36 protein-coding genes, 1 tRNA gene and 4 pseudogenes are annotated in these 41920 nt (G+C 33.6%); 25 read left to right on the top strand and 16 right to left on the bottom strand.

Annotated elements, in window-relative coordinates:
* From HMPREF3264_RS12045 to HMPREF3264_RS12030, 4 genes and pseudogenes are all read right to left on the bottom strand, one after another.
* Positions 1–622, bottom strand: a 622-nt coding sequence (locus HMPREF3264_RS12045; RefSeq protein WP_176746847.1) for a malate:quinone oxidoreductase, incomplete at its 3' end; no start/stop codon positions are given.
* A gap of 192 nt (positions 623–814) precedes the next feature.
* Positions 815–1309, bottom strand: a complete 495-nt coding sequence (locus tag HMPREF3264_RS12040) for a tubby C-terminal domain-like protein (protein WP_256323995.1) — start codon at positions 1307–1309, stop codon at positions 815–817.
* 259 nt (positions 1310–1568) lie between these two features.
* Positions 1569–2158: pseudogene (locus tag HMPREF3264_RS12035) on the bottom strand (type 1 glutamine amidotransferase family protein).
* 16 nt (positions 2159–2174) lie between these two features.
* Positions 2175–2582, bottom strand: a complete 408-nt coding sequence (locus tag HMPREF3264_RS12030; protein WP_070873462.1) for a YjdF family protein — start codon at positions 2580–2582, stop codon at positions 2175–2177.
* Between the two features lie 332 nt (positions 2583–2914).
* Here HMPREF3264_RS12030 and pbp4 point away from each other — a divergent pair, with 332 nt between their 5' ends.
* The 3 genes from pbp4 (at position 2915) to HMPREF3264_RS12015 (ending at position 5688) form a co-directional block, all read left to right on the top strand.
* The gene (gene pbp4, locus HMPREF3264_RS12025) at positions 2915–4093 is read left to right on the top strand and encodes a penicillin-binding protein PBP4 (RefSeq protein ID WP_070873461.1); all 1179 of its coding nucleotides are present in this window, start codon (positions 2915–2917) and stop codon (positions 4091–4093) included.
* A gap of 135 nt (positions 4094–4228) precedes the next feature.
* Complete coding sequence (fmdA, locus tag HMPREF3264_RS12020; RefSeq protein WP_070873460.1) at positions 4229–5422, top strand: formamidase; 1194 nt, start codon at positions 4229–4231, stop codon at positions 5420–5422.
* On the top strand, positions 5422–5688 hold the full coding sequence (locus HMPREF3264_RS12015) for an FmdB family zinc ribbon protein (RefSeq protein ID WP_070873459.1): 267 nt from the start codon (positions 5422–5424) through the stop codon (positions 5686–5688). The genes fmdA and HMPREF3264_RS12015 overlap by 1 nt, the downstream gene beginning before the upstream one ends.
* 85 nt (positions 5689–5773) lie before the next feature.
* Here the strand turns inward: HMPREF3264_RS12015 and HMPREF3264_RS12010 are convergent, their stop codons facing one another.
* Complete coding sequence (locus tag HMPREF3264_RS12010; RefSeq protein WP_002444754.1) at positions 5774–6361, bottom strand: TetR/AcrR family transcriptional regulator; 588 nt, start codon at positions 6359–6361, stop codon at positions 5774–5776.
* Positions 6362–6573: 212 nt separating this feature from the next.
* A complete protein-coding gene (locus HMPREF3264_RS12005; RefSeq protein ID WP_037541756.1) occupies positions 6574–7158 on the bottom strand; it encodes a TetR/AcrR family transcriptional regulator in 585 nt (194 codons plus the stop codon).
* A 659-nt stretch (positions 7159–7817) separates the two neighbouring features.
* On the opposite strand from HMPREF3264_RS12005, the gene HMPREF3264_RS12000 reads away from it, so the two are divergent.
* The 8 genes and pseudogenes from HMPREF3264_RS12000 to hisF all read left to right on the top strand — a co-directional run bounded on the left by HMPREF3264_RS12000 (position 7818) and on the right by hisF (position 14740).
* Positions 7818–8633: an ATP phosphoribosyltransferase regulatory subunit gene (locus HMPREF3264_RS12000; RefSeq protein ID WP_070873458.1), complete on the top strand. Its 816-nt coding sequence runs from the start codon at positions 7818–7820 to the stop codon at positions 8631–8633.
* A 28-nt stretch (positions 8634–8661) separates the two neighbouring features.
* Positions 8662–9276, top strand: coding sequence for an ATP phosphoribosyltransferase (gene hisG, locus HMPREF3264_RS11995; protein WP_070873457.1), 615 nt, complete (start codon positions 8662–8664; stop codon positions 9274–9276).
* Complete coding sequence (gene hisD, locus HMPREF3264_RS11990) at positions 9269–10513, top strand: histidinol dehydrogenase (RefSeq protein ID WP_070873456.1); 1245 nt, start codon at positions 9269–9271, stop codon at positions 10511–10513. Before hisG ends, hisD begins: the two co-directional genes overlap by 8 nt.
* Positions 10514–10526: 13 nt before the next feature.
* Complete coding sequence (locus HMPREF3264_RS11985; protein ID WP_070873455.1) at positions 10527–11531, top strand: pyridoxal phosphate-dependent aminotransferase; 1005 nt, start codon at positions 10527–10529, stop codon at positions 11529–11531.
* A complete protein-coding gene (hisB, locus tag HMPREF3264_RS11980) occupies positions 11509–12066 on the top strand; it encodes an imidazoleglycerol-phosphate dehydratase HisB (protein ID WP_070873454.1) in 558 nt (185 codons plus the stop codon). Before HMPREF3264_RS11985 ends, hisB begins: the two co-directional genes overlap by 23 nt.
* A gap of 17 nt (positions 12067–12083) precedes the next feature.
* Complete coding sequence (hisH, locus tag HMPREF3264_RS11975; protein ID WP_070873453.1) at positions 12084–12662, top strand: imidazole glycerol phosphate synthase subunit HisH; 579 nt, start codon at positions 12084–12086, stop codon at positions 12660–12662.
* Complete coding sequence (hisA, locus tag HMPREF3264_RS11970; RefSeq protein ID WP_070873452.1) at positions 12655–13359, top strand: 1-(5-phosphoribosyl)-5-((5-phosphoribosylamino)methylideneamino)imidazole-4-carboxamide isomerase; 705 nt, start codon at positions 12655–12657, stop codon at positions 13357–13359. Before hisH ends, hisA begins: the two co-directional genes overlap by 8 nt.
* Positions 13356–14740, top strand: a pseudogene (gene hisF / locus HMPREF3264_RS13045) (imidazole glycerol phosphate synthase subunit HisF). The gene hisA and the pseudogene hisF overlap by 4 nt, the downstream one beginning before the upstream one ends.
* Before the next feature lie 91 nt (positions 14741–14831).
* Here hisF and HMPREF3264_RS11955 read toward each other — a convergent pair.
* Positions 14832–17091: pseudogene (locus HMPREF3264_RS11955) on the bottom strand (excinuclease ABC subunit UvrA).
* 49 nt (positions 17092–17140) lie between these two features.
* On the bottom strand, positions 17141–17926 hold the full coding sequence (locus HMPREF3264_RS11950; protein WP_070873449.1) for an arylamine N-acetyltransferase family protein: 786 nt from the start codon (positions 17924–17926) through the stop codon (positions 17141–17143).
* Positions 17927–18330: 404 nt separating this feature from the next.
* Here HMPREF3264_RS11950 and lip point away from each other — a divergent pair, with 404 nt between their 5' ends.
* On the top strand, positions 18331–20541 hold the full coding sequence (gene lip, locus HMPREF3264_RS11945; protein WP_070873448.1) for a YSIRK-targeted triacylglycerol lipase: 2211 nt from the start codon (positions 18331–18333) through the stop codon (positions 20539–20541).
* Positions 20542–20744: 203 nt separating this feature from the next.
* Here lip and icaC read toward each other — a convergent pair whose 3' ends face one another.
* From icaC to icaA, 4 genes are read right to left on the bottom strand one after another with little or no spacing between them, the layout of a single operon-like run.
* On the bottom strand, positions 20745–21818 hold the full coding sequence (icaC, locus tag HMPREF3264_RS11940) for a polysaccharide intercellular adhesin biosynthesis/export protein IcaC (protein ID WP_070873447.1): 1074 nt from the start codon (positions 21816–21818) through the stop codon (positions 20745–20747).
* Positions 21805–22674 carry an intercellular adhesin biosynthesis polysaccharide N-deacetylase gene (icaB, locus tag HMPREF3264_RS11935; protein WP_070873446.1) on the bottom strand — a complete coding sequence of 290 codons (870 nt, stop codon included), beginning with the start codon at positions 22672–22674 and terminating at the stop codon, positions 21805–21807. The genes icaC and icaB overlap by 14 nt, the downstream gene beginning before the upstream one ends.
* Entirely contained in the window at positions 22671–22976 is a 306-nt protein-coding gene (gene icaD, locus HMPREF3264_RS11930) for an intracellular adhesion protein IcaD (RefSeq protein ID WP_037541753.1), read from the bottom strand. The genes icaB and icaD overlap by 4 nt, the downstream gene beginning before the upstream one ends.
* Positions 22940–24175 (bottom strand): poly-beta-1,6 N-acetyl-D-glucosamine synthase IcaA, encoded by a 1236-nt coding sequence (gene icaA / locus HMPREF3264_RS11925; RefSeq protein ID WP_070873445.1) that lies wholly within the window; start codon positions 24173–24175, stop codon positions 22940–22942. Before icaA ends, icaD begins: the two co-directional genes overlap by 37 nt.
* A 165-nt stretch (positions 24176–24340) precedes the next feature.
* Here icaA and HMPREF3264_RS11920 point away from each other — a divergent pair, with 165 nt between their 5' ends.
* Positions 24341–24913, top strand: a complete 573-nt coding sequence (locus HMPREF3264_RS11920; RefSeq protein WP_002444719.1) for a TetR/AcrR family transcriptional regulator — start codon at positions 24341–24343, stop codon at positions 24911–24913.
* A 523-nt stretch (positions 24914–25436) separates the two neighbouring features.
* Complete coding sequence (locus tag HMPREF3264_RS11915; RefSeq protein ID WP_070873444.1) at positions 25437–26081, top strand: hypothetical protein; 645 nt, start codon at positions 25437–25439, stop codon at positions 26079–26081.
* Positions 26082–26337: 256 nt separating this feature from the next.
* Here the strand turns inward: HMPREF3264_RS11915 and HMPREF3264_RS11910 are convergent.
* Positions 26338–26426: transfer RNA gene (locus HMPREF3264_RS11910), tRNA-Thr, on the bottom strand.
* Between the two features lie 599 nt (positions 26427–27025).
* On the opposite strand from HMPREF3264_RS11910, the gene HMPREF3264_RS11905 reads away from it, so the two are divergent.
* Positions 27026–28195: an MFS transporter gene (locus HMPREF3264_RS11905; protein WP_070873443.1), complete on the top strand. Its 1170-nt coding sequence runs from the start codon at positions 27026–27028 to the stop codon at positions 28193–28195.
* Positions 28196–28369: 174 nt separating this feature from the next.
* Here HMPREF3264_RS11905 and HMPREF3264_RS11900 read toward each other — a convergent pair whose 3' ends face one another.
* The 3 genes from HMPREF3264_RS11900 to HMPREF3264_RS11890 form a co-directional block, all read right to left on the bottom strand.
* The gene (locus HMPREF3264_RS11900; protein ID WP_070873442.1) at positions 28370–28747 is read right to left on the bottom strand and encodes an iron chaperone; all 378 of its coding nucleotides are present in this window, start codon (positions 28745–28747) and stop codon (positions 28370–28372) included.
* Between the two features lie 10 nt (positions 28748–28757).
* A complete protein-coding gene (locus HMPREF3264_RS11895; RefSeq protein ID WP_070873441.1) occupies positions 28758–30293 on the bottom strand; it encodes a bifunctional metallophosphatase/5'-nucleotidase in 1536 nt (511 codons plus the stop codon).
* A 72-nt stretch (positions 30294–30365) separates the two neighbouring features.
* Entirely contained in the window at positions 30366–31919 is a 1554-nt protein-coding gene (locus HMPREF3264_RS11890; RefSeq protein WP_070873440.1) for a Gldg family protein, read from the bottom strand.
* A 233-nt stretch (positions 31920–32152) separates the two neighbouring features.
* On the opposite strand from HMPREF3264_RS11890, the gene HMPREF3264_RS11885 reads away from it, so the two are divergent.
* From HMPREF3264_RS11885 to HMPREF3264_RS11845, 10 genes and pseudogenes are all read left to right on the top strand, one after another.
* A complete protein-coding gene (locus tag HMPREF3264_RS11885; RefSeq protein WP_037541749.1) occupies positions 32153–33106 on the top strand; it encodes a phosphate/phosphite/phosphonate ABC transporter substrate-binding protein in 954 nt (317 codons plus the stop codon).
* Positions 33107–33227: 121 nt separating this feature from the next.
* Entirely contained in the window at positions 33228–34001 is a 774-nt protein-coding gene (phnC, locus tag HMPREF3264_RS11880) for a phosphonate ABC transporter ATP-binding protein (RefSeq protein WP_044466621.1), read from the top strand.
* A 1-nt stretch (position 34002) separates the two neighbouring features.
* Positions 34003–34809: a phosphonate ABC transporter, permease protein PhnE gene (phnE, locus tag HMPREF3264_RS11875; RefSeq protein ID WP_070873439.1), complete on the top strand. Its 807-nt coding sequence runs from the start codon at positions 34003–34005 to the stop codon at positions 34807–34809.
* A complete protein-coding gene (phnE, locus tag HMPREF3264_RS11870; protein ID WP_002444697.1) occupies positions 34806–35615 on the top strand; it encodes a phosphonate ABC transporter, permease protein PhnE in 810 nt (269 codons plus the stop codon). The genes phnE (HMPREF3264_RS11875) and phnE (HMPREF3264_RS11870) overlap by 4 nt, the downstream gene beginning before the upstream one ends.
* Before the next feature lie 210 nt (positions 35616–35825).
* Positions 35826–36476 (top strand): SDR family oxidoreductase, encoded by a 651-nt coding sequence (locus HMPREF3264_RS11865; RefSeq protein WP_070873438.1) that lies wholly within the window; start codon positions 35826–35828, stop codon positions 36474–36476.
* An 853-nt stretch (positions 36477–37329) separates the two neighbouring features.
* A complete protein-coding gene (locus tag HMPREF3264_RS11860) occupies positions 37330–38244 on the top strand; it encodes a hypothetical protein (protein ID WP_256323994.1) in 915 nt (304 codons plus the stop codon).
* Positions 38245–38322: 78 nt separating this feature from the next.
* Positions 38323–38511: pseudogene (locus HMPREF3264_RS12510) on the top strand (hypothetical protein); the annotation flags it as partial.
* Positions 38512–38529: 18 nt separating this feature from the next.
* A complete protein-coding gene (gene gtfA / locus HMPREF3264_RS11855; protein ID WP_070873436.1) occupies positions 38530–40038 on the top strand; it encodes an accessory Sec system glycosyltransferase GtfA in 1509 nt (502 codons plus the stop codon).
* Positions 40031–41368 (top strand): accessory Sec system glycosylation chaperone GtfB, encoded by a 1338-nt coding sequence (gene gtfB, locus HMPREF3264_RS11850; protein WP_070873435.1) that lies wholly within the window; start codon positions 40031–40033, stop codon positions 41366–41368. Before gtfA ends, gtfB begins: the two co-directional genes overlap by 8 nt.
* Before the next feature lie 97 nt (positions 41369–41465).
* The gene (locus tag HMPREF3264_RS11845; RefSeq protein ID WP_037541747.1) at positions 41466–41813 is read left to right on the top strand and encodes a membrane protein; all 348 of its coding nucleotides are present in this window, start codon (positions 41466–41468) and stop codon (positions 41811–41813) included.
* Positions 41814–41920 lie beyond the last annotated feature (107 nt).

The following is a 41920-nucleotide window of genomic DNA, read 5'->3' as shown; positions in this document are numbered from 1 at the left end:
CCTCATGATTATATTGAACTTCTGCATTAGGGTGCTGTTCAATACTTTTAGCCATCTTACGTGTTAACTCACCGTAATTCACATCTGTACCTTCATCAATTTTACTGGCTGCCATAATCTCATTGCCTGTACGACCTTTCATCATTAATGGCATCCATTTTTTCATTTCTTCAATATCTTCTGTATATTCAATATTGTCGAACATTGGGAAGTTACGCATTGCTTCGTAACGATTTTTCAAGAATTGTACGTTATTCTTACCTCTTACGAAACTAATGTGAGGAAGGGGATTAATAAATTCTCTAGGATTATTAATGTTGCCACTTTTCACGAGGTGTCCCCAGAATTGCTTAGAAATTTCAAATTGTTCATTAATTTCTTTCGCTTTTTCGATATCAATTGAACCATCAGGTTGTTGAACTGTATAGTTCAGCTCACATAACGCAGCATGTCCTGTACCGGCATTGTTTCTTTCATTAGAACTCTCGATACCTGGACGATCTAAACGTTCATAGAGTTTGATGTTCCAATTAGGTTCTAATTCTTTAATCATAGAACCAAATGTCGTACTTAAGACACCAGCGCCAATAATCACTATGTTTTTTGACTTGTTGCTAGGCATTTTTGCTCACCTTTCTAAAATGATTTCGTGCAAAAATAATTAAATTATTGCGCTGACTCTTATTATAAGTGCTGTATTTCTATAACAAAAATACATATTTTCAATAACACCTATTCCATTTTGTAATAATTTGGACACAATATAACCATTGATTAGACAAAAAATAGTCTATGAGTTCAGATAATGGATCGTCTAAATTTTATTCATCAATGTGTGTGACAGAATTAATAATAATTCTTCAATTGGTTTGCTACGCTCATCTAAGATATGAAAACTCACTTGTCCCTCATTCTTAGCCCAATGTGATAATTGTTCATTTTCATAATTTGTAATGATACAAGTTTCTGGGCTCATTTTTTTAATAAAATAATCTTCATTATCATAAGTGAACTTAACCGGTTTATTAACCAACGTAAACTCTTTCATATCAATTTTTGTGTTTCTATAATTACAATGAATTTCTCTGAAATTTCTAAAGTTTGGTATACATTTAGAAGTGAAAATAATATTTTTCTCCAAATCTCTAACAACATAAGACGTATAGATGCCTGCTTGAGGAATAATAATGTCTAAACCTTTGATAAATGGATTCGGATAAGCTTTTCTTATGTACAAATAAGGATTTCCATCGTTGTACATTGTCTTCCATCTTCTATCAAAGTAATTGCTGAGTGTGTAATTAATCATTCGTCATCAACCTTCGATTTTTATAATTATCAATAACTATATATTCCCTATTCCCATGGAAAATAAAACAACTAGCGGAAAGTTTAAAATTGACTTTATTTAAGAGAAAACAAAACGCTCTACGAAGTATTAAATACAGAAGTAGCAGTAAGACGACTCCTAATTGGAATCATCTTACTGCTATTATTTTTGGGGATTATGTTTCAACTTGGCTTTACTTAAATGAGTAATCGGTACGTTTAAGAATTTTTATTTGTAATTACTCATATGGGTTTCCAAACTTTTTACAATACTCATAAAAACCATACTTATTCATAAAAGATTGTTTTTCGATGTTTTCGTTCGTATCTAGTTCTATCATTTTGAGTACGTATTCAGAAAAATCAATTGTTGCAGTACCGTTAGCTGTTACGAGATTTCTATCACGTGTAGCCTGAGTTTTAATAAAAGATTCTTTATTATGATAGTTCCCAAATGAAGACCAAAGTTCAACTGAGTTTCCAGTATGCTTAAAGTGATTTAAAAAACCATTTTTGGCCAAATAGCAACTGCACCACAAATAGCGCCAATAGGTTTCGATTTATCAAAGAAATTATGAATATATTCTAGTAAAGTAGGTGAATCAATATTCCAGGTGTTTCCACCTATTAAGATAAGTAAATCTCCTTGAGGACGAAGAGTATTTAAATTATAGTCAATGGCGGTATGCATACCACCAATTGAAGTAACACTATCTTGCAAAGAAACTGTCTTCACTTGCCATTTTGTATTTTGATTAAGATATGGACTAAGAAATGCGATTTCCCAATCTGCATATTCATCTAGTAATAAAAATAGAGCAGTTTTCATAAATAGACTCCTTTGATTAATGGCCTTTATGTTTTTCTTTTGCTTTTTGTTTTTTGATTGAACGCTTATAAGCTTCATGCTTTTCTTTATTTTGTTTCTTACGCTTTTTTCGTCCTTTTTTCTTTAATTCTTGTTCTTTCTTCATAGCTTCTTGAGCAATAGTTGTGAATTTAGGCTTTTTTTGTTCTTTTGCTACTTTTCTTTGTAGTCTTTTAGGATTGACCTTTTTTGTTTGAGTTTTCAGTGTAGTTTGAGTCTGAGTGTTGTCTATCAAACGTTCTAATTCGTTGATGATAAATTCAATCACTTCTTCATCATTAGGTTCTTGACCAAAAATATGTTTAGAAAATTTAACTGAATTGTTCATCGAGAATTCAACTAAACCTATAAAAAACTGACCATCATGAAATACTGATAATTTCATGTCTAGTCCCTCCTCTTAATTAAACTTGAAATGATGGACAACCTGAGGAGGAGGGTTACTGACAAATCCTATGAATTTGCATTGGGACTACCAACCCAATTGTGTTTTTACATTTCACTATTTAGTATTACATGAACTGAAAAATATTACAAAACACCTATTTTTTAAAACTCACACATATTACCAATAAAAGTTTGTCACGTTGATGATTTTAGAACCTATGCAATAGTGCATTCAGTATTTTTTGAAAAGTTGCGTTAAACTTGATATAAGTATTATATGCAAGGTACATACATAATTGGGAAATTTATAAAATAAAATCAGGTGATATGATGTTTCAAAGAATACTAAGCGTGACAGGCGTGTTATGCGTGGTCACATTATTATCAGCTTCTCCAAGTTTTGCAGTGGAAAAACCAACCTCTTTATTAAAGAACAAAGATAATACGAAAATTTCAAGCACATACGAACCTCAATCTTTAACACTCTCAACAGAACAAGGTCAAATACTATATAGTTATCATGAAAATAAAAAAGTAGACCCTGCTTCTTTAACTAAAATGATGACAATGTATTTGACACTAGATGCTGTAAAATCTGGAAAACTACATATGAACGATAAAGTGAAAATTACTACCCAACAGGCGCAATTATCTCGAAAATCTAACCTATCCTCAGTTCCTTTAAAAGCTGGTCAAATCTATACAGTTAAAGAAATTTTAAGTCAAACTGCTTTAGCATCTAGTAATGCTGCTGCTTTAATTCTAGGAGAAAAGGTATCGAAATCGACGTCTACTTTTACAGATCAAATGAATCAACAAGCAAAGCAATTTCATATGAATCATACCCACTATACAAGTCCTACAGGGGCAGATACTCATTTATTAGGACCTAGTGCCCCTGAAAAGTATAAAAACCAAGGTAAGACGCAAAGTACATCTAAAGATATGAATATAATGATGTATGAAATGTTAAAAAATCATCCGGAAATACTGAAAATTACTAAGAAAACGTCAGAAACTCAAAAAGGACAAACGTTTAAATCTACAAACTTATCTTTAAAAGGGCAGCCTAAGTATTATAAAGGGACTGATGGTTTGAAAACAGGAACAAGTGATTCAGGATATAGTTTAGCTTTGACGAATAAACAACATCGTTTAAGGCTGAATGAAACGATTCTAGATGTGTCGCCTTATCCAAGTGAAACAGCTAAACTTACACGTAATGAAATTGCGAATGATATGATGAAGTATTATCGTAAACAATACGAGTATAAAAAGGTTTTATCCAAAGGAGAGCACAAGATTGATGGTACAACATATGATGTGAAGAAAGATTTATATGACGTTGTTCCTAAACATCAAAAATGGTATATCGCCATTAATAGTAAAGGTAACGCATATGTTCACTATAAACGAAATTATCTCGAGGGTGCTTCATATCCTTCGGTCAAAGCTGATAAAAAAAGTAAAGGTATATTAAGTTGGTTATCGCATTTGTTTTTGCGATAACCTATTATTTTGAAGTTTAATGTAAGCGTTTTACCATATTTGTACTAATACTTACATGTAATATGTTAATATTCAATTGACAGAATGTTCCGACATCATCAAGCGTTATAACTTTCATACAAGGGGGTTAGGCCCATGCCTAAAAAGTTATTTAGTATTGATTTAAACAAGACAATGGATCAACAAGCGCATCCAGGACATAACAGATGGCATCCAGATATTCCGGCAGCATTTTCAGTAGAACCTGGAGAATCATTTAGAATGGAATGTTTAGACTGGACTGATGGACAAGTAGGAAATAATGATGACGCAAATGAAATTAAATATGTCAATTTGAATCGTGTCCATGTATTAAGTGGTCCTGTGTATGTGAATGGTGTCGAACCAGGAGATTTACTTGTCGTTGATATTCTAGACATCGGAACTTTTCCTGAACATGAATGGGGATTTAACGGTATCTTTGATAAAACGAATGGAGGCAGTTTCTTAGTGGACCATTATCCTAATGCGACCAAGTCTATTTGGGATTTCAATGGAATCTATGCTACTAGTCGACATGTTCCAGGCGTCGAATTTGCAGGGGTTATTCATCCGGGCTTAATTGGAGTGGCACCATCTCAAGAAATGTTAGACGAATGGAATCGTCGTGAACGTGCGCTTGTCGATACAGACCCGGACCGTGAACCTGTGTTAGCGAATTTACCTACTGAGGATGCGGCAGTATTAGGTACGCTTAAAGGAAGAGATTTTGATCGTGTAGCTAAAGAAGGCGCACGTACAGTTCCGCCTCGTGAAAATGGGGGCAACTGTGACATCAAAGATTTATCAAAAGGGTCTCGAATTTACTTCCCAGTTCATGTTAAAGGTGCCAAATTATCTGTAGGTGATTTACATTTTTCTCAAGGTGATGGAGAAATTACATTCTGTGGTGGTATTGAAATGCCAGGATGGATTGAATTACGCGTGAATGTCATTAAAAATGGGATGGAAAAATACCATATTAAGAAAAACCCAACATTCAAACCAGGTCCACTTTTACCGAATTATAATGATTATATTGTCTTCGAAGGTATTTCTGTAAATGAATTTACAGGTGAACAAAAATATAATGATGCGACCACTGCATACAGAAATGCAGTGCTTAATGCGATTGAATTCTTGAAAACACGAGGATTCACTGGAGAGCAAGCTTATATGCTACTAGGTACAGCGCCAGTGCAAGGCACAGTTGCCGGTATCGTAGATGTTCCGAATGCCTGCTGTACGATTGCGATTCCGAGAGAGATATTTAAAGACGATATTGTACCGAGTTTGGAGCCTGATGAATAATGCCAAAATATACTTATGATTGTTCAACGTGTGGGCCATTTACAATGAGACAATCCATGAATGAACAACATGAATATGCTTATTGTCCACATTGTGACGACACATCTACACGTGTATTTAACGCTTTTCAAACTTATAAAATGGATGGAAAATTAAAGCAACGTATTGAAAAAGGTCAACAACCTCGTGTTGTTACTAAAGATAAGTTGCCGACAAATAAACGTAAAAAAGCCACACAAGGAAGACCTTGGATGGCAGGACACTAAGCGCTAAAATAAGAACCTTCGCTAAATAATGACACAATTGGGGGTCATATCACTATCTAGCGAGGGTTTTCATCTATAATAGTTATTAAAATTTTTTAATGTGTGTTTCTCTAATGCCATTTATAATTTTGACGACTTCTCGTGTTAAATCTTCGACTGAACGCTTTTGTCCCTCTTTTAACCAAGCATAAATAATGCGCAAGATACCACCAGCCATGAATTCCATGTAAACTTCTAAATCAATATTAAATCGAATGCCATGACGGATGTCGAAATTAACCTGTCTTTCAACACCCTTATAAAGCTGGTTATATACAATGCGGGTAATTTCGTCATAATAGGCAATAGTAAAGACGCTTTGGATAGTATCTCTATTTTCTATTAAAAAATAAAGCGTCTCCCTAACTATATTTTCGAAATATGTTTTCGGTTCTTTCACCAATAAATTATCTAAATGAGATTCATGCAAACTGTTGAAAAAGTTAGCTAGAACTTGGTTTAATAAATCATATTTATCACTGTAATGACGATAGAAAGTTGAGCGACGTACCATAGCTCGATCACACAAATCTTGAACAGTAATCTGACTAAAATTCTTCGTCTTAAGTAGTTCTAAGAATGAATCCATAAGCGCACGTTGTGTCTTCTTAACACGTAAATCATTGTTATTCATTTTTTATTCACCTCATTAATCCGACACTTCAAAATCTGTGTGATTGATGCATATATTGTTTGATGGTTGCTCTGTAAAATAATTTCTGAGCGTTGCAAATTAATAATTAACAGCATTTACTATAGTACTTCACTTATAGCCTGAGCACAATTGCATTGTACTACTTTTATTGTTGAAAATGGTGTTGAGGTGTATGGTCGAGATAGTACTTTTTAAAATTTAGCATGATAATTATGTACACCATTCAGAATAGTAACCACTTCTTTTGTTAAATCATCTATTGAACGTTCTTGGCCGTCTTGAATCCAAGCATACATTGTACGTAATATGCCTCCTGCAATAAAGTCAGCAAGAATATCTATATCAACATTAAATTCAACCCCATGACGTATTTCAAACTGTATTTGAGCTTTCATACCTTCATACAATTGCTCATATATAATATCAGTGACTTCATCATAGAGTGCCATAGTTAGTACATTTTGAACAATAGGTTTATGTTCATATAAATAATCCAATGATTCACGAATCACTTTCTCGAAGTGGGGTCTAGGATCATCTGGATTTAAAGTTGTAGAATGTTTCTCTCTCACTCTAAAAATCAACTTTTGTATCAATAATTTAAGTAAATCATACTTATCGTCGAAACGTCTATAAAATGTTGAACGTCTGACTAAAGCTTTGTCACATAAATCTTGGACGGTAATTTGACCAAAATCTTTCGTTCTTAGCGTTTCAAATAAAGCATTTAATAATGCTTGTTCAGTTTTTTCTACACGCAGATCTTTATTTTTCATTATACACCTCTTAATAATGAGACATTTATTAAAATATGTCACATAAGTATCAGATGGCTTAATTTGCATTCACATTCTTTGATTTAAAATTGATATAATCCTAATTGTGATTACAATTGAATAAATCTTTTGAGTGGGCAATGATATTACTATATAAGCCATACTAACTCATTAAATTGGGCTTTATGGGTTAGTATGTTTTGTGTGGTAATTAGAGTATACTGTTAATTTTTTCTCAAAATCACTTACGCAGCTTTATGCTGCATCCCTAAATTTTTGTGTATTAATGTAGTCATAGTATCTCTAGTTATTGCGTGTGTTGAGCAAAATGCTAATCGTTATCGATTGGTATTTTGCTTTTTTTGTGGAGGATTTTAAAAATATGTGCAAGCAACAGAGTTTTAAATTTAGAATTGCTTAAAGATAATATGTATAACTACATTTTAGAATAATATATCTATTAGAGTTAAACAAGGTGTATATGAGATTAAAAGAAGATGATGTGTGGATGAGTTAAAATGCAAAGGTAAAAGTGTGTTTATAATTGAAAGAATTTTCAGAAAAATACTTGTAATATTAATTTCGTCATGGTAGTTTAATACTACATTTTCACTTTAGTACAATATAGCATTAAAGTGTTTGGGTCGAGGTGACATCTTGTGAGTAAATTAGACATAATTTCGATTAAAGAAAAGGAATTAGCATTTCTAAAGTATTTCAAACAACAAGGTTATCAACTTGTTGATTTTAATTTAATAGAAAAGTTGAACTGGGGAAATCTTACGCATGAAGATTTACAACAAATGGAAGAACGTCATTTTTGGCAACATCATAAACACTTATATGCCTTAAGAAACGATTTTACTGATCAATTATTTAGATATTACTCAGCTTATCCTTCAAATCACCAACAAGTTGCGTATGCTGGTGACATTATTAGAAATAATAAAGTGATTAAACAAATAGGAATTGAAAATTATCATCCTTCACGTGAAGTGATTAAAAACAGTTTTATACATTTTCACAAATTCATTAAAAGCGGTCTTCATGATCGTATACAATTTGTGATTCTTGGACACTATCAATTGATCGATGCACTTCTAGACCAACAGTTTCAAACACCCGACGTAGTAGAAATGATTGAAGAAAGAAATATATCAGGTTTGGTTAACAAATTGGGTGTGCATCATCCGCTTATTCGAATATTGAAAGAGAACACATTAAATCAACTCCAGTTGCTTCCCAATTACCTCAGCGCTAACCATCCTGCGCTTCAAACATTGCAATTGTGGGAAGGATGGCTAAAATCATGGGGATTGAAAGATATTCATCTCGATATTACTGCACAGCCACCAAGGTCTTATTACAAGGGTGTATTTATCAAATGTCATTTAGAACAATCGCACGAAAGCGTGTTGACAGGTGGGTACTACCATGGTGAGTTAGAAGGTTTTGGCTTAGGTTTGACGCTGTAATTTTATAAAAGGGGAAGGAGCGAATGTCATGTTACGTGTAGCATTAGCAAAAGGGCGATTATTAGACAGTTTCATAGACTATTTACAGCGAGTAAAACAGATAGACATGTCTGAGGCGTTATTATCGAGAAAAAGGTTATTACTGCTTACTGTAGATAGCATTGAATTTATTCTAGTTAAAGGAAGCGATGTACCTACATATGTTGAACAAGGTATTGCGGATGTTGGGATAGTCGGGAGCGATGTGTTAAACGAACATAAATTTAATATTAATAACTTATTAGATTTGCCATTTGGGAAATGTCACTTTGCTTTAGCTTCTAAACCTCAAACGACGGCGTACAAAAAAGTAGCGACGAGCTATGTTCATACGGCCACACAGTACTTTGCCAACCAAGGAATGGATGTTGAACTCATTTATTTAAATGGTTCAGTCGAACTTTCATGTCTTGTTGATATGGTTGACGGGATTGTAGACATCGTACAAACAGGTACAACACTAAAGGCGAATGGTCTTGTTGAGAAGAGACATATTGGAGATATCAATGCCAAGTTAATTACGAATAAAGAGGCATATTTCAAGAAATCTACTGAAATAGAAAGGTTAATTAAGCAATTGGGGGTGTCTATTGACTATGCTTAAAGCACAACAATTTATAGAACAATTTGCTCAGAATGAAACATTAGACGAATCACAGTATCCGTTAGTACGAGATATATGTGAGGAAGTCAAATTAAAAGGGGACCGTGCACTAAAAAATTATAATTTAACATTTGACCATGTGAAAACGGATCAATTAGAAGTGGCTCAATCTAAACTCAAAGAAGCTTATGATAATTTAGACGAAACAACACGACATGCCCTTGAACAAAGTTATAGACGAATTAAAGCCTATCAAGAAAAGATTAAGACAAACATGACCCAACTTAAAAGCGAGGAATGCTACGAAATCTATCATCCTATTGAGCGCGTAGGGATTTATGTTCCAGGAGGTAAAGCGAGTTATCCTTCTACGGTACTAATGACGGCAACGCTTGCACAAGTAGCAGGGGTAAAGCATATTACCGTCGTCACACCACCTCAACCGGACGGGATTTGTAAAGAAGTATTAGCAGCTTGTTACATTACTGGCGTGAACCATGTTTATCAGGTCGGTGGAGCTCAAAGTATTGCCGCGTTGACGTATGGAACAGACGCTATTGAGAAGGTCGATAAAATTGTAGGACCAGGCAATCAATTTGTAGCCTATGCTAAAAAGTATGTCTTCGGGCAGGTAGGTATCGACCAAATTGCTGGACCTACAGAGATTGCGTTGATTATAGACGACACTGCAGACTTAGATGCGATTACCTACGATGTCTTCGCACAAGCAGAACATGATGAAATGGCACGTACTTATGTAATTAGTGAAGATGAGCACGTATTAAACCAACTAAAAACTAAAATAACTAAAGCGATCGCAGATGCGAAACGTAAAGATATTATTTCGAAAAGTATCGCTCAACATCATTATTTAATTTTAGCTTCAAATCATGACGAAGCATGCCAAGTTATGAACACGATTGCCCCAGAACACGCATCTATTCAAACAAAAGCACCAGAAACATACGTTGAAAAGATTAAATATGTAGGTGCGTTATTTTTAGGACATTATTCTCCTGAAGTGATCGGTGACTATGTAGCTGGACCTAGTCACGTCCTTCCAACAAACCAAACTGCTAGATTTTCAAATGGGTTAACAGTAAATGATTTTATGACGCGCAATTCAGTGATTCAGTTAACGCAACAAACCTTTAAAGAGGTCGCGCATTCAGCAGAACACATTGCACATATTGAATCTTTATATAACCATGAAAAGTCTATTCAAATACGCAATTAAGGAGGGACACATATTGATACGTATAGATAAGAATGAAAGTCCCATAGCACCTTTATCACAGGTTCAACTTAATGAAATTTTGAAAGACATGCAATATAACTTATATCCTGATGAAGAATATCAACGATTTAGAGAAGCTTATGCTTCATTTTATAAATTAAAGCCAAATCAAGTGATTGCGGCAAATGGTTCAGATGAATTAATTCAAAAATTGATGTTGATTATGCCAGAAGGGCCTGTGCTCACGTTAAATCCTGACTTCTTCATGTATCAAGCGTATGCAGCACAAATACAACGTCCTATTGAATTTGTAGAATCTGATCAAGATTTACAATTTAATTTGCAACACATTTTAGATCGTATTGAAGCGGTTCGCCCATCATTTTTTATTATGAGTAATCCACATAATCCGACTGGAAAGCAATTTGATATGACTTTCATTAACTCAATAAGTGAGAAATTGAATAAGATAGGTAGTTACTTCGTTATAGATGAAGCATATCTTGATTACGGTCAACCTTACGAGGTTCCGAATACCCCTCATGTTATTCGCATGCGTACACTTTCGAAAGCTTTTGGTATAGCAGGGTTACGCCTTGGTGTCATCATCGGTCACGAAGCAACGATTCGTTTGATTCAACGTATAGAACATCCTTATCCACTTAATAGTTTTACATTGAAAGTGGCTACGTCACTTTTTATTTCTGAAAATGACACAACAGCATTTTTAAAGAGACAACGTACACTAGCGACACAATTGAAAGCGATTTTCACCAAGCATGTTGTAGACGTTATCAAAGTGTATCCTTCCTATACAAACTTTGTCTTAACTAAAGGCAAACTCGCGCATGATTTAGGGGAATTTATTTTCAAAAATGGGTTTAAACCACGAATTTATGAAGAAGAAAATATGAAAGATTATGTCCGTTATTCTATAGCCACTGAGGAACAGCTTGAGCAATTAGAAGGCATTGTTAAAGAATGGAGAGAGCGTTATGACTTATCGAAAAATACGTAACATCAATGAAACACAATTAAATATTGAACTTGCTAATAATGGTCAACCATCTCATATCGATACGGGCGTAGGTTTCTTAGACCATATGCTGACACTTTTTACGTTTCACAGTGGTTTAACTCTAAATATTGTAGCGAACGGTGATACATATGTAGATGATCATCATGTTACTGAAGATATTGGTATTGTCATAGGTCAATTGTTACAAGAACTGACACGTGACCAAAGAAGCTTCACTCGGTATGGAAGTGCCTATATACCAATGGATGAAACGCTCGCACGTACGATTGTAGATATTAGCGGTCGTCCTTATCTTTCTTTTAACGCCAATCTCAGTAAGGAAAAGGTAGGCACATTTGATACTGAACTAGTTGAAGAATTCTTTCGAGCGTTAGTGATTAATGCGCGTTTAACCGTTCATATTGATTTAATTCGAGGTGGCAATACGCATCATGAAATTGAAGCGATATTTAAATCATTTGCTAGAGCGTTAAAGGTAGCGCTCATGCCTACTAAAGATGGTCTTATTCCTTAATCTAAAGGTGTGATTGAATGATTGCAGTTATAGATTACGGTTTAGGAAACATCAGTAACGTAACTAGAGCTATTAAACATTTAGGGTATGAAGTCGTTTTGACGTGTGAAGAAGCAGAAATGATGTCTGCTGATGCTATCGTTTTGCCAGGTGTAGATCATTTCAAAGATGCAATGGTATCCATTCACTCTAAAGGGTTAGATCAAATCTTAAAAAAGATTGATGGCACACCGATTATTGGAATATGTCTAGGTATGCAGTTGTTATTTGAGCATAGTGCTGAAGGAGACGTCGAGGGTTTAGGACTTGTCCCGGGAAATATTGTGCCGATTCAAAATTCGTATCCAGTACCTCATTTAGGATGGAATCAGTTACACAGTCAACATCCTTTATTACAAACCGATGTTTATTTTGTTCATTCGTATCAAGCAGAAATGTCTGAGCATGTTGTGGCGTATGCTAATTATGGTACTCAAGTTCCAGGCGTCATCCAATATCGTCATTACATTGGGATTCAATTTCACCCTGAGAAAAGCGGTGAACATGGCTTAGCCATTTTAAAGCAGGCATTGAAAGGCGGTTTTATTGATGATTGAATTATGGCCAGCAATCGATCTCATAAATTCAACAAGTGTTAGATTAACAGAAGGTAAATATGAGTCCGAAGAAAAGATGGAAAGATCTGTTGAAGACAGTATCGAATTTTATAGTGAGTTCGAGAGTGTGAAACGTATCCATATCGTCGATTTAATCGGTGCGAAAGCTAAAGAAGCGAGAGAACTGGATTATATTAAAACATTGAGAGGCCTTACGAATAAGCCAATTGAAGTAGGAGGCGGCATCCGTACAATATCGACAATTGAAGACTATTTTAACGCTGGTATTGATTACTGTATCGTAGGTACGAAAGGTATTCAACATCCTCAATGGTTAAGTGAAATTGCCAATCATTTTCCAGGAAAAATTTATCTATCAGTGGATGCGTATCACGAAGATATAAAGATCAATGGTTGGGAAGAAGATGCACAACTCAATTTGTTTGAGTTCGTATTACAAATAGAAGGATTACCGCTTGGTGGGGTTATTTATACAGATATTTCAAAGGACGGAAAGTTATCAGGGCCAAACTTTGATATCACAGGTCGACTAGCTGAGTTTACAAATTTACCTATCATTGCGTCTGGTGGCATAAGACATCAACATGATTTGAAACGTTTAGAGCAACTTAATGTACATGCGGCCATCGTTGGTAAAGCTGCACATCATGCAACATTTTGGGAGGGATTATCTTGATTAAGAAGAGAATTATTCCTTGTTTAGATGTGAAGGATGGTCGTGTAGTGAAAGGGGTTCAATTTAAAGGATTGAGAGATATTGGAAACCCTGTTGATTTAGCTTTGTATTATAACGATGCAGGTGCAGATGAACTTGTCTTTTTAGATATTTCAAGAACTGAGGCAGGGCACGATTTAATGCTTGAAGTGATAGAGGAAACGGCTAATCAACTCTTTATCCCTCTTACAATTGGAGGCGGCATTCAAACATTGGATGATATTACACAATTACTTCATCACGGTGCGGATAAAGTGTCATTGAATTCAAGCGCCCTAAAAAATCCTGAACTCATACGACAGGCGAGTGAAAAGTTTGGAAGACAATGTATTTGTATCGCAATAGATAGTTATTACGATGAGAATAGACACGATTATTTCTGTACGACGCATGGCGGTAAAAAATTAACAGATGTCCGTGTCTATGACTGGGTTCAACAAGTAGAACATTTAGGCGCAGGAGAACTTCTCGTTACAAGTATGCGTCATGATGGGATGAAACAAGGGTTTGATATTGAACATTTGTCCGAGATTAAGTCCTTAGTTAATATCCCAATAATAGCTTCAGGAGGCGGAGGAAACGCTCAGCATTTTGTAGAATTATTCCGAAAAACAGATGTATCTGCAGGTTTAGCAGCAAGTATTTTACATGATAAAGAGACATCGGTTAATCAGATTAAAGAAACATTGCGCCAAGGAGGTATACCTGTAAGATGAGAAAAGATGTAGATTTTTCAAAAGGATTAGTGCCAGCCATTTTACAAGATGCAATGACAAATCAAGTATTAATGCTTGGTTACATGAACGAAGAAGCGTATCAAAAAACTGTAGATGAAGGTGTAGTCACTTTCTATTCAAGGTCTAAAGAACGATTATGGACGAAAGGTGAGTCTTCAGGACATACGCAAAGCGTTGTAGATATTCATATAGACTGTGATAATGATACATTACTTATAAAGGTCAATCCTAATGGGCCTACATGTCATACGGGAAGCCAAAGTTGTTTTAATACTGAAGTTCCTTTTGTGGTTCAATCGCTCCAACAAACAGTGCGTGAAAGTGCTAAATCGAATAAAAGCAAGTCTTACACGCAATACTTACTTAAAGAAGGGATAGAGAAAATTTCTAAAAAGTTTGGGGAAGAAGCTTTTGAGGTGGTCATTGGTGCAATGAAGCACAATCAACAAGAAGTTGTTAATGAAACAGCTGATGTCATGTATCATTTATTCGTGTTATTACATGCATTAGACATTCCGTTTTCAGAAGTGGAAAAAGTGTTAGCACAACGACATCAGAAAAGTAATAACTTTAAAGGTGAGAGAAAAGATATCCAACAATGGTAAATGGATCATCTATAGAAGAAAAGCCTCTAAACTGAAATGATTTAAAATTTCAGTTTAGAGGCTTTTATAATAGTATCAATGTTTATATGGGTTATTTTTGTATATAACGATTTAAATGCTTTGCGGTAACTGAATTCTTTATTTTTAGTAGTCCGGCAGGCTGACCGCTATATAATAATTGGCCACCTTTATCTCCAGCATAAGGACCAATATCAATAAACCAATCGGCTTGAGTCATCATCGTTAAATTATGTTCAATAAGAATAACAGTATTACCTTGTTCAATCAAATGGTTAAAGCAATCGATAAGGACAGGTAAATCATCTTCATGAAGTCCAGTCGTTGGTTCATCGAAAATAAAGATTTGATCGTGTACATCTTCAGTGAGATATCGACTTAATTTAACACGTTGAATTTCTCCACCAGACAAAGTATCTAAAGATTGACCTAAAGTCATATAGTTAAGCCCAGTGTTCGCTAATGCTTGAAGCGGACGAGTGATACTTTCTTGTCCGTCAAACTGCGCAATGGCTTCACTGACAGTGAGTGCTAAGATATCCGCGATAGAGTTACCATCTACTGTTGCTTCTAGTACTTCAGGGCGGTATCTTGTGCCATTGCACATCTCACAAATTTGGGAAAAGTCTGGCATAAATGCAAGTTCAGTTTTAATAACACCTTTACCATGACATTCAGGGCATGCACCTTCAGAATTATAACTAAACATGCTTTTTTTCATGCCCGTGTGTTGACTAAAGAAACTTCGTACATCATCAAAGATATTTAAATACGTCAGTAAGTTAGATCTATTAGACGCATGAGGTGGTTTCTGATCGATAAAAATAGCACGATCATCGTGTTCAAATGCTGCTGAAATAAGCGAACTCTTTCCAGAACCAGCCACACCTGTCACGACGGTCATAGCTTGTTTAGGTAATTGCGTTGAAATATGATTTAAATTATTTCGTGAGATATCTTTGATATGAAACATCTCTGAAGTAGTTCTAGGATTCTCTTTGAGATTATGCCTTTTGTTTAAAGCTTTACCCGTGCTCGTTTGAGATTGAAGTAAGCCATCATATGTCCCCTCGAACATAATCTCTCCGCCATCTTTCCCGGCATTAGGTCCAATATCAATCACATGATCGGCTGTTTGTATTACATCGGGGTCGTGTTCGACCACAAGCACTGTGTTTCCTTTCTCTTTAAGCGACTGAATCATATCATTAATTCTTTGAATATCTTCAGGATGTAGTCCAACGCTTGGCTCATCAATAATATAAACTAAATCACTTAGTGGACTATTTAAATGTCTGATCAGTTTAATACGTTGAGATTCGCCACCTGACAGCGAAGTTGTCTCTCGTGATAAAGTTAAATAATTCAAACCGATATAACTCAATGCCTGTAGTTGTTGCTTTAATGGTTCAATAATCACTTTGGCTGTATTTGAATTGATATTTTCTAGAAAATGAACGGCATCATCTATAGGTAAATCGGTGAAATCAGCGATATTCATACCATTGATTTTACAACTTAAAACTTTATCATTGAGTCTTTTACCATGACATGATGGGCATTCATGTTTTGATACAACACGATCAATATCAGCTTTGAAACGTTTCTTTTCAAAATTATCATTAAGCAAGAAAGAACGTCTAAAGCGATGAATTAAACCTTCAAATTTTGCTGTTCTTGGCCAATTTGAAGGAGGATTTTTTAATTTTGTAGGTTCAGTATATAAAAATGTATCCATTTCTTCTTTAGTATAGTCTCTTAATTTCTTATCATTATCAAATAACCCGGTATAGAGGTAACGTTTACCACGCCAACTGTCAGGTCTAAAGGAAGGAAATTTAATTGCATCTTCATTTAGGGATTTATCGAAATCTAGTAATTCGTTTAAATCAATATCCTCTACATAACCGAGACCTGAACATGTATCACACATGCCTTTAGGATTATTAAAAGAGAAAAATATCTGAATATCCTACAAAGGGTTCTCCAATTCTTGACCACAACAGTCTTACAGAAGCATAAATATCTGAAATAGTACCTACAGTAGAACGTGAATTTCCGCCAAGACGTTTTTGATTTATAATCATGGCGACAGGCAAATGATTGATTTGATCGACATTTGGTTTTTCGTATTGAGTTAATTGGTGTTGGACATAACTTGAATATGTTTCATTTAATAGTCGTTCTGACTCAGCGGCTATCGTATTAAAGACTAATGAAGACTTACCTGAGCCCGACCTCCCTGTAAATACAGTTAATTGATGTTTAGGGATGCTGACATCAATATTTTTAAGATTATTTTGTTTAGCTCCTAATATTTCAATGTTTGACATTCTTTTCACCTCATTATTCAACAATACCCTTGGTGGTCTAAAGTAATGATTAGTCTTCAAGTCTATCAATCGTTTCGTTTAGATTAAAATATTTTTTTAGAAAATGTTTGTAATTGTGAGCTGTAACATCATATTTTTCTTTAGTATCTCCATAGCTCAACGTAAGTGTGCGATGTGTCATTGTAGCCCGACCAAATGTTTGCGGCTGTGTGACTAGTAATTGTTTTACAAAAATAGAGTTCGGATTACTTTGGTTATAAACAATTTTATCATCAAAATCATGAATGAATTGAGGTTTTAATAGTGCATGGTACAACGTAACCCATTCGTTGTTTTTAAGTTTTTGAACATGATAGTGGTCTTCTGTGTCTAAAATTGCACGAAATTCTCCATTAATATCAGAGATAACAGTAGGGTGAGAAACATTGGTAATTGGTATTGCATGTAACGGTAAATCACCAAAACCTACATCCGTAACGTAATATATACCGTCTATTTTCGTATATAAAGACATATGTGAACCTTCTAGAGAACGGCCGCCATCAGGGGTATGAATGGTAGCTGAAGCACGATGAACATCAAACCCTTTCTCCTCTAAGTATGTTCCAAATAGAGGATTCATTTCATAACAGAATCCACCTCGATGATTTAGGACGATTTTTCTGAAAAGATCTTCAATGTTAACAGAAATAGGAACTTGATTTTGAACACTAATATTTTCAAAGGGGACAGTCAGCATATAACGTTCCATCATATGATTAAGCGTTTCCACATTAAGGTTTTGATATTGAGATGTATTAATATTTAAATAGTTTTCAAATTGCAAACAATCCATAATTTTCATCCTCTTTATATAGTGATATTTAGCTATATTCATTTTAAAATATATCTTCTAGCTTGTAATTCCATGAGAATTCTTTTATATAATTGATCAATTTAATTGCATGTAATTATTGACAATTTTTCAATATTACAGTATGATATGTTTTAAATTTAATCGAAAAAGATAAGTGTTTTATATTTTATATGCAACTCAAGAGTTTTGTATATACAAAAATTTTTTATATTAAATGTAAGCGTTTTCTTTTCGATAGAAAGGATGGTCATTATGGAAGCTATTAAAGCGGTTTTTAGTAAGCTATTCGAGTTACTACCACGCGCAATTATTAATTTATTTATTTAATCATTTATAATTGCGAAGTTCATTTTTAAAAAATTAAATAAATAGAGGTGCTACTAATGGAGACAAGAAAAAACAAGTATAGTATTCGCAAGTTTAGTGTGGGGACATCATCAATCTTGATAGCAGCATTATTATTTATCGGGGGTAATTCAGCTCAAGCTGCCGAGGAAAATCACAATCAGGGAACTTCGGACAATGAGATATCACAATCTATTGGGACAAATAATGAAAATGTGAATGAGCATCAGACAACGAAAAATGAGGAAACTCAATCAACGTCTGAACAACCGAATGTTAAAAATGATACGAATGATAAGACGAATCAACAAAATAGCTTACATAATGAGAATAACCAAAAAGACGTACATCAAAACACTGACAATGAAGAAAGTGCAACATCTCAAAACCAAGCACAAGAACAGTCAACAGGAAATCAAGGTCATCAACAAAGTGATTCAAAAGAAGATGTAAAACAACCTTCAACAACAGATGATGCACGTACAACTGGTCAAACGTCAACTGAAAATACTAAAGAAAAGACACAGAACCAAAATGCTAAAACAGAAGCTGAAGATGCAACACCATTGGAAAAAGCAGAGCATCACGAATCAGCTGACAACCAAACTCAAACACCATCAAAAACTGAAAACAAATCAGATAATCAAGTGAGTGAGTCTGAAACACAAGATAAACACCAGACAAAAGAAAACGCACAAAATAGCAAAGATGAAGATGCGCCAACACTTACAAAAGAAAACACTGATGAAACAAAATCATCAAAAGATACAGACGACACAGCGACAGTGAAATCGCCTAAAGCGACATCTCAACAAGATAATCAACCAGAGGCAGATAACCATCAAAAGGTGACAGCTCAAGATGACGCAACTTCAGAAGCTACACTAGCTAAAACAAAGGATAGCGATGAATCCAAACCTTTAACTGTTGGCGATAAGGCAAATCCAACTTCGAACAAAGATGATTCTTCTGATAAAGATAAAGACTCTAAAGACGGGTTAGGTACACTGAAGAATAATGCCGTCGCTACAACTAATAAAAAATCCAAACAGCAAACAACACAACAAAATAAAGATCAAACAAATAAAAAGGCGAAACATAGCCAATATAAAAATCATGATCCAATTATCTTGGTTCACGGTTTCAATGGATTTACTGACGATATCAACCCTACGGTGCTATCACATTACTGGGGTGGCGATAAGATGAATATTCGTCAAGATTTAGAAGAGAATGGTTATGAAGCATATGAAGCAAGCATTAGTGCATTTAGCAGTAACTATGACCGTGCTGTAGAACTTTACTATTATATTAAAGGCGGAAGAGTAGATTATGGTGCAGCACATGCTGCAAAATATGGTCACAAACGTTACGGTAAAACATATGAAGGTGTCTACAAAGACTGGAAGCCAGGTCAGAAAGTTCATCTTTTGGGTCATAGTATGGGTGGACAAACAATCCGCCAATTAGAAGAATTGTTAAGACATGGTAACCCTGAAGAAGTAGAATACCAAAAAGAACATGGGGGTACGATTTCACCTTTATATAAAGGAAACAACGACAATATGGTATCTTCCATCACGACGTTAGCTTCACCGCATAATGGTACACACGCTTCAGATGAACTAGGTAACGAAGCCTTAGTACGCCAAGTGGTATTCGATGTAGGTAAGGCATTCGGTAGAAAAAATTCACGTGTAGACTTTGGCTTAGCACAATGGGGTCTTAAACAAAAACCAAATGAATCATACATCGATTACGCGAAAAGAGTTCAAAATTCTAAATTGTGGAAATCTCAAGATAATGGTTTCTATGACCTTACACGTGATGGTGCCACAGATCTGAACCGTAAAACATCATTAAATCCTAATATCGTGTATAAAACATATACAGGTGAATCAACGCATGCATCATTATTCGGTAGACAAAAAGCAGATTACAATCTATTCTTCCCATTCACGATAACTGCCAATGTAATTGGTAAAGCGACTGAAAAAGAGTGGAGAGAAAACGACGGTCTAGTATCGGTGATTTCAGCACAACATCCATTCAATCAAAAATATGTAAAAGCAACAGATAAAAATCAAAAAGGTGTATGGCAAGTCACACCAGTCAAACATGATTGGGACCATGTCGACTTTGTCGGACAAGACAGTTCAGATACAGTACGCACAAGAGAAGAACTACAACAATTTTGGCACAACCTCGCAGATGATTTAGTTCAAAGTGAACAATTAACTTCAAATTAATAAATAAGTCATTGAGAGTTGATAAGTAAAATCTATAAAGTGAAAGGGGTGAAATCCAATGTCAGGTACATTATTCCAATTAATCGGTTCATTCTTTAGAGTATTGAAAGTATTATTCTCATAAAAAGTAATCCATCACAAACCCAAAGCGCCACCCGCAGAGATCCATCAATTTTATCTCTGCGGGTGGCGCTTTTCCAACATTAGTGTGATTTCCAACTAGGTTGATAATGATTAAACTGTAGCTTATACGGCTGTTTGCCAATAACGAACCTAAAAATATAAAATTCTCTCAATATCATACCAACACCAATGCAGATGCCGAGAATCATCAGCAAGGAAACGGCTAAGAAGACAACCGTGTTATCCTCAAAGATATTAGTATACGCAAATAGCGAATCCAAAATAATTGGATGTAGCAAATAAATAAAGAATGAAAATGCACTAATCATCTGAACCGTGTTAAGTAACATGGTTTTAAAGTGTGCGCAAATACCTACAAGTACAAAGAACATCACACTGTTATAAAGCGTGAGTGAATACGTAAAACTGGTTACATTCCAATAATCTTCCCCAGATATAGCAATAAATAGTACATATGAACCCAATGCTAGCATAATCATGATGACGAGATATTTTTCTAAGAATGATAGCACGCGTTCATAGTTGTACCCGATATAGCCACCTAAAAAGAAATAGAAAATCCATCCAAGTATCATCGTATTCTCACTTAATGGATAATAATGTTTTACAAATCCATGAAAAGCATCGCTATGATTAAAATAATATAAAAATGCTTGTTGTATGACAAAGGCTAGCAATAATAAAAGCTTACTATTAAAAAGTTTATAATTAATCTTATAAATCACGTACGATAAAATGAAGAATTGCATGATAATAATGATGAAATAACCATACCATTGTCCCAAAATCACATTTTCAATAAATTGCTTTTTGAAAGACGAAGCGGTTAACAATGATTCACTATAACTATAAAATAGTCCCACTAATATATAAGGAATAAAGATATACTTAAAGCGAGAAAATAAATATTGCACGCTAACAGATTTATAATTTAATGTAGTTAACAACTGTGATAAAACGATAAAACTAGGTGTCCCAAATATGACTATATTTCTTATATAAAATTGCAGAATAAGCGAACTTCCTGAAAGATGTTCATGTTCTAAAGTGATTTGTGTTAATAAATGCGTGACAATAATGATGATACATATAAAAGTACGTAAGTATACTAATTCAAGTCTATTTTTCTTCATTGAAACCGTCCCATTTCTTAATTAAAGTTTCGAATGCATCGTTACTTACTAGAATACGAGGTATTTTGTAATTATTTACATTTGGAGTGACAGCTTTTTCACTTAATGTAAATCCGTATTTCATACCTGCATCTTTAGAAGCTTGAATTTTACTATTGTTGATTAGACCATAAGGGTAAGCGATGGCATGTTGATTTTTGCCAAATTTAGAATTTAACTCATCTTCACTATCTTCAATATCCTTAGTAGCAGCAGGATTAGATGCTTCTAGAAACTTTGACTTATTTCCTTTCTTTAACGAATGTAGATTGTTCGTGTGTGTTTCGAAATCCCAAAGGCCTGTACGATACATTTCTGATAATTGAGACTGAGTCATCATATCTAAATTATGGAAGTTTTGTTGACCAATATGTCCAGTAATCACAAATCCAGTTGCTGGAATTTTATATTTTTTTAAAATTGGGAATGCATTTTGATAAATAGTTTGATCCATATCATCGAAATTAATCCACACACTACGTTTTGGAAACTTACCTTTCTTTTTATACTTCAGAAACTCTTTTAAAGTAAGGAACTTTGCATCATGTTCCTTCAGCCATTTGATTTGTGACTCAAATTCTTTATCCGTCACACTATAATTCTTAATTTCCTTACTACTTGAAAATAAAGTTATAAAATCATTCAAGGGGTCATTTTTTCTAACTCTGTGATAGTTTAACGCTAAAGCGCTATTCTTGTGATACTTTAACTTCTTGTTGTCTTCATCAGCTTTTGCATTATGATGAAAGATTGGTATTACATTCGTCATTACTAACATCATAATTAAGCTAATCAAGATAAATTTGAAAGGCTTCATGCTTCACGACCTTTCTTAATTTTTTGAAAAATCATACTAAAAGTAAAGAATATGAAAATAATGATTGAGAAAATCAGCATCAATTCAAATATCTTATAAATTTCTACGTTCTCCACATTGAGTGCAATACGTATCGTAATCACACTTTCAACTTGTGAATTGATAAGCGTCCCTATATATACAATCATGACAACGACACAATAAATCCAAAATGCGCAAGATATCGCGATGAATAAGCTCTCCCTAACTAAATTCAAAGACGATTTTACCGTTGGATATTTCCTCTGTCTGGGCTTGACCATGTAGCATAGCCACCTTTCTTTCTTTTTAATGCTTTAGGAAACGCGAAAATGACAACGGCAGCGTTGATAGTCCAATAAACTGTTGGATACCAACTCACAAAAATTAAACCAACTATATTTTTCTTTTCGTAGCGACTGTCTATAAATAAAGCAACTGTAAACTGAATAATGTTGATAAATGTCATCGTAAATGATGAAAGGAAAAAAATTGAAAAGCTATATTTCAAATATGTGTAATCTAAGAAGTTAGCAGTCATCAACAAAAATGCCAGGTATAGCAGAATGATATAAACCCAAGTGATAGAGATGATTTGTTCAAACATGAGGATATAAAGTGATAATTTCTTAGATTTCATTGTTGCCCAAAAATCTCTAAGAAGTACTTCATGTCCACCTTGAGCCCATCTCACACGTTGTTTCCATAGACCACCAACTGTTTCAGGCACAAGCATCCAACACAATGCGCGTGGTTCATATAAGATATGAAACCCCGCTAGGTGTAATTTCCACGATACTGCTATATCTTCGGTAATCATATCAGTATCCCAATAGCCGACTTCTTTCAGTGCGCTTTTCTTAAATAATGTAAACACACCAGAAATTGTGTTAATCGCGCCAGCCAGTGATTGACTGCGTTTAATACATCCGATCAAGCTCGCATATTCTATCGTTTGTATCTTTCCTAAAATTGAACTCTTGTTGCGAATACGTGGGTTACCTGTGACAGCACCTAGTTTAGGGTCGTTCTTGAAGTTGTCCATCATATAATACGGGGCATCTTGATCCACAATCGTATCTGCATCTAAGCACATCACGTAGTCATATGAAGCTTGCTTCACACCTTCGTTTAAAGCATTTGCTTTACCTCTATTAACTTGTAAATCCACAAACTTAAAGTCGTGATGTTTCTTCATATCATAAATAATGTCAGCAGTATTATCAGAACTGCCATCATTGATGATAATAATTTCCTTTTTTGCGTAATTAAGTGACAGGACATTCGATAGCGTATCTCTTACAGTTTCACTTTCGTTGTAACATGCTAGTAAGAAAGTGATGCCTTCAATTTGTTCATTGTTGTTGACTATATCTCGCTTATTAAAGGGCGATTCTTTAGTGAAAAAGTAATAAATTGAACCTACTATCCAGTAAATTGACATGAAAATAGGGTAAAAAAGCAAAAAGTTAAAAAATTGCATTTTATTTACCTACCTTTCGTTAGTTAGGTTGCATCGAATATATTAATCGAAAGTATTTCAATTTGCAATAGAATGTTGTTATACTTGAAAAGTAATATTTGTAATTTTAACTTAATTTTTCTGTAATATAACGATTAAAAATTAAATAAGGGGGAGATTTTAGAATTGAAGAATAAGATTATTGATAATGCAATAACCTTATTTTCTGAAAAGGGATATTACGGTACTACACTTGATGATATTGCTAAAAGTGTAAACATCAAAAAAGCAAGTTTATATTATCATTACAGCAATAAAGAAGAGATTTATCGTAAAAGTGTAGAAAACTGTTTTAACTACTTTAAAACGTTTATACTCGAAAACAACAGTGATTCTAACTACTCAATTGATGGGCTTTACCAGTTTTTATTTGAATTTATATTTGATATCGATGAAAGGTATATCAGGTTATATGTCCAATTATCCAGTGCACCAGACGAGTTAACACCAGAGATTCACAATCATCTCAAAGAAGTCAATGAAGTGCTAGATAGTGAAATTATAAGATATTATGATCCCTCCGAAATGTCTATGGGTAAAGAAGATTTTCAAAATTTGATACTCCTTTTTTTAGAGAGTTGGTATTTGCGAGCATCCTTTTCACAGAAATTCGGGGTTATTGAAGAAAATAAGAATTGCTATAAAGACCAAGTATATTCTTTATTAAATGTGTTTGTAAAAAATAATTTTGGTAACTAGTGTGTAATAAATTTCTTGTTTTTACATGAAATTGCATTGCATATTTTTTTTGAAATCAAAAAATAGTTGACAACATTTATGAAAATTGAGATTCTTAAAGTATAGTTTATAAAATTTGAATTTTATGCAATTTCTTAGAAAAGTGAATAATTCAAATGTAATAAGAATTATTCATAAAAATGATTTACTTATGTATATAATTTTTGGCAGATGCTAAAATTTACAATAATAAAAAATGATAGCTTGATCATAATTGTTAAATTCACTTATACAATTGTTGATAGCCTTTCAACATGAGAGATAGTTACTAATTAAATAGATATATATAATATTTTTAGCACCTACAATGTGTTCGTTGTAGGTGCTTTTTATTATATTATGGGAAAATTATATTTAATAAGTGTTATTTAATTTAAAGAATGTAAAATGACAGTAAAAATTCTGTAATATAAATGAAATAATTAAAAGTTTATGATAACGTAAAAGTTGTAAGATTTAAACTTTTGAAAGGGGTTACAGTAGAATGAAGAAAGTCACTTTATTAAGTAGTGCAGTATTAGCAGGTACGATTGCTTTATCAGGCGTAACAGGAGTCGCAAATGCGAGTGAATATCATCACGGCAATACAGCTACGTATAAAGAAAAAGTTGAATCATTAACAAAACTAAAAAAAGATGGAATTATCAGTAATAAAGAATTTAACACTAAAATGGGATATTTAAAAAAATTTGATAAACAAGGACGTACGGATATGGGAGCAAGACCGTATGCAGGTATAGCGCCAAGAGGTATGACTTCAAAGCAATATTCTGAATTAGAATATAATGTAGGCAATGCTAACGAAATGCCTGATTCTGTATTCAACAAAAGAGTAGATAGAGAAACACAAAAAATCGCAAATAAATATGGTAATACAATTTACGCACCACAAAAAACATATAAGCCACATTCAACTCAAACTCATCAAGGAAATCGTCCATATGCAGGTATACCACCAAAAGGAATGACAGAAGCACAATACGCTGAATTAGAGAAAAATGTCGGTGACGCATCTAAAATGTCTAAAAAAACATTTGAGAAAAAAGTAAATAAAGAAACACAAAAAATTGCAGACAAATATAATACTACAATTTATGCACCACAAAAAACGTTCAAACCACATAAATAATTGGAAGTAAAAGCATTCAATAAATAAAACTTAATTTAGTTAGCATAGCCATAGCGTATGATATTCAAGAAGTATTCCTTTACGTTGCTTCTTAATAAGATACGTTATGGTTTTTTGATATTTATAAAATTGAAAAATGAAAGGTCAAAATTACTTATATATAATAGAAGAAACGCGTTCAATTTACCTTTTCAAAAATAAAATTGAACACAAAAAAGGCAAGTTCTCGTAATAAGAACTTGCCTTAATATATTAGCGGAGGGAGAAGGATTTGAACCAACGCGAGCAAAAGCTCCTACCAATCACGAATGATTGGCCTCTTAAGCCAGACTTGAGTATCCCTCCAAAATCAGAACATTAATTATTATAGAACGCACAAAGCATTTTGTAAAGAGAAAGTATCATTTTCTTTAAATTTATGTAAATTCCATTCTCATATATCTATCAAATCCAATGTTTAATCAATCTAACCACACCGATGATACTATAAAATATAACATCAAAAATGGTGTCCCAAATATACCACAGCCAACAATTTCTACGTTTTTTCTGATCTTTTTTATTCTCAGAACACATCATAAGCCTCCAATGATTACAATTCTATAAATAAATATAACAATTGATCAAAGTCTTCTCAAAAACTTACGTTAAATTTCATTATGTTAGGGAAGAGAAAAATGAAATGCCATCTTAGTTATCAAAGTGGCACATTTTTATGATTATACATATTTTTGTTCAAATCTCGATAATTTTACAATGGCCTTTATATTGCGTCATCAAAAATTGTCTTAATATTATTATTATGAAAATAACATGAAAGCTTACGCTCACTACTTTTAAATACTACAATAAATTTCAATTTACCTCTTCACAAGCGTTATGATTTTTTATAATATATCACTCATGTTGATTTTTTAAAAATTAGAAAAAGGGAGTGAGCAATAATGAGAGAAAACAAAATGATGTTCATCGTATTTATGTTAGGAACATTTACTGTTGGTATGGCAGAATATGTAGTCACAGGTTTGCTAACACAAATAGCTAGTGATATGAAAGTTTCTATTTCAAGCGCTGGTTTATTAATTAGTGTTTATGCAATTAGTGTCGCTGTCATCGGACCATTTATGAGAATATTTACTTTAAAAGTACATGGTCATCGATTATTACCTATTTTAGTAGCCATATTCATTATAAGTAATTTAGTAGGAATGTTAGCACCTAATTTCAACGTATTATTATTATCAAGATTAATGTCAGCAGCAATGCACGCACCATTCTTTGGCGTATGTATGAGCGTAGCAGCTGCAGTTGCTCCTCCCGCAAAGAAACCACAAGCGATTGCATTAGTACAAGCTGGTCTAACCATTGCTGTCATGATAGGTGTACCATTCGGATCATTCCTTGGGGGATTTGCCAATTGGAGAACTGTATTTGGTGTCATGATTGGCTTAGCTGTGATTACAATGATAGGAATGATTAAATTTGTTCCAAAAGTTTCATTAAGCGCTGAAGCTAATATTGCTAATGAATTAAAAGTATTTAAAAATCCACATATTCTTATCGTTATTTCTATTATTGTATTTGGATATTCAGGCGTGTTTACTACGTATACATTTATGGAACCGATGATTCGAGATTTTTCCCCATATAAAGTTGTAGGACTTACAGTTTGTCTATTTATGTTCGGATTAGGTGGGGTAATTGGAAATTTAGTCACAGGAAGTATTCCCGAACAAAAATTAACGAAGAATCTTTATCTCACATTTTTACTTTTATTCGTTACAATTATTCTGTTTGTCACAGTTGTTCATTACGCGGTTTTAGCATTAATCATATGTTTTATGTTCGGTTTCGGAACATTTGGCACAACGCCATTGCTCAACAGCAAGATTATACTAAGTGCACACGAAGCGCCTTTACTTGCCAGTACTTTAGCGGCGTCAGTGTTTAACGTGGCAAACTTCTTAGGTGCCATGATTGGTTCTATACTGCTATCTATTGGCTTACCTTATATTCAAATTACATTTATTTCTGGTGGGATTATCATATTAGGTATCGTTCTTAATTTTGTTAATCATCTTTATGAAAGAAAGCACATCACATTTAGTAACTAAATAATCCGCCATTTTGAAATAAGATTTTTACTATGAAAATGTAAGTTCAAAACTAAAAATAGCATTGATATAAATTGAGCTCCTTAAATGAAAGTTTTTAAAACAATCATTTGAGGAGCTCTTATAGTATGATTCACGTTCAAATATAAATATTTTGAACCATGTATATAACAATTATTTATGATCTCTCCAGAACTTAGAATAATTTTCTTTTTCCTTCATATTCAATGTAATCATTTCTTCAATTAGAGGATAATCAATTTCTTGATCCCATTTAATTCTTAATAAATTATCTGTTTGTGTATAACCAGCATCAGCGACACGTTGTTTAAAATGTTTTAAACAAGCAGCCTCTGGCATAATAGAAAAATGATGTTTCGCTTTACTAAATGCGATAATAAATGTGTCATTGTAAGTATACATAGGTTGATTCCATTTAACCACACGCTTCAATTCGGGAAAACGTGAATCAATCCATTCAAATAAGCCTTCCATTTTTTCACGATGGTCTGCAACTTCAATATTTTTTAAAAATGCTGTGAATTCTGACATGATATCTCCTTTATTTTACGACTTCAAAATTAACAACTTGAGGAATGTGACTTAAGTCATTATTAGATAAATAGTTGATTAATAACTGAGCCCCATCAATTTGAATATCTTTAACTACTGTTTTATCTACATACATATCATAATTACCCCCACCAACCGCACGATAATTATTCACACAAATTGTATATGTTTTATTTTCATCCAAGGGTTGTCCATTTATACTCAATTCGCTCACACGTTCTCCATAAGGGCGGCTCACATTAATTGTATAATGAATTCCTGCAAATATATCATAATTGAAATGCTGAGGTTTAGGCCCAAGGAAGTCTGCGCTCACACTTATTTTATTATCATGTAAATCAAAATAAGAGGCTGAACGTTCAATAGCTCGTTTAATATCACTACCACTCAGTTCAAGTACCTTAAATGTATTTGGAAAAGGATAGTTATTGATGATATCCCGCATGGTAATATCTGTTTCAAATCCCTTAGCAGAATCAAATAGGGCAGTACATGCGATATCAGCTCCGCTACTTTCAAGTAAAATGTAGTTTAGTAAATTGATGAACGGATGAGGCTTAACTCTAGCTTCAAAAGCATTCTCAACACGCATTGAAGTAGGCAAAGTCGCCACTTTTTTATCTAACCAATCTTCTAAATGTGTACGTAGTTTTGAATCTTGAGGTTCAATTTCAAAGTTAGGATCATCTTCAACATTTAATAACGTACATGATTCAACTTGAATATCTTTTTGACTTTCAATATTTAAAACAATTTTTCCGACTTTAGTGCCTCGTGTACCAGGTTGTATTATTGCTGTTTGGTTGTGAATCATAGCGATGTCACGGTGTTGGTGGCCTGTGATTAATACATCAATGTCACTACTGAATAAACGTAAAATTTCTGAGGCTTCATTTTCACCAGTTTGAGCTTCGGTCGGTTCTTCAGTTTCTAAATCTCGTTCGAACCCACCATGGTAACTTACAACAACGATATCGCTATGCTTTCGTAATTCTGGTAAATGCGTTTTTAAGGTTTCAACAGCACTTTCAAACGTTAAAGATTTAATGTATTCAGGCTGTTCCCAGTGAGGAATAAATTGTGTTGTTAAACCGATGACGCCAATGGTTACATCATTTTGATGTAAATAGGTAATTCCTTGACCCGTAAAGGGTTCTCCATTTTCAAAAATGTTAGCACATAAAATGGGATAATCAAGCCGTTGAATCGTATCTTTTAAATAACTTAAGCCATAATTAAATTCATGGTTACCAATTGTTCCGAAACTAAATCCTAATCGGTTATAAATATCAGTTAATGGACGACTTGATTTTAGTTCAGAAACTAAATAATTGCACAGAGGGGAGCCTTGCAAAAAATCTCCATTTTCAACTTTTATCGTGCCATCATAGTGCGTGCTGTCTTGTTCAATGAGATGATTCGCTTTTAATAAACCCATAGGTAACTCATTATGTCGATCTGAAAAATCAGTTGGAAAGATAAATCCGTGTACATCACTTACTACATAAAATGCTAATTGAGACATCTGCCTAAACCTCCATAAAAAAGACATTGATACACCCATATTGTACCAATGCCTCTTAAAATATTACATATATTAATTAATATCACTTGTCTTTAATACTTTCTTACCTTGTTTGATTCTAATATGTGCATCTTTAATATCTTCTGAGACTTTAGCGGTTAATGTCAATGTAGCTTCGCCATGACTATCAGTCTTCACAGATTGTTTCTCGCTATAACCTGGACTACTAAATTCTGAATCATTAGTAGAGAAGCTACCTATTTGTTTACCACCATCTTTATAAATTCCAACTGATAAGTCATCAATCGTACTATTTGCAGGATAACCTTTAAGTTTTATCTTAACTTGGAACGGATGATTAGGTTCAATGTCCTTTGGCAAAAGAAACTGAGCATCGCCCACCTTTTCATTATCAGATCCATGATGGTTATTACCGTTATCATTGTTATCAGAACCACTTTGTGTGCTACCATAACTGCCCGGTTTAAATGTTGAACGGTCGTACCATTTGTAACCTTTCTCAGGTTGAGACCAAGGTTCTTTTTGAGGTTCTGTAGAATTTTCTGGCTTTTCAAAGTTTAATAGAGGCGTTTTACTATCAAGTTTAACACCTGTCTCTTTCATAGATGAATGACTATCAGTTTTACCCATCCATGTCGTTAAATTTTTTAAAAGTGTGCCATTATCTTGTTCTTCAAAACCATCATATGTCTTTTTCGATTTACCATTATCTTCACGTTGATACTTAGGTGAACTATCTTCTACAAGTGATGTATCACCGATAAATGCTGCTTTCCCTTTACCTATTTTTGAAATAGCTACATACGGACCTTCTTTAATACCTCCGCCATTATAGATGCCTTGATCAACAGCGTGGGACCATTTCTGGTTGTTAGACAAGTTATCAGGAAGATAGACAATGCCTTTAGCTTTATCTGGATTAGTAATTGCTAGAGTTGAACCTGAATGCATAGAAACGGAATGAACGTTTTCTGTAATACCAAAGCTATCTTTACTAGATACAATGTTTGTTGTATTCAAATCACCTAATGCGTTGTATCTAAAGCGTACGCCGAAGTTGTCAGATAGCCAGTCAGAACTTTTAACCCCTTGCATCGCTTTAGAGTTTTTCTCACCGTTATCCATATCTTTTGTCATATCTTGATAAGCACCACGACGATACCCATTCATCGTTTCAGAAGAATCAATACGATTTAAATTTCTATCAGCATTGTAATGGTCTGAGATGAAAATGACACTACCTCCACGTTTAACAAAATTGACGATGGCTTGTTGTTCTTTTTCTTTAAATGGATTATTCGCTTCCGGAATAACTAAAATGTGAGTATTTTTAAGCGTGCTATCACTAATATTTGCTTCACCATCTAATTCTTTTACATTATAGCCTTGTTGTTTCATTGAATCAGCATAATCTGAGAATGCTCCATCAATGACCCAATCAGCTGCACCAGCTGTTTGTTCATGAGAATTATCAAATAGTACATTTTGATTACTTTGATTTGAAGTTGAAGAAGAGGATTGTGTCGTTGCTTGTGCTGAGTGAATCGATGTTACTGAAATGGCAGTTGCTAATACAGTAGAACCTAGTATTTTAAATATTTTCATCTCTATCATTGACTCCTCACTATAATTTATACTTTTTAAAATTATAGTATATAAACTTAAAGTACTGTATGACCTTAACGATTTCTTTACAAACTCTTATTGTTTATTATAAAAAATTTATAAATTTAATTGAAATTAAATACTCATTACTTATTAGATATGCTAATCTATAATTATAGGTTCAAAAATATACATATTACACCATTATAAATGTGAAGGGGACAGTTATTATAATGAAGAATTTGAAATTTTTAGTAGTACTTGTTTTATCGGTAGTTATTTTCGCGGCAGCCTGTGGGAACTCTAGCTCGTTAGACAATAATAAGAAAAGTTCAGATAGTAAATCTAGTTCAGACGGTTATAAACCAAAGGAATTAACAGTTCAATTCGTACCATCTCAAAATGCGGATAAATTAGAAGCAAAGGCGAAACCATTAGAAAAGTTATTATCTGACAAATTAGGTATTCCAGTAAAAGTATCAGTTTCAACAAACTACAATACAATTGTAGAAGCAATGAAATCTAAAAAAGTTGACGTAGGTTTCTTACCACCAACTGCTTATACATTAGCGCATGACCAAAAAGCAGCAGACTTATTACTTCAAGCACAACGTTTTGGTGTAAATAATGACGGTTCACCAAATAAAAAATTAGTCGATGATTATAAATCTGAAATCTTAGTTAAGAAAGACTCAAAAATTAAGAGCTTAAAAGATTTAAAAGGTAAAAAAATTGCACTTCAAGATGTAACTTCTACAGCAGGATACACATTCCCATTAGCTACACTTAAAAAAGAGACAGGTATCAATGCAACTAAAGATATGAAAATTGTAAACGTGAAAGGACACGACCAAGCAGTTATATCTTTATTAAACGGAGACGTTGATGCAGCAGCAGTATTCCAAGATGCACGTACGATAGTTAAAAAAGACCAACCAAACGTGTTCAAAGATACTAAAATTTTAAAACTGACTGAACCAATTCCAAACGATACAATTTCAGTACGTCCTGATATGGATAAGAAATTCCAAGAAAAACTTAAAAAAGCTTTCAAAGAAATCGCTAAATCTAAAAAAGGTCACAAAATCATCAGTGAAGTGTATTCACATGAAGGATATACAGATACAAAAGATTCTAACTTCGATATCGTAAGAAAATATGAAAAAGAAGTTCAAGACATGAAATAAAACAATTAAACGATAGAATGAATTGAATCAAAAACAGAAAAGCTAGGAGACTGAATGTAAAGATTGATTAATCGATTGTTCAGACTTCTTAGCTTTTCTTTTTAAAAGAAGGGTGTATGTTATGAGTCAAATTGAATTCAAGAATGTGAGCAAGGTATATCCAAATGGACATGTGGGATTAAAAGATATCAATTTAAATATTGAAAAGGGTGACTTCGCAGTAATTGTTGGGTTGTCAGGTGCAGGTAAATCAACATTATTGAGATCAGTCAATCGTTTGCATGATATCACTTCTGGTGACATTACGATTGAAGGGCAATCGATTACGAAAGCGCGTGGTAAAAAGTTATTAGAAATGCGACGTAATATTGGGATGATTTTTCAGCATTTCAATCTTGTTAAACGTTCTACCGTCTTAAGAAATGTATTAAGTGGAAGAGTAGGTTATCATCCGACATGGAAAATGGTTCTCGGTCTATTTCCTAAAGAAGATAAAATTAAAGCCATGAATGCATTAGAACGTGTAAATATTCTAGATAAATACGACCAACGTTCAGATCAACTTTCTGGTGGACAACAACAACGTATTTCTATAGCACGTGCATTATGCCAAGAATCAGAAATTATCTTGGCCGATGAACCAGTGGCGTCATTAGATCCATTGACAACGAAACAAGTTATGGATGATTTAAAGAAAATTAACGAAGAATTAGGCATTACAATCTTAATTAATTTACACTTTGTAGATTTAGCACGTGAATATGGATCTAGAATTATCGGTTTGAGAGCCGGTGAACTCGTTTACGATGGACCAGCACATGAAGCGGATGAAGAAGTGTTCAATCATATTTACGGTCGTGCAATTAATGACGATGAAAAGTTAGGAGTGGAGTAATATGGCTACACCTACATCATCTACGAATAAATATGATCAATATTTAAATAAAAAGATGTCACTTAAAACAAGCTTTTCAATTATATTAATTACTGCTTTGATTATTTGGAGTTTTATTTATACGGGATTTAGTATTGGTGACTTAATGGTAGGCATTCCACAAATTGGTTCGTTCTTTGGCCAAATGGTGCCACCAGACTGGAATTATCTTGATCAGATTACCAAACCGATGTTAGATACGATTCGAATGGCAATTGTAGGTACGTTTCTTGGGAGTATTGTATCTATACCAGTAGCGTTGTTATGTGCGAGTAATATTGTTCAAACAAAGTGGATTGCTATTCCAGCTCGTTTTATTCTGAATATCGTCCGTACAATACCCGACCTTCTCTTAGCAGCAGTATTCGTTGCTGTATTTGGTATTGGACAAATTCCAGGGGTATTAGCATTATTTATTCTCACTATCTGTATTATTGGAAAGCTATTATATGAATCTCTAGAAACAATCGACCCAGGTCCAATGGAGGCAATGACAGCTGTTGGTGCCAACAAAATTAAATGGATTGTATTTGGCGTTGTTCCTCAAGCAATTTCTTCATTTATGTCATATGTTTTATTTGCCTTTGAAATTAACATTCGTGCATCAGCTGTTTTAGGTTTAGTTGGTGCGGGAGGTATCGGATTATTCTATGATCAAACTTTAGGATTATTCCAATATAAGAAAACAGCAATGATTATTTTATTCACACTTGTCATCGTTGTCATTATCGACTTTGTGAGTTCGAAAGTGAGGGAGAAATTAGCATGAATGAACAAAAGTTTGAATTGAATTCAAAACGACATCGTCAAAAAATGATAAAGAATTGGATGATTGCTGTTGTAGTAGCGATTATCATTATTTGGGCCTTTGCTGGTATGCCTGCACTCGAACTAAAAAGTAAATCCATTGAAATACTAAAGTCAATTTTTTATGGTCTGTTTCATCCAGATTTAGGTTATATATACATACCTGCAGGTGAGGACTTGTTAAGAGGTTTATTAGAAACATTTGCTATAGCTGTCATCGGTACTTTTATTGCTTCTATTATATGTATTCCTTTTGCATTTTTAGGAGCAAGAAATATGGTTAAATTAAGACCAGTTACTGGGACAAGCAAATTTATCTTAAGTATTATCAGAGTTTTTCCAGAAATTGTGATGGCACTTATTTTTATTAAAGCTGTTGGACCAGGTTCTTTTTCAGGTGTATTAGCACTAGGTATTCATTCAGTAGGAATGTTAGGGAAATTATTTGTAGAAGATATTGAAAGTTTAGATTTTAGTGCCGTAGAATCATTAAAAGCAAGTGGTGCCAATAAAACTAAAACATTGATATTTGCTGTGATCCCACAAATTCTTCCATCGTTTATATCATTGATTCTTTATCGTTTTGAGTTAAATTTACGTTCTGCCTCTATCTTAGGTTTAATCGGTGCTGGAGGTATAGGAACGCCACTAATCTTCGCGTTACAAACACGTTCATGGGATCGTGTAGGTATTATTTTAATAGGATTAGTGCTTATGGTGGCAATTGTTGACCTTATTTCCGGAGCAATACGTAAACGTATCGTGTGATTATCTATTTTAATGAGTATACTTACCGTCTTAAATGTTTCAAATTAGAGTTTTTAAATAGAGAGACTCACTTTTAAGACGCCCGGTATGCTCTTTTTTTAATTTTCAGGAAAACAACACACCTATAAGGTATATAAGCATATGAGTTGAGTTGCATTGATTTAAGCGTTAATATGCATGTGCATACAAAATAAGGAAGGGGTTATATCAATGAACGTTTTAGTTATCGGCTCTAATGGAGCAGTTGGTAGAAAAGTGATTTCTCAATTAAAAGATACTGATCATTCTTCAGTAGCTCTAGTACGTAAAGAAGAACAAGTTAATGAACTTAAAGACTTAGGCGCAGATAAAGTGGTTGTTCAAGATTTAGAGGACGATTTCTCAAATGCATTTGAAGGCGTAGATAGCGTCATCTTTACAGCAGGCTCAGGTGGTAGCACTGGCGCAGATAAAACGTTGCTAGTTGATTTATTGGGTGCTAAAAAAGCCGTAGATTTCGCATTAAATCATAATGTGAAAAAGTTTGTTCAATTAAGTGCAACAGACAGTATTGAACCTGAAAAAGAATCAGATGTGATGAGACCTTATGCAGTTGCAAAACATTTTTCAGATCTTTACATTGAAAATTCAGGATTAAATTACACAATCGTTCATCCAGGCCCACTTCAAGATGATGAAGGAACTGGCAAAATTGAAGCTGAATCAAAAATTAATGGAGACCCAAATAGTTATACAATTCCACGTGAAGATGTTGCAACGGTATTAATTGAATCACTTCAAGAACCTTCAGTAGAAGGAAAAGACATTTTTATTCAATCAGGTCAAACTGAGATAAAAGATGCTTTGAAAAATATTAAATAAATGATATGCAGTTCAGAGGCTGAGACATAATTAAATGTTTCAGCCTTCCTTAACATATTGGCAGTAGATGTCTGAATTGAAAGTGCGCTTATATCAAGCTTCTTTCAATCCTAGCCATCCTTGCCGGCGAGGCCCCAACACCCGGCGGGGCCCCAACATAGAGAATTTCTTAAAAAGAAATTCTACAAACAATGCAAGTTGGGAGTGGGACAACGAAAATAATTTTGCTAAATTATATTTCTGTCCCTCTCCCTGCTTTTTTTATAGAAAATGGCTGGAATTGCTAAAAATATATGTGCCACAAACATTTCATGCTATAATTACAAAACATAATAAAATTATAAAATAACAATAGAAATAAATAGGTGAGTAGGCATAGTAGGCTTATCATTTCACACCTCAAGCGAGTCTTTCTAAAGACGCAGTAGAATTAACAGCAAGATGATTTGGAGAAGTATAAATGAAACAATTTTTGAAAATGAACAAACAGACCATCAGAGAAAATACACTAATTAGTCTCATTTTCATAATGAGTATATGCAATAAATGGACGCTCTTTTTAGCAATATTATTATCACTCATACTACTCAAAAGAGGCGTAATCGGCGTAATTCAACTTATATATCTATATATGATAAGAACTTTAATGAATTCGACTTTTGATCTTGGAGAAAGTACTGTTTTTATCACATATATGCAATACATTTTAATATATGTGATAGGAATATTTTTCCTTATTAGATATATTAAGAAATGGACGCGAAGTTATATTATGTTTAACTTTGCTTTTTCGTCAATGAAAAAAATGTTGATTTATATATTGATAAGTCTTGTTGTCTCGGACTATCCAATGATGTCTGTAATTAAAATTATTAATTACTTTATTCCTTTAACGATTATCGTACTATTAATATGTTTAATTAAAGATATTGAAGAACTTGTAATATGGACTGCACAACAAGTAAAGTTGCTAATTATCTTTTCCTTGTTACCCATCGTGTTGAAGCCAACAAATTATTTCATTAAGGGTGAGTCATTTCATGGCTTTTTGAGTGATTACAAAACCTTTGCGGTAGTTCTTTTAATGGGATTATTGATTCTTATCCTCTATATCCTGCGGGAATATGAAATAAATTTATTAAATTTATTTGTTGTATTAATTGCAATAATTGAACTTTATTTAACAGATTCTAAACTAGCATGGGTAACGCTGATGATAAGTCTCTTAATTATTTTATTACTTTTAAATTTAAAAAAGCGCTATAAATACCCGATGATTTTGGGAATTCTAATGCTAGCTATAACAAGTATTTTTCATCCTTTAGTTCACTCCTTAGTGGTAAACTTCATTTTTAAAGGGAATTCAATAGAAAATGTACTTATGCCTAAAGATAATCAAATCAAAAATATTCAATATGCTTTTGAAACTCATCCATTTTTAGGTAGTGGATTCGGAATACCTATGCATCATGCGAATGGTTATCTAAAAAATTTAAACATTGAAGCGGGAAATATCATTTTTGAAGTTATTATTTTTACAGGTATGATTGGACTGACTTGCTATGTAATTTACATATTGAAAGTGATTCTTTTAGCTAGAAAACCTTTTAGAGTGACGATTGTATTGTTTATAGCAACGTTACTTGTTAATTGTATAGAAATAATCATGTTCAAGTCTTTAAATGCCGGAGCATTATGCTACATTCTGTGGGGGATTTATTTGAAAGATGGAATTCAAGATGAAAAATATAACTTCAAGACGATATAAATAAGAAAATATTAAGAATGAAAATACATACACAACAACCGTGAAGCACTCATCCGATTCTAAATGAAACAGTCCAAACAACAACTTAAAGCAAGCGTCAATAATCGACAAAATGGTCAGAGAAACGTCATATTTGAATATCATAAAGTGGCTTTAGAAACATATGAATTGATGACAAAAGACGTTAAAAGAAAAATAATTAGAAATTTATGCTTAAGTATTCTAACATTTGATAAATTTGATGATATGGTCATCCATTTTCCATAAATAAAGAGGTGTAAAGGCATGACAATTTATAACATTAACTTTGGCATTGGTTGGGCAAGTAGTGGTGTAGAATATGCACAAGCCTATCGAGCTAAATTGCTTCGCCAACTTCATTATCCAATAAAATTTGTCTTTCTAGACTTTATTCAATCTGAAAATATCCAAACACTAACAAGCAATATGGGTTTTAAAGATGAAGAAGTAATTTGGTTATATCAATATTTTACAGACATAAAAATTGCACCAACCACTTATACTGTTAATGATTTGATTTCAGAATTAGGTAATGATGTTTCGCGTCACGAGAGGAAAGGGAAAGTTTTAAGGTTTTATTTAAACAATGACCAAACTTTCGTGACGTGTTATTTAAAAAATCCAGAAGAAAACTATGTTGATCGTGCTGAATTTGTCGTTAATGGCATGTTGATTCGTAAAGATTTTTATAGCTACGTTCGTACATTTTCAGAATACTATGCCCCTTTTGAGAAGAGAGCGAAACTTTATATGCGCCAGTTTTATAATGAAGATGGCTCGATTGTATATAACGAATATATCGACGATGATGCGCATGTATATGTGTTTGACGATGCACGTTTATATAGTAAAGAAGAATTCATCGCATATTTTATTCGAAAACTTCATTTATCTCATAACGATATTGTGATTATTGATCGTTCAACAGATGTCGGTCAGGCCATTTTGCAAAATAAGGGCAACAGTAAGGTAGGGATTGTGGTTCATGCAGAACACTACAGTAAAAATTCCACCGACAACACCCATATTTTATGGAATAACTATTATGAGTATCAATTTGAAAACGCGAGACATATTGATTTCTTCATCACAGCTACAGATTTACAGAATAAAATTTTAACTCAACAGTTTAGAACGTACACACATGATGTTCCTCGCATTAGAACTATACCAGTGGGCAGTCTGCATACCTTAATGTATCCACAACATCCTAGATGTCCTTATTCAATCATGACGGCTTCACGGTTGGCGAGTGAAAAGCATGTGGATTGGATTGCAAAGGCAGTGATTAGGGCGAAATCACGTGTACCACATCTTCGTTTTGATATTTATGGTGAAGGTTCGGAAAGAAATAAAATTGAAAAGATGATCGAAGAATATGAAGCGCAGGATTATATACGTTTGAAAGGTCATACAAATCTGCAAGAGATCTACCATCAGTATGAATTATTCGTTTCAGCATCACAAAGTGAAGGATTCGGGCTTACTTTAATGGAAGCGGTTGGCTCAGGACTTGGGATGATTGGTTTTGATGTGAATTATGGATGTCCTACGTTTATTCGACATAATGAGAACGGCTATCTTATACCGATCGATTTAGACTATGAAACAATCGATGAAGTCATCAATCGAATGGCTGATAAGATTGTTCAATTTTTTGAAAATGGCCCAAAACAGCCACACGAGATTTCATATAACATTGCAGAACCTTTCAAGACATCACATATTGTAGAACATTGGAGACAATTGATAGAAGAGGTGCTACATGATTAATTTATTTGAAAACTATGATAACAAGACACGTGAATTACATGACTCTCTTAAACTTGCAGGATATAATCACTTTACAATTGTGATGAATGACGATGGCTTTTTACCTGATGAAGTCACATCACCGTATCAATATTTTGCGACGTATCAAGTATATGAAGATGACAAGCCCGCTTTCTTCAATGACGTTGTCACGCCTGATTTCTGGGAAATTAAAGGTGACGGCACAATGGCCAAAATTATCGATATGGGTGAGTTAAGAGGAAAGATTTTCTATAGAAAGAACTTCAAAACGCGTGTGGTCAGCTTCGTTGAATGGTTAGATAAAAAACAACGTTTGCGTTCAGTCGATCATTATAATAAAGAAGGTTTTAAAATTGCAGAAACTGTCTATGATTTAGCTGGAACACCGATTTTAAAAAAATATATGAATCGAGAAGGTAAAGAAGTGATTTATGAAAACTTCGTTACCAAAGATTTTGTCGTGGATTATCAAGGGAAATCCTATTTCTTCGCATCTAAAAGGGAGTTCATCAAGTTTTATCTTCAAGAGATTCATATTGATTTAGACCAAGTCATATTTAATAGTTTATCTACACCATTTTTAGCACTCTATGATTTACCAACGAAGGGTAAAGGTATTTTATTCTGGCAAGAACATTCTAGGAATCATGTCCCGGGAAATATGAGGTTAATATTTAACAATAATACCGAAAGACAGTTCAGTGTTATTATTCCTGAAAAGGATGAATATGAAAATATCATAGGTCATTTAAGTGAGGAAGAACGTAGATATGTTCATGCTTCGGGATACTTGTATCATAAGGAAAAAGAGAATCAATATTCTAACAATATACTTACGCTGACGAATTCTGATCAAATCCCGCATTTAGAATATTTAGTAACCAAACATACGGATTATCAGTTCCATATTGCTGCAATTACTGAAATGTCTTCACGACTAATGGATTTAGGTGACTACCCAAATGTCAAACTTTATCCTGCAATTAAACAAAATATGGTAAATCAGTTGTATGAATACTGTGATATTTATTTAGACATCAATGAAGGTGGAGAAATTTTAAATGCTGTTAGAAAAGCATTTGATCATCATATGTTAATTCTTGGGTATACTGAGACGGCGCATCATTTTAATGTAACGTCTCCTGACAATCAATGTTCGATACAAGACCTTGAACAATTAAGTCAAATGCTTAAAGAAATAGATGAAAATAAAGACAGATTTAGCGAAAGATTAAATTCACAGCAAGTGCATGCGAATGAAATTTCTAAAGTAAACTTCAAATCAGTATTAGAAGAAGCGTTAAATTAAGTGATTTTATGCTGCGTAACTTACAATGTTGTAATTATGAGTGATATAACTTAAATTGAGCACAATGATGTGTTTAGATATAACTGAGGTGAAAAAAATGGAAAACTTTGATGAAAGATATAACGAAAAAGCAAATAATATTTTAGGAGCTTTAAGTTATTTAAGCGTCTTTTTTGCACCGGTGTTATTTCCACTTATCGTCTGGATTGTAGCTAAACGCCCAGCTTCAACTTATTCAAGAAATGCATTATTCAACCATATATTTACATGGGTTTTTACTGCGATAGGCTTTTTCAGTATAATGGTTGTCCCTACATTATTTGACGATGCACATGCTGGTCTAGGTATCACGATAGGTCTCATAGCTGCAGCGATTTTCTTTATTTGGGCTATTGTGCTGTTCTTAACAAATATTGTCAAAGGAATTAAGTTATTGATTATATAATGATTTAAGAGAGTTGGAGCTTTTGTTCTAACTCTCTTTTTTATAGAACTTAACAAGAAATGTGGCTAAAGAAACAAGCTTTTGGGACGCCGTTAATCGGTTTCCCA

Origin of the sequence: Staphylococcus sp. HMSC62A08, from assembly GCF_001839105.1 — a bacterium.
In the GTDB taxonomy this organism is placed as follows: domain Bacteria; phylum Bacillota; class Bacilli; order Staphylococcales; family Staphylococcaceae; genus Staphylococcus; species Staphylococcus caprae.
The sequence above is the reverse complement of the archived record's forward strand: the minus strand, read 5'-3'. Positions and strand labels throughout refer to the sequence as shown.

Excerpts from the sequence above, each read along its gene's own strand:
- HMPREF3264_RS11845 (WP_037541747.1), top strand. The coding sequence starts at position 41,466 with ATGGAAAACTTTGATGAAAGATATAACGAAAAAGCAAATAATATTTTA.
- HMPREF3264_RS12040 (WP_256323995.1), bottom strand. The coding sequence starts at position 1,309 with ATGATTAATTACACACTCAGCAATTACTTTGATAGAAGATGGAAGACA.
- gtfA (WP_070873436.1), top strand. The coding sequence starts at position 38,530 with ATGACAATTTATAACATTAACTTTGGCATTGGTTGGGCAAGTAGTGGT.
- phnE (WP_002444697.1), top strand. The coding sequence starts at position 34,806 with ATGAATGAACAAAAGTTTGAATTGAATTCAAAACGACATCGTCAAAAA.
- HMPREF3264_RS11950 (WP_070873449.1), bottom strand. The coding sequence starts at position 17,926 with ATGGATTGTTTGCAATTTGAAAACTATTTAAATATTAATACATCTCAA.
- icaD (WP_037541753.1), bottom strand. The coding sequence starts at position 22,976 with ATGGTCAAGCCCAGACAGAGGAAATATCCAACGGTAAAATCGTCTTTG.
- HMPREF3264_RS11905 (WP_070873443.1), top strand. The coding sequence starts at position 27,026 with ATGAGAGAAAACAAAATGATGTTCATCGTATTTATGTTAGGAACATTT.
- HMPREF3264_RS12010 (WP_002444754.1), bottom strand. The coding sequence starts at position 6,361 with ATGAATAACAATGATTTACGTGTTAAGAAGACACAACGTGCGCTTATG.
- HMPREF3264_RS12015 (WP_070873459.1), top strand. The coding sequence starts at position 5,422 with ATGCCAAAATATACTTATGATTGTTCAACGTGTGGGCCATTTACAATG.
- HMPREF3264_RS11895 (WP_070873441.1), bottom strand. The coding sequence starts at position 30,293 with ATGTCTCAATTAGCATTTTATGTAGTAAGTGATGTACACGGATTTATC.
- phnE (WP_070873439.1), top strand. The coding sequence starts at position 34,003 with ATGGCTACACCTACATCATCTACGAATAAATATGATCAATATTTAAAT.
- HMPREF3264_RS11915 (WP_070873444.1), top strand. The coding sequence starts at position 25,437 with ATGAAGAAAGTCACTTTATTAAGTAGTGCAGTATTAGCAGGTACGATT.
- gtfB (WP_070873435.1), top strand. The coding sequence starts at position 40,031 with ATGATTAATTTATTTGAAAACTATGATAACAAGACACGTGAATTACAT.
- HMPREF3264_RS11865 (WP_070873438.1), top strand. The coding sequence starts at position 35,826 with ATGAACGTTTTAGTTATCGGCTCTAATGGAGCAGTTGGTAGAAAAGTG.
- phnC (WP_044466621.1), top strand. The coding sequence starts at position 33,228 with ATGAGTCAAATTGAATTCAAGAATGTGAGCAAGGTATATCCAAATGGA.
- HMPREF3264_RS12030 (WP_070873462.1), bottom strand. The coding sequence starts at position 2,582 with ATGAAATTATCAGTATTTCATGATGGTCAGTTTTTTATAGGTTTAGTT.
- hisG (WP_070873457.1), top strand. The coding sequence starts at position 8,662 with ATGTTACGTGTAGCATTAGCAAAAGGGCGATTATTAGACAGTTTCATA.
- hisH (WP_070873453.1), top strand. The coding sequence starts at position 12,084 with ATGATTGCAGTTATAGATTACGGTTTAGGAAACATCAGTAACGTAACT.
- icaA (WP_070873445.1), bottom strand. The coding sequence starts at position 24,175 with ATGCAATTTTTTAACTTTTTGCTTTTTTACCCTATTTTCATGTCAATT.
- hisB (WP_070873454.1), top strand. The coding sequence starts at position 11,509 with ATGACTTATCGAAAAATACGTAACATCAATGAAACACAATTAAATATT.
- icaC (WP_070873447.1), bottom strand. The coding sequence starts at position 21,818 with ATGAAGAAAAATAGACTTGAATTAGTATACTTACGTACTTTTATATGT.
- hisD (WP_070873456.1), top strand. The coding sequence starts at position 9,269 with ATGCTTAAAGCACAACAATTTATAGAACAATTTGCTCAGAATGAAACA.
- icaB (WP_070873446.1), bottom strand. The coding sequence starts at position 22,674 with ATGAAGCCTTTCAAATTTATCTTGATTAGCTTAATTATGATGTTAGTA.
- hisA (WP_070873452.1), top strand. The coding sequence starts at position 12,655 with ATGATTGAATTATGGCCAGCAATCGATCTCATAAATTCAACAAGTGTT.
- lip (WP_070873448.1), top strand. The coding sequence starts at position 18,331 with ATGGAGACAAGAAAAAACAAGTATAGTATTCGCAAGTTTAGTGTGGGG.
- HMPREF3264_RS11890 (WP_070873440.1), bottom strand. The coding sequence starts at position 31,919 with ATGAAAATATTTAAAATACTAGGTTCTACTGTATTAGCAACTGCCATT.
- HMPREF3264_RS11900 (WP_070873442.1), bottom strand. The coding sequence starts at position 28,747 with ATGTCAGAATTCACAGCATTTTTAAAAAATATTGAAGTTGCAGACCAT.
- HMPREF3264_RS11860 (WP_256323994.1), top strand. The coding sequence starts at position 37,330 with ATGTCTGTAATTAAAATTATTAATTACTTTATTCCTTTAACGATTATC.
- HMPREF3264_RS12005 (WP_037541756.1), bottom strand. The coding sequence starts at position 7,158 with ATGAAAAATAAAGATCTGCGTGTAGAAAAAACTGAACAAGCATTATTA.
- pbp4 (WP_070873461.1), top strand. The coding sequence starts at position 2,915 with ATGTTTCAAAGAATACTAAGCGTGACAGGCGTGTTATGCGTGGTCACA.
- fmdA (WP_070873460.1), top strand. The coding sequence starts at position 4,229 with ATGCCTAAAAAGTTATTTAGTATTGATTTAAACAAGACAATGGATCAA.
- HMPREF3264_RS11885 (WP_037541749.1), top strand. The coding sequence starts at position 32,153 with ATGAAGAATTTGAAATTTTTAGTAGTACTTGTTTTATCGGTAGTTATT.